Below are 57,671 nucleotides of genomic sequence, written 5' to 3'. Positions count from 1 at the left end.
CTCGGTCCTTTAACAAGAACCTCCATGCGCGTTTCTTCAGGTTGACGATTAGGTTTATGCGCAATATTACTAGCATATAAAAGATTATCTTCATCAAAATACAGCAGCAGGAAACCACTATAAACAAATGTAATTAGCTGTTCCTTGTCTTCTATTTTTTGAATACTCGGAATATGAAGATGCCTAGCAATATTCTCTTCAAGGGGGACCTCATCCAAATGGTCAAATAAATATTGAATACGTTCAATAATCACTTCATTGAGCATTTGTTGATCAATCATCGCATCACATGTAATGAAGTGTACTTTTTGCTGATTAAAGGTGTATTCTTGAAATTGAATATCTGCCGATTTTTGAAATAATTTTCTGAGCGTACTAAGATCTAGCGCCTGCTCGTGCTGAGGCATTACGATTCACCACTTTTCATGTCTTGTTTTTCAGTTTTCCCCTTTTTAGAAGATTTATCCGACAAGAAAGCTACGATTACGAAAAAAATTGACAGGGCAAAGAAAAAGATAAACGTAGAAGTTAGGATATAATTTCCTTTTACCTTTAAAAATAAATTTTCATTTAACATAATGAGTGGCAAGCAAAGTATAAAGAAGGGAGGAGCAAGCATTTGCCATATTCGCTTCGGATTGCCGGTCATTTTTAATAAATCTGCCACGATATACAAAAGGAAGCTAACGCGAATAAAGGTCCCTGTTAGCCATTGGTAAATAGAGAAAAAGTCTAGATGTTCAATATAGCGCCCGATTGTCACTAAACCCCATTCTTCATAGGCAGGATAGCGTTGTTTAGCCGCTTCACTTGGTCCAAATTCGGTAATGGCTCCAATTAATGGCCCTAATGTGAGTCCCACTAAGATCGATAGCATAATGACAAAGTGATACCACCGAATTCGTTCTTTAAATTGATGTTGTAAAAATAGTAGCATTAAAAGCTCTATGAACCCTGATGCTGGGAAAATCATGCCTCGAAAAACGGGCTGGAAACCATGTTCAAAAAACGGTCGTAATAAATCATAGTCTTTTACTTGTAGATTGGTAAAGGCAACAAAAAAGCCAAACACCACAACTCCGAATAACACAAAGACATTTAAAATCACAATTGTCTGCAAGCTCGTCGTCACCAGAAGAATACACAAAATGGTATAGATAAATAATAGGATGATAACGGGCGTTTGCGGTAAAAATGTTGTGTTAACCCATTGCAAGGTTTCAACCATCGTAAAAGCTGTAATAATCATTATAAAAATGACAATTGTATAAATGACAATAGAAGAGCCAATGTTTCCGATTTTTTCGTTTAACCAGTCTCGAATGGGTTCCTGTTTAGACTTCGATTGAATATATACTAATAGAAATAGCCAAAAGAAAATGACTCCTCCAGCAAGTAAAACCGATAGCCAACCATCTCTTTTGGCTACATCTAACAGCGGGGGAATAATCGTTACATGATTTTTTAAGCCAATAACAGTCATAGATAGGAAGATGACATGTAAAATACTGATTGATCCTACACCTTTCATGATGAAAACCCTCTAACATTGATTGATACATACTAGCTTAGACAAAAAAAGTCATTTTTATAAGCAAAAAATGGCATGACCTCATGAAAAAACGAGGTATTTGATGATTCAATCGTCAAATACCTCGTCCTATGAATAGTAAGCTCAATTAGTGAATATATTTCGTGCTAACTAGATCTCCTTTTAGCACATCTGTTGGGATTTCAAATTCTACAACTCCCATATAGCCTGGTGCTACTTCGTATTTATCGAAGGAAATCACTAGTTTCCCTTGATCTGAAATATAGAATGGTTGATCTGGTTTAATGGTTGTAAATGCTTCCATTAATTCTTCATCGGGAAGGCCTGCGCCTTTCACCCAGTAAATTTTTTCTTGATTAGATTCTGCAATTTGTGTACGCATTTGTTCCTTAATATTTTCACTAATTGTCTCAACATATTGTTGATCTTTAAAGAGCATTGGTAGTGTAATTAAAATTTCATTTTGCTTGTCGATTGTATCGTATTGCATGACCGTTGAAGAGGAAGCAACCGTATTCACCACATAACGGCCAATCGATAAAATTTGGTCATTATCTGTTTTGATTTCAAAGCCGCTATCAACACCTAAATGTCCACCACCACTAGCTTTTAAATCTCCAACCTCAGCAATAAAATTATCATAAAGGGCTTTCCCCTCTGCACGATATTTTTCATTTAAAGCATTGGCAAGCTCTTGATTCTCTAAATTTTCAATGGAAGGAACTTGAATGTTGGCATCATAATTATCTTCTGCCACCTCATATTCAGTCCAAGTTAATACTTTCACCACACTACCAACAACAGGGATTTCAGAAAGTGTTCGTGCCATTGCAGGGCTAACATTTAAACTAGCTGTAAACAGCATAGCCGCAGCCGCTGATCCAAGTAACCATTGTGGTGTGCGATTTTTTTTCTTTTTTCGACCTTGTTTTAGTGCGCTTTCAACCACAAAGTCTAGCTCCTTTGGAATAGGAACCTCCATATATTGTTTTTCTAATTTTTGTAATTTTTTATCCATGTGCAGTTTCTCCCTTCACATCTTCCAATTGTATTTTCAATAGTTTTAACGCTTTATAAAGACGCGATTTGGCTGTACTCAACTTAATATCAAGGATGTTCGCTACGTCAGCGAGCTTTAAATCCTCAAAATAATGGAGAATGACAACCTCACGATACATTTGTGGGAGCTCATCCAACGCATGCTCCAAGTCTACGTTCTCATAAACATCCTCTTGAGCTGGCGTTAAATATTGTAATGTATCATCATCTGTTACTTGTAAGCGTTTATGCTTACGCAAAAAATCAATGGCCGTACGGACAACTATTTTGTAAAACCAGCTTTTCATATAGGTCACATTTTCAAGTCGGTCTAATGAGAGCATGGCTTTTTGGATACTGTCCTGTACAACATCTAGTGCGTCCTGTTCATTTTTTGTATAGCTATACGCGAGCATATAAAAACGCTCTTTTTGTTCACGAATGAATTGGACAAACACCTCTTCATGTTGAAATGCATTTCTTGTTTTCATGTCCAAAGAAGCTCCTTTTTTAACATTGTCAAATTGTATACACTATCTAGACGTGCGAGTAGAGGGAAAAAGTTTAATCCAAGAAAAAAACTTACCTCGATTGAGATAAGTTTTATCCTTCAATAGTATCGGCATACATAAGCATAATGCTGATTATGAAAAATAGTCATATGTATTTTTCAAGAGTAATAGAATGGTCACAACGATAAATAATTTACGTACATAGCCACTGCCGCGTTTAATCGCAAATTTAGAGCCAACAATAGCACCTGCAATTTGTGCAAGTCCCATCGGTAGACCATAAGCATAATTTATTTGTCCTAAGTATATAAACATAAGAAGGGCAGCTATATTACTGCCAAAATTTAAAAATTTTGCATTTCCTGCTGATTGTAAAAAGTCAAAACCAACCATAAGAAAAGCAAAAAGTAAAAATGAGCCTGTTCCAGGACCTAAAAAGCCATCATAAAATCCAACTAGTGTGATCACCATAACAAAAATGAGATAACGTTTTGGTGTTAATGTTTTATAGCTCGATATACTTCCCCAGTCTTTTTTGAAAATGGTGTAGATAGCCACTGCTGCAAGCATTATCAGCATTAGTGGCTTGAGAACACTGGGGTCCATTAAGTGGACAATCCAAGCACCTAACATAGAGCCGAAAAAGACAAAGGGGAATAACTTATAGACGGCTTTAATATCTAGCTTGCCAGAGCGATAAAATGTCACTGTGCTAGTCAGTGATCCCATCGTACCTGCTAATTTATTTGTTGCTACTGCAGCAGAGGGTGGAAGACCAACAAACATAAGGGCGGGTAAAGAAATAAGGCCACCGCCTCCCACCACTGAATCAATAAATGCTGCTAAAAAACCAAAAAGAAGTAAGATCATTAAAATATTTACATCTAATTCAAAAGGCACAACAGGTCATCTCTTTTCTATCATAATAATCTGATAGTAGCGAACTGAAGATAAGCTGTAAATATACTATCGATTATTTTTGGGCTTAAGTACATGGAGAGGTTTTATAGAAAATGAATGTAATTGCTACATTATTCAAATAATTTCTACTTGAAGTCATTATTTTGATGTATTATGTAAATGATGGTGTTTTTACGTAAAGGGGACGTGATGACATGAGTTTAGGAAATCATCTACGCGTATTTCTCTGTGTGGTTTTTATGGGAGTGCTTGTAGGATATGTCTTTAATGCAAAAAAAGATATAACAGACCATGATTATATTGATACCGTAAAAGAAGGCTATTTGGAGAATTTTTCAGATGTCACAGTTCGAAATGCGTTTAATTATGCTTTTTTTGAACCGTACTGGCGTTATTATCAAGCAAAAACAGGGGAGCAGGTTGTTGAATTATCGGGTGATATTACGTTTCAAGGTGAAAAAGGACATGCTATCTTACAATTTGTTGTCAACGAACAAACGCAGCAATTCTCACTTCAGGCGATGAAATTTAAAGATGTAGTATTGAACCAGCAGCAACAACAAAAGCTAGTCGGCATGGTCTATCAAACATGGGAAAAGAAACAACTAGCTTATGAGTAAGGTTTTTTATTTTGTAAATCATCCAAACTGTATTACAGTAAAAGGGGGAGCTTAGAGACAGAGAGGATGTTTTAAATGAGATTAAGTATGTTAGATCAAATGCCCATTCCAAAAGGTCATTCTGCAGAGGAAGCCTTCCAACGTACAGAACAACTGGCACTACTAGGTGAAGAACTTGGCTATCATCGTATGTGGCTAGCTGAACATCACAATAGTCAGTCACTAGCAAGTTCAGCTCCTGAAGTGACCGCCGCTTTTTTAGCTGCGAAAACAAAACGTCTTCGCATTGGCACAGGTGGCGTTATGATGATGCATTATTCGCCTTATAAGCTAGCAGAGGTATTTAAGACATTATCTGGTTTAGCACCGAATCGGATTGATTTTGGTGTGGGTAGAGCGCCAGGTGGCGACCATGCCGCTATTTATGCATTAGCAGAGGGAAGACGTCAACGCTTCACGGAACAGTATGATAAGCTCGAAATCGTTTTAAAGCTGATGAATAATCAAAAAACAGGTGAGCATGTCTATGATCAAGTCATCGCAGCCCCTGCTCATATTTCATTACCAGAGGCTTGGTTACTAGGATCGAGTGGACAAAGTGCTATGCAGGCTGGACAGCTTGGAGTAGGCTATTCATATGCACAATTCTTCACTGGCAATATGTCGAAGGATATTTTTGATGCCTATAAATCCTATTTTACGCCTTCTTATTATATGGAAAAGCCACAAATTATTGTGACATATGCAGCAACGGTTGCACCAACTTTAGAAGAAGCGGAATATTTGGCAAAACCAATTGATATCTCTCGTCTTCAACTGATGAAGGGGCAAATCATTCAAACGATGTCACCAGAAGAAGCAAAGGATTATCCGTTGTCGGAAATGGATAAAATGACAATTGACAATAACCGTAAGGCGAATCTTGTTGGGACACCAAAAGACATTGCTGCATTTTTAATCGCTGAGCAAGAGAAGTATGGTTTCGATGAAGTCATGCTGAATTGTAATCAATATGAACTAGAAAGTCGTTTGAATACCTACAAATTCCTGGCAAAGGAATTAATATAGAACGAATAAAGCTTGATAAAATCACCTCGTGTATGTAGTCGTCGAGGTGATTTTTTATTGACCATTGGCTTGCACACAACATAGAAAAACCCGGAAATAAATTTCCGGGTCTGATTACCACTACATTTTTTTCTCCATGACACACTGCCTCGCTTCCGTATAGGATCTTAAGATATTCCTAAGAAAACTGTACTTTACTCAGCTTTGATGGTCCTTCTGAGTTATCGATCAATCGCACTCATCGGGTTAACCCTCCCAGTCATTGGATTTGAAGTGAAATCTTTAATAGTATAGACCATTCATTATTTTTTATACCTTGTTGAACAAATTATAAAAAATATAAATTAAGTAAATAAGCAATTTAGTGAAACTCTTCTTGGATCAAACTTTGGTCAATATGGAGGTTATCTATTTAAAGTTACTTACTGGAAAACATTTATACGCGAGCAGAGCCACTCACAAATGCGGCATCTTGATAATACATATTTTTCACAAGAACATTTGGCCCTAAGCATTTGACTGCTGGACAGTGGCAGTTGAGTGATTTTGCTAAGTCAGTTGTCATCCATTTATCAAAAATGGCTGGTAGCTCGTCATGCACAATATTGCCAAGTGCTGGTGTATCACCAAAATCTGTAACGATCACATCGCCTGTGAAAATATTGATGTTTAATCGAGAACGACCGTCTGGGTCATTTCGCATTGTGACATTCTTCGCTGTGCGCAGACGGTGCAGCAACTTTTGATCCTCTTCATTCCTACTGCAAGGGTAGAATGGGAGTGTGCCAAATAGCATCCATGTATTTTCATCACGAATATCAAGTAGATGGTGAATGGCTTCACGCGTTTCTTCTAATGATAAAGAACTAAGTGCACTTGCGAAGTCTGATGGGTACATTGGGTGTACCTCATGTCTCGCACACTTCATTTCCTCAATGATTTGATGATGGATATGCTCTAAATAAGGCAATGTTTTTTTATTTAACATCGTTTCAGCAGATACCATAACACCATGCTCAGCTAGCATTTTAGCATTATCAATCATGCGTTGGAATAAAGCTGCACGTTGGTCATAAGTTGGTTTGCGCTCCATCATGGCAAAGCCGGTTTCTACAAATTCATCAATCGTTCCCCAGTTATGAGAAATATGAAGGACATCTAGATAAGGGGCAATCAATACATAACGAGCTGGCTCTAATGTTAAGTTGGAGTTAATTTGTGTCCGTACGCCTCGTTCGTGTGCGTATTTTAAAAGCGGCAATACATAGTTTTGAACAGACTTTTTACTCATCATCGGTTCTCCACCTGTAATGCTGAGTGTTTTTAAATGAGGTATCTCGTCTAAGCGCTGTAAAATTAAGTTTATAGGTAGTGCCTCAGGGTCTTTATTTTGTAATGTATAGCCTACTGCACAGTGAGCGCAGCGCATGTTGCAAAGATTAGTAGTTGTAAATTCAATATTTGATAGTGTCATTTGTCCATGCTGTTCCACATCTAAATACGCTTCCCATGGATCAAAGACAGGTGTTATTTTTTGTAAGGTCGTCATCTTTCGTACATCTTCCTTTCTAGCATTCTATTGTCTCATATTCATCGAAAATTTCAAATATGAAATTACCGAACGGACTATTTTAGGACTAGACGAACATTTTTTTACCCAATATAGGAAAATGTTCACCGTTCCATATGGCTAGCAATTGAAGAGTTAAAGCGCATTGATGTCCTAATATTCTGTTATAGGACATTTTACTGTTATTTCTTATAAAAAACGTTATCATGGTAGAGAGTAAATAGTCACAATGCATCGAAGAAAGTGGGAACAGATATGACGAAATATGAGACACTATTGTTTGACGTGGATGATACGTTACTAGATTTTGATTTAGCTGAAAATGCGGCGCTGGACCGCATGTTTAAAGAGGAAAACATAGCTACTACGCCAGAGATGATTGCCCGTTACAAGGAGATAAATGAGACGATGTGGCGAGCTTTTGAGCGTGGGGAAGTAACAAAAAATACACTACATAATACACGATTTGCAATTGCTTTAAAAGAATTTGGGATAGAGGTTGATGGCGTCTACTTTGAATCGCTGTTCCAAAAATATTTACAGGAGGCACATCATTATGTGGATGGGGCTTATGAAGTCATTGCTCAATTAGCCGAAAGTCATCATTTATATGTTGTGTCAAATGGCATCATGATGACACAAAATAAACGATTAGTGGATGCCAATTTAGCACAATATTTTAAGGGTATCTTTATTTCGGAGCAAACGGGCTATCAAAAGCCGATGCCAGCCTTTTTTGATTATGTATTTGAACGGATTGATCATTTTGATAAAGCTAAAACGCTTATTATCGGTGATTCTTTGACGTCAGACATAAAAGGTGGTTTACTATCAGGGATCGATACATGCTGGTTTAACATCCATAATGTTGAAAACACGAGCGACATTGAACCGCATTATGAAATTAAAAAATTGCATGAATTACATGGGTTATTAAATAAAAAAATAGCTCTGTATTAAGAAATACGGCACTTCCTTTGCTATCTGGACAAAGGAGGTGTTTTTTAGTTTATCATCCGTTTTTTCATCAAACAATGTAGGTATAAAATACAACAGAAAAGGCAAAACCTTTTATGAGACTAGTTTCCATGAAAGGGGAAATATTCGATGAATATGGTTTTAACTGCCAGTAAACGTCAAAAAGGACGACAATCTTCATTAACACAGCTTCGACAAAATGGGGACATTCCTGGTGTTGTCTACGGCTTTCAAATGGAATCAACAGCTATTACATTAGATGCTAGAACCTTTGCAAAAATGTTAGCAGCACATGGTACGAAAAGTGTTTTTCAACTAGATGTAGAAGGAAAACGAATTAATGCTGTATTAACAGAAGTACAACGTTGTGCATTAAAGGGCAATGTTAAACACGTTGATTTTAAGTCCATCAATATGTCAGAGGAGCTAGAAGTGGACATTCCAGTAACAGTGACTGGTCATGCTGTCGGTGTTGCGGATGGCGGTTTCCTGCTACAGCCAAATCGTGAGGTACGCATCAAAGTGAAGCCAACCGAGATTCCAGAAACTATAGAAATTGATGTTACGAATGTAGCGATTGGCACGTCTCTTTATGTAGGAGATATTCGTCAGCAGTTTTCGTTTGAAATTTTACAAGAGGATGACTTCACATTAGCAACAATTACACCACCACCTGCTGAAAATGTACAAGAAGAAGATACTGTGGATGGTACACCAGAAGTGATAGAAGCAACAGGACAAAACGGTGCTGAACCAGAAGCATAGAGGAAAGAGGAGCCATTTTACGCTACGTAAGTGGCTCCTTGGTATTTTCTATAACAGCTGCTGTATAGATTTCCGATAACGATAATAAACGACTACATACATCCCACATGTTGCTAAAAATAGCCAAGGTGGAATAAAGCGCATAAGGGCAAAGGGTGTTTCAAATAAAAAAGCCAAAAGGAATGCTAAACCTTCTTTCTCCCATAAGCCAGGTGTATAATAGGCAGCTTTTATACTGAAAAAGGAATCGAAGTCATCATTGGCATACAAAATCATTAACAAAAGAAAAGAGAGTAACGCCCAATGGCTTGCATGCTGCATTAAACGTTTATATTTAGCAATATACGAATCATTATCCGAAAATAATTCATCGTTGCCATCTTTTCTTTTTAACCAATAGTAGGTTCCATCATACGACTTTTCTTTTAAAGGGCGCCACCCAAAATCCTCATGTAATTGCTTATAGTTTGGTTGCTCTTTTTTTCGAAGATCTTGCTGATAATCAATTCGGATAACTTGTTCAAGATCTGTAGTATGTTTAAATGTATAAAAACCTGCTGAATTTATGTTTGTGCAAACTAAGCCTTGGGATAACATTTGATTTAACCATTGTTCTTCCTTTTCAATATCAAAAAAGATTTTAAACTTTATCATGTTCATCAGCTCCCTCATATAAAGATAAAATTCGTTGCAATCGCTGTTGCTCGATAGCTAATATATTTAGCCCTTCAGCGGTTGTTTGATACACCTTGCGTCTAGAATCCTCGGTTGCAACAGGAGTAATCCAATGATATTTCAACAAATTTTCTATTGCCCCATACATGGTGCCAGCAGCAATTCTCACACTGCCAGCGCTCATTTCCTCGATTTTTTGCATCATTGCATAGCCATGTAACGGTTCACGTAGAGCAAGTAAAATATAATGCATGGTTTCTGATAAAGGCAGTAATTTATGTTTTTTCATTAGGTCACCTCAACTATACAGTTTAACTATATAGTTTGATTATATATAGTTAGACTGTATATTGCAACTGTATAAAAAAAGACAATGCATTTTTGCATTGTCTTGTAAGCTTATACGACAGCGCTTTTCACGCCAGTCCATCTCATAAATAATTTTTCATTATAGGTTAAGGCAAATTGTACAATTGGTCCAAGCCCAAATGCCATAATGACTGTACCAATTCCAATAGGGCCACCTAGTAAAAAGCCAATAACAGCGACAGTCACTTCCATTGTTGTACGAGAACGTGTAACACTCCAGCCAAGCTTATGGACCATCATTAACATTAACGTATCACGTGGACCGATTCCCAAATTGGCTACCATGTACATACCGCAACCCCAGCCTAATAAAACTAACCCTGTAAGATAGGAGACAAGTTGCATCCAAAATCCATCGATATCTGGCAACCAATAATTAAATATATCAATAAAAATGCCTGCTAAAAACATATCAATAAAGGTCCCTGGTAATGGAAATTTTTTTGTGATCAGCATATCAAATGCTAAAATGGCAAGTCCCAATATAATGGACCAAGTGCCGATTGTTAAACCCACTGTTTTTGTTAAGCCAATATGTAGTACATCCCAAGAGCCAACGCCAAAAAGCTGCCCTTTAATTGTTAATGTAATGCCAAAAGATAGCACGATAATGCCTGTTATGAAAAACAAACAGCGCGTAAAGAAAGCTTGTTTCATTTTTTAACCCTCATTTATCTGAAAATTCCTATTATCCATCCAACTATTATAACAAATAGATTTTCAATATGGCCGAAAATTGTCATTTCACATTTTTCAAAAAAAGGCGGTTTAGCTTTTTGAGGAGAGGGCAAAATAGATATGTAGATGAAAGGATGGGATGAAATGACTTCTGTACGTGATGAAATTTTAGAAGTTTTAAATCGAGAAAAGATTGGAACGATGGCGACTGTAGAAAATGGAAAACCGTACTCTCGTTATATGACGTTTCAACATGAGGACTTTGTATTATATACGGTAACGAATAAACATTCAGAGAAAATGGAAGAACTTCGTAAAAATCCCTATACCCATATTTTATATGGCTATGAAAATGAAGGCTTTGGGGATACGTATGTTGAAATAGAGGGCCAGCTTACGGAAGTCCATGAAGAGGGGTTAAAAAATAAACTAGCTGAATTTTTTACGAGTATCTTCGTTGGTAATCAGGACGAAATGGTGACCTTGAAAATTGAACCTATTCGCATGCGCTTGATGAATAAAAAGGGACAACCACCAAAAGAGCTAGAATTTTCGAACGACCATTGATGGATGGTCGTTTTTTACTGTACTACTATAAATACTTGCAATGATCGGTATTTTTCAGGCATGATAGTTCTTAAAAGAAAAAGGAGTATAGGCTATGACAACAAAATTACAGAAGTTAACGCAAAATATCTTATCATCTCAAGGGAAATTAGAGGCAGATTTCATACTGAGAAATGCTCAAGTGGCCGATGTTTATACGTTAACGTGGAAAAAGGCAGACATTGTTGTGAACAATGGTACGATTGTGGCACTGGATCACAACCACAAATTTCAGGCAAAAGAGGAACAGGATGCAGCAGGAAGCTACGTCATTCCTGGATTAATTGATGGTCATATACATATAGAATCTTCCATGCTAACGCCGGGGGAATTTAGTCGAGTTTTACTACCTCATGGTATTACCACAGTCATCACAGATCCACATGAAATCGCCAATGTCGCAGGAGCGGAAGGCATCCAATTTATGCTCGATGATGCACAAAAAGCGGATATGGATATTTTTGTGATGCTGCCATCAAGCGTACCTGGTACACAGTTTGAAAATGCAGGTGCAACACTAACAGCTCAGGATTTGGCGTCATTTCTAAAACATGAACAAGTTCGTGGCTTGGCAGAAGTCATGGATTTTCCAGCCGTATTAAATGGGGAAGAGGGCATGCTTCAGAAAATTTTATTATCACAGCAAGCAAACCTAGTAATCGATGGGCATTGTGCTGGCTTACAGAGCGAACAAATTACAGGCTATCGCGCTGCAGGCATACTGACAGATCATGAATGTGTGACAGCCGAAGAAGCCATTGATCGTGTAGAGCAAGGGATGTATGTACTGATTCGAGAAGGCTCAGCAGCTAAAAATTTACGTGATTTATTACCGGCTGTTCAGCCACATAATGCTCGTCGCTTTGGTTTTTGTACAGACGATAAATATGTGGATGAGTTAATCGATGAAGGTAGCATCAATTATGATATAGCTATGGCAATAGCCGAAGGGATGACACCATTACAGGCAATCCAGTTAGCAACTGTGAACACAGCAGAATGCTATCGTTTATTTGATCGAGGGGTACTTGCCCCAGGCTATAAGGCAGATTTTGTGTTAGTCGAGGATTTGTCGACGATGCAGGCAAAGGCTGTATGGAAAAATGGTCGAAAGGTTGCTGAAAATGGAGAAATGCTGACAAGTCGTCAAGAGCTAATTGTTCCTGCTCATATCCACCAATCAGTGCATTTACCAGCCATTACAAAGGATAGGCTACAACTAGCTTTCACAAAGGGTACGAAGGCTAATGTTATGGAGATTGTTCCAAATCAGCTCATTACCAATCATGTAGTAATGGATGTACCTGTGAAAGAAGGCGTTTTTGAACCATCTGTAGAACAAGATTTACTGAAATTGGCCGTAATTGAACGACACCATCATTTACACACGACAGGTCTAGGCATTGTCAAAGGCTTTGGTTTACAAAAAGGGGCAGTAGCCACAACCGTAGCACATGATTCACATAATGCCCTTGTCGTAGGGACAAACGATGAGGATATGATACTTGCGCTTGCACGCATTCAAGAAATCCAAGGGGGCTTTGTGATTGTAGCAGATGGCAAAATTCTAGCGGAGATGCCATTAACCATTGGCGGCTTGATGACAGATGCCCCTGCTCAGCAAGCAAAGGAACAGCTAGCAGGCTTGCATAGTGCATTAAAGACGCTCAACCCAACATTAGATTTCCATTTTCTACTGACGTTTTCTTTTGTGGCATTACCAGTCATTCCTGCACTAAAACTAACAGATACAGGATTATTTGATGTGACAACCTTCCAGCACATCTCTGTAGAAGCATAGACGAAAACGACCTAATAGCTTAAAGCTTTAGGTCGTTTTTGTATTTCGTGTTGATCTAAGTAGCTCTGAGACATCTTTTATACTTCCGATAATTATATATTTAGTAATCTTTTTGATAAAAATAAAAAACAGACAACATATTTCATTGACTGTTTTAGGATCTATTATTCTTTTAAAACACTAGGTTTATCGAAAGAAACAATATCTATTATATGGTCAAGACAAACAATTTGGTAATGAATTAGGTCTTTGTAGGAGTATATTTCCTGAGCAATTGTTCCATTACTTACAAAATCTAAATAGGTAGACTTTGAGAATAAACGTACTGAATGACCAATAAATTTATCTTCTGAATTTACAAAATGAAATGACTCATCGAAAACAGAATAGGCTACATACGAATCAAATTCTATATGTATCACTGGTAATGTCTTATCAATTTCAATTGGGTTGACATCATATAATGTATATTCACCAACATTTACCTCCTCGCTTTTAGAACTGATAGAAGCTCTTTTAATAGAAATTCTCAATGAATTCGTACCAGGCTCTACTATATTATCTAAAAAAACAAAACCTTTTTGCTGTATCAAATCCTCATAGTTCATCAAATCACCCTTCCATATTTATATATAAGGTTTTGGTCATTTTATAATTTGAAATTTAAAATGTCAATAATAAAATAGTTGATAAAGGATAAAAAAATATTGTTTTTCGATAAAAAATAATTGTCTTAGAATATATTTTAAGCTTCTGATTGTAGGTGGCAGGATCTGAATTTTGCACACTAAAAATAGTTAAATGAAGGAATAAGGTAATGACGAAATATATGATTGCTTCAACACCAATTAGATTAGGTGTACTTAGTTTTTGATTTTATGGTGATAGGGAGTAATGTAGCTCTGGAAGGTATTCTAATAGGATTTTTATTGGATTTGTTTGTGTAATTGGCACAGAGATAAATTCTTAAAAAAGGGGGATTGCGGGAAATGGTAGTTAAGCGGTGATTTTATAAATTGTTAATGGCATCTGATAAAATGCCTAGAACCGTATTTGGAAGATAAGCAAATTCCAAATACGGTTCCTTATGTTGATTATATAAAATTATTGTTACGTGATACCGCCGCTATAGCATGAATCAAAAGTTTTAGGGTTACAATATTCATTACTTTATTTTTTATCTTTCATTGTCCAGTCGTTGTGCATAATATCTTGAAGAACATTTTTCAGTTGTATAAATTGCTGCTCTGAAATATTTGATTGGTGCATTACTTGTCGTGACACTTCTGGTAGCATACAACGGACATTACTGCCTTCTTTTGATAAATAAATTTGCATTTGTCGTTCGTCATCCTTGGAACGCTCACGACAAATATAGCCCTTCGCCTCTAACTTTTTGAGCAACGGTGTTAATGTACCTGAATCTAAAAATAAACGTTGTCCCAATTCTTTCACTGTTATTTGTTCGTTTTCCTCCAAGGCTAATAAAGTGATATAACCTGTATAAGTTAGATCATATGGCTTTAATAATAATGTGTATTGTCGAATGATTTCCTTTGATGTGGCATACAAAAGAAAGCACAGCTGATTATCTAAATGATTAGGCATAAAAATCCCCTCTTAAAGTTCTTCTCATTACATTTATATTAAAAATAAAGTTCCTACTTGTCAAACGTAATTAAATTGTGTACAATTCGATTTGTAAAAATTAAATTGTGTACAATTTGAAATACTAATATAGATATGGGGTTTTCGGTTATGAAAGAATTATACTCAACTACAATGATTAATGATGGTGGGCGTAATGGCACATCATATGCAAAGGATCAATCACTCTCTTTAAAAATTGCACCACCAGGCTCAAAATTAGCTAATGTGACAAATCCAGAGCAATTATTTGCGGCAGGTTATAGTGCCTGCTTTAATAGTGCATTAGATTTAATTAAACGCCAAAAAAAACTAAACAACGCATCAACAATTAAAGTAACAGTCAAATTAATGGAACAAGCTACTTTTGACTATGTGCTTGCTGTTGACATCGAAGGACATATTGAAGGATTAGCATTGGAAGAAGCACAGGAATTATTAGAGTTAACACATACAGTGTGCCCATATTCAAAGGCAACAATGGGAAATATCAATGTAATAATTAAAGCAGTTTAAATTTTTTTGAAAAAGAGGGAAATGACATGTTATCAACTACACCATTAAAACAAATTATGCAGGAGCGAAAATCAGTTCGTAAATACAATGCTAATATTAAAATTTCTCGTGAAACAATAGTGCAGCTGTTGCAAGATGCTACTTCAGCGCCTTCTTCAAGTAACATGCAACCATGGCGATTTATTGTCATTGATGATAGGGAAATTCAAAAGAATATTAATTTCTTTTCGTTTAATCAAGAGCAAATCGAAACAGCCTCTGCCATTATTGCTGTCATTGGTGATACTGAAATGTATTTAAATGCAAAGGAGATCTATGCAAAAAATGTGGAATTAGGCTATATGCCAGAAGAAATTGCCAATAAGCTTGCTCAAGACGCATTAACAATGTATGGCTCAGCTTCGACAAAAACATTAGAAAATATCGTACACTTTGATGCTGGCTTAGTTTCTATGCAAATAATGCTATTAGCGAAAGAAATGGGTTATGATACAGTTCCAATGGGTGGGTTTGATAAAGCTAAATTTGCTGAGTACATGGAATTACCTGCGAATGAAGTACCTATACTATTATTAGCAATTGGTGAAGCAGCTGCACCAGCTTATGGCTCTTCACGTCTTTCAATTGATCACATTGTAAGGTTCAATAAATAATGTTAGAGAACGACTCACATTAAAAAATAGCCAAAACAAAGGCTTCATAATATGATTTGACTTTAAAAGGGGAGGGTGAAAGCTCTCCTTTTAGCGTGCTTGAAAGTAATACTTGTTTCTTTTCCATTTAGCAACCTCTTTATAATCAATTTTTTCGATCTATTTTATCGAAATAATCATCTTTATCGATTTGTAAAATCATAATAAGATATAAGCATTCGGAAACAATAGTAGGGAATTTTAAGGAAGAGGGGATAATCAATATGTCAATAGCAGTTATTTACGGTGGAAATCGTCCGAATGGGAATGTAGAGACACTGACAAAATTAATCACGCAAGGCTTAAATGTTGAAGAAGTTTATCTAAAGGATTATGTCATTCAACCAATAATAGATAAGCGACATGAAGAGGGGGGATTTTCCGAAGTAAACGATGATTATAACGCCATCATAGATCGTATACTCCCGCATGATATTCTTGTTTTTTCGACCCCTATTTATTGGTATAGCATGACAGGGGCGATGAAAAACTTTATTGATCGGTGGTCACAAACTTTAAGAGACCCAAATTATCCTAATTTCAAAGCAATGATGTCTTCTAAAAAAGCCTATGTAATTGCAGTTGGTGGAGATCAACCTTATATGAAAGGTTTACCAATGATTCAGCAGTTTCAACATATCTTTGACTTTATTGGCACAACCTTTGAAGGGTATATTTTAGGAGAAGGAAACAAACCAGGAGATATCCTTCAAGATTTAACAGCGTTGTCTGCAGCTGAATGTCTTCGAAAAGAATTACAATAGCATTTTGTTTCTGATGTATGTTAGCTACTAAAAAAGATCATTTATGCTCTTATGTTAAAGACATATAAAGAATAGAACAAAATTTTCTCCCGCGATTTAAAAACGGATTTGGACGATATGTAGCTTCCAAATCCGTTTCTTTTTATTTGATTAAAGGTTCTTTTGTTGTCGCTCGGTTTGACAAAATCGATTACCATGTTTTTTAAAATTCTCTCGAGCATCAGAAAGTCATAACGTCGTGACGTAAATCATAGATAGGTTCAATGTGTAAATCCTTGGCTATATAAATTGTCGTGTGGTATACACCTGCTAACATGATATCTGTTCATTATTCGACATTGCTTTGTTGTCCAGAATTTACGATGAATCATGAGACGCAACTTCTTTCTTTCAACTACTAACTAGTGTAAACTGGATTTTACTATCGATTTTTATGAATGTTTCGGTAAAATCTATCGGAAAATTCGAATGAAGGGGATTAAGTGAATGGATATGAAGCAGCTCCAAACGTTTTTAACGGCATCTGAAACATTAAGCTTTACCCAGACAGCACAGCGTCTCGACTATGCCCAGTCCAGTATTACAGCCCAAATTAAAACATTAGAACAAGAATTGGGTGTTATTCTTTTTGAGCGGCTAGGAAAACGCATTGTCCTGACAGAGGAGGGGAAACATCTCCAACAGTATGCAAAAAAAATGCTAGAGCTAGATCATGATATGAAAAAAGCGATGTCCAACGAACAGGCGCAAGTTGTCTTAAAAGTGGGGGCACAGGAGAGCCAATGTGTCTATCGACTGCCAACTATTTTACAACAATTTCAACAGGCGCACCCGCATGTGAAAATCATTTTTAAGCCAGTGCATACGACAGACATTGCGAAGGAATTATTACAAGAAGGCAAACTCGACGTTGCATTTATAACAGATACATATCAGGAAACCGCCATGCTACAGCGAGAACGATTGATTCAAGAACAGCTTGTTTTTGTCAGTGCCTCTAAAGAAATCAGGCAGCCTTTATCTGCTCAACAACTATCAATTGAAACTATGCTGTTAACAGAAACGGGTTGCTCCTATCGGAACCATTTAGAAGCACAGCTACAGCAAGAAGGTGTCTTGCCTTCACAAATGATTGAGTTTGCCAGTATTGAGGCGATAAAGCAATGTGTGATGGCAGGCTTAGGTATCACGTTTTTGCCTAAAATGGTTGTAGAAAAAGAGTTGAAAAGTGGAAATTTAGTGGAGCTACCGTCCTCAATCGACCTAGCGCCCATTTATACAGATATTGCATGGCATAAAGATAAGCATATGCATGCCTATTTACAGGATTTTATTGCTATAGCCAAGCTTTGCTATGAAGCATTTGGCAATGAAAAAAGAGCCTGAATGAATCAGACTCTGTTGCAAGCTATTGCTTCTTTAATGTACCAGAGAAATTAGTGCTTTCATTACGCTCTGCACGGCAATCAATCTCGGACACTTTCAGGGCGTTATTAGATAAACGCTCTACCTCGACGACACAACGATTGCCATTAGAGGATTTATTCATGATGGCTTTCGTACTGCTTGTGATCGTGGCGGTACCATTGACACTACCTGAAGCAGTGCCATCATTCGCTGTTAAAGCAAGAGAAAAGCTGTTGTTTGTGGCATTGGAAATGATGGCATCGCGGCGGTTAAAATCATTTGTTCCTTTTCCCCATTTATAATAATACGTATAAACGCCTTCCCAGGCACTCTTACTAGGGGTATTTTGCTGTAATGATTTATCGAGCTGGTTTTGAGCATTTTTCGCTCTTGTACTTAAAGATACATTGTTGGCATTATCATGAATGGACTGTGCGTCCGCTGAAATTTCATAAAAATTTCGTTCATCCATACGATAGAGCATCGTGACAACTTGTGCACGTGTCATATTGTTCATTACGCCATAAAACTTCTGTAAATTTCGATCTTCATACTGTGGATTTTGCCCTGAAGAAATATAGGTATCAAGTAAAAATTGAATAGATTGATCTAACCCTTTCTTCCCGCTAGCTAAATGAGCAATTGCTTGTGCCACGACACCGCGCTTCACAGTAGCCGCTCGAATTCGGTTATCAAAATAACCATTTAAAGGTACACCATAGCTAGCGAGTTGGTTATAAAATTCATCCGACCAGTTTGCCGTAGGGGTCTGTTTCTTTAACTCATCGATGGGTGATTCAAGCTCATAAAAATTAGCTAGCAATTTGGCCAACTGCTGTTCAGTAATCGTGGCATTTGGTTTAAATGTACCATCTGTAAAGCCGTTGACAATATCATACTCTTCTGCCCATACAATCGCTTCATAGGCATAATGATCCTCTGATACATCTCGAAAGCCAGAAGCTTGTACATTGCCTGCACTGGCTACAATCAGAATGGAAAATAATAAGGTACATACTAATTTTTTCATTCGTCGTTTTCATCCTTTCTTGCTCGCTTTAGTAATAGTTTGCAGGAAATGGATAAAAACTGCAAATTTTTCTAGCACAAAAAATAATCGCTGTCCCTTGTGGGGAAGCGATTATTTACGATGTAATTATTGGGCTGTGTAGCCACCATCTACAGTTAATGTGTTACCTGTCATAAAGGTTGAATCATCACAAGCCATGAATAAAACAGCTTTTGCCATTTCTTCTGGTTGTCCTAAGCGTTGCATAGGTGTTACTTGACGTAGTGGCTCTTTGCTTTCTTCTGGAATAATCGGTGTATCAATAAAACCCGGGCATAGGGCATTGACACGAATACCACGAGTAGCAAACTCCAATGCTAATGAACGCGTTAAATTAATAACGCCCCCTTTTGCTGCATTATAGGCGGCTGATCCTGGTGAGCCAACCCAACCATACATCGAAGCCGTATTAACGATTGTACCGCTATTCACTTTCAGCATTTCTTTAATGGCAGCCTGCGCCATTAAAAATACACCATCTAAATCTACATTGACAGTTTGACGCCATTCCGCATAAGGAAGCTCCTCAGTTGGTGTGACACGACCAATTCCAGCATTATTAAAAAGGACATCGATTTTGCCAAATGTCTCAATTGTTGTTTGATAAATAGCTGCTACTTCATTTTCGTCTGTTACATTTGCTTTGATAAATATAGCCTTTGCACCAGCTGCCTGTAATTCGGCAGCAAAGGCTTGGCCTTTTTCCTCGTTTAAGTCCACAAGTACTACTTTTGCGCCTTCTGCTACAAATAATTGAGCGGTTGCGGCACCAATACCAGAAGCACCACCTGTAATGATTGCGACTTTATCTTGTAATTTCCCCATATATGACACTCCCTTAAATTATAATTTTTTCTTGCACACTGCGTAAATGACGGTGTACTTTTATTGTAAAACGCTTGAAATTGGAAACAATCATTAATGTCGTAGCAAGTGTCTAACTAGTAGACATATTTGCCCGAAATGTCTAAAAGGGAGGAAGTAAAATTGCCAAAATGGACACAAAGACAGGAAAGAACCCGTCGTCATTTTTATGAGGCGTTTGTCGAATTAATTAAAAAGCATGGGTTTCAAGCCTTGACAGTGAAGGATATTGTGGAACGAGCTGGCTATAACCGTAGTACTTTTTATGTGCATTTTCAAGATAAATTTGAGTTAGCGGAAAATTTGCTCGAACAGATGTTGAATGGTCTGGAAGTCGCAGTAGGTGAACCTTATTTATATGGGGAAAAGGTGTATACGACGAAATTGAAAGCACCGTCCTTTAATATTATTCATTATATTTACAAGCATCGACTATTTTTCGAGCTGCTGAATGTTGAAGATACAATTCCTGGATTGCATACACGTATGCCCCTAACCATTACAAAAATATATCAAGAGCAATTTAAATTTGAAACGATCAATCAGCAGCCAGTCAATATGGACATGTTCAAGCATTATACTTCATACGGTTTTTATGGATTGATGATGCAATGGATTGCAAGTGGTTATGAAAAATCGGAAGACGCTTTAATTAAGGATATTATCGAACTAACTAAAACTCATATTTATGCATTTGAATTTATAGGGAAGCCACTGGAAAAAGAAGAGTGAAAGGTTTGTATAATATATTTTGCATTTTTATAAAAAATCTCTAATGAAATAATTAGAGATTTTTTTGTTTGGGCGAAATTATATTTTCTTAATGAAAAAATTTTTTCAAAAGAAATTTTCATAAAAAGGTTGAATTATTTTTGTTTTAAGCATATATTTTTCCTAAGGGAAACAAAATATCTGCAGAGAAAGAAGAGTGCGTGTATGAAAGATTTAGGTGATATCAAACTGACAATTTTTCCAATGGTCATTTTAATCCTTCTGGCAATACTATGGAAACTCACAGATTCTGTAGGGGCAGGCATAGTGTTAATACTTTTCTGGATGAGCTGGCGCCAGCTTATTAGGAAAATGAATATAAATTAAGCGATTGTATGAGAAAAATCGGTGATGTGAACGACAGCAGTTGCTAAAAGGCGGGCATGACAGGAAAGGTATGGCTTGTCCGCTAACTCACTACTTCGTACATATTAGCTATTTTTCAAGCAATCACTAAAAAAGAGAAAGATGAGGTAAAAAAATGAAACAATGGTTAGGTGTAATGGTACTATCACTCTCCCTTCTATTATTCGGTTGTTCAACTGAAACAGAGGGAAAGAAAGAAGGCATTGTTGTCGCAACAACTGGACAAATAGCCGATGCAATCAAAGAAATTAGTGGCGATCATTTACAAGTATCAGCATTGATGGGCCCAGGGGTAGATCCCCATTTATACAAGGCGACACAAAGTGATTTATCGAAATTGGATAAAGCAGAAGTCATTTTTTACAATGGCTTACATTTAGAAGGCCAAATGCTCGATATTTTTGAACAAATGGCGAAGGACAAAACGGTTTTAGCAGTGGGCGAGACATTAGATGAAAAGCAGCTCCTTGCAAGTGACGATGATTCGATGCTACATGATCCGCATATATGGTTTGATATTGAGCTATGGAAAGGCGTTGTCAAAGCAATCAGTACACAACTTCAGGAAGAATACCCTGAATTTAAAGATGATTTTCAAACGAATGAAGCATCTTATCTAAAGAAGCTGGATGATTTACAAAGCTATGCTCAAAACCGTGTGAACGAAATACCACAACAGCAACGAATCTTAGTAACTGCTCATGATGCGTTCAATTATTTTGGTAGAAGCCAAGGGTTTGAAGTACGTGGTTTACAAGGGCTTAGTACAGATTCAGAGTATGGTGTTAAGGATGTTCAGGAAATGGTTGATTTTTTAGTAGAAAATAAGATTAAAGCTCTCTTTATAGAATCGAGTGTATCCGATAAAGCGATGAAGGCTGTTATTGAAGGGGCTAAAGAAAAAGGTCACGACATTGTCATCGGTGGGGAATTATTCTCAGATGCCATGGGTGCTGAAGGAACAACGGAAGGTACATATATTGGTATGTATCAACATAACATCGACACAATCGTCGATGCATTAAAGTAGGTGAATGGTATGGATGCATTAACAGTAGAAAATCTATCAGTAGCATATGATAAAAAAACAGTATTAGAGAATGCCTGTGTGACGGTACCTAAAGGTCATCTAGCGGCCATTATTGGTCCGAATGGTGCAGGGAAATCAACCTTTTTAAAGGCCATTTTAAATCAACTTCCTAATAAAGTAGGAAAGGTTGAAATTTTAGGGAAGGTGTTTGAGCCGAAAAGTTTAGTTGTTGGCTATGTCCCTCAGCGTAATGCTGTGGATTGGGATTTTCCTACAAATGCGCTGGATGTAGTGCTCATGGGACGTTATGGCCATACGGGTTTATTTAAAAGACCATCCAAGCAAGATAAAATTGTTGCGCGACAAGCGTTAGCAAGCGTTGGGATGCTGGACTTTGCAGAGCGCTCCATCGGACAATTGTCAGGAGGTCAGCAGCAGCGTGTATTCCTAGCTAGAGCACTTGCTCAAAATGCAGATATTTATTTTTTAGATGAACCATTTGCAGGTGTAGATGCTGCGACTGAAAAAACCATTATTGATATTTTAAAAGATTTAAAGGCACAGGGAAAAAGTATTTTTGTCGTCCATCATGATCTTCAAACCGTCAAAGAATACTTTGATTATACGATTCTATTAAACAAAACGATTTTAGCATCAGGTGCAACAGAAGATGTTTTTACACCAGAACAATTACAAAAAACGTATGGTGGTAAACTATTCATGATGCAGCATGCGTAAGGAGGGACACAATGTTAAGTGGTAATTTATTGTGGGTACTTAGTGGAACAATGCTATTGGGCATTGCAGCTGGTATAACAGGCACCTTCTCCTTCTTGCAAAAACAAAGCTTAGTTGGTGACGCTGCGGCACATGCAGCATTACCAGGTATTGCGCTCGCATTCCTGCTAACAGGTCAAAAGGAATTGCCGGTTTTAATGCTAGGAGCGGGCATCACATCTGCATTATCTGTGTATTGTATACAATGGATTGTATCGTTTTCAAAAATGAAGGCTGACGCTGCCATTGGTTTAGTCCTCACTGTATTTTTTGGTGTTGGTGTAGTATTTTTAACAGTTGTCAACCGTAGTCCACTTGGTAATCAAAGCGGTCTGAATAATTTTATTTTTGGCAAGGCAGCGACGATGACCAAAGCGGATTTAATGTGGCTGTTTATTAGTGCAACCATTATTATAATGGTTAGCCTCTTACTCTATAAGGAATGGAAGCTACTCATCTTTGATCCTGTATATGCAAAAGGGATTGGCTTACCGATTGAGGCTTTAAAGGCAACCTTAACAGTTTTAATTGTGATGACAATTGTCACAGGTATACAAGCTGTCGGCGTCATATTAATGTCTGCTTTATTAATTATTCCTGCTGCAAGTGCCAAGCTATGGACACAAAAATTAAGCACGATGCTTATTTTGAGTGCCGCGATTGGAGGAATTGCGGGCATAACAGGAACTTTTATTAGTGCGATTCGAACAGGGTTATCGACTGGTCCGATTATCGTCTTAGTAGCAGCAGGAATATTCTTTATATCGTATTTTATTAGTCCTGCAGGTCAAATTAGTAAATATCGTAGAAAAATGCAATTTCGAAAGCAGGGTGATGTAGGATGATCGAATTTTGGGTTGTATTCACAGGATTATTAGTTGGTGTGACATGTGGGATTGCAGGTGTCTTCCTCATCTTGCGTAGAATGTCCATGATCGCAGATGCCATCAGTCATACGGTGCTCTTTGGTATTGTGATGGCCTATCTTGTTACCCAGACATTAAATGGCTTTTGGATGCTTGTAGGTGCTGCGTTTGCAGGAATTTTAACAGCCTACCTTGTGCAACTATTGCATTCTTCTGGCATTCAAGAAGATGCCGCAATAGGGGTGGTCTTTACCTCCTTGTTTGCGGCAGGTGTCCTTCTGATCACCTTATATGCCGGCAATGTCCATTTAGACGTTGAACATGTTCTAATGGGGGAAATTGCTTTTGTACCTTGGGATAAATGGTCACTGCTTGGGCTAGCGATGCCTAAGGCCGTGTGGATGTTGTTACTCGTCCTAGTAATTAATATTGCCTTCTTGCTGTTATTCTTTAAAGAAATGAAGCTTGCCACTTTTGATCCTGTGTATGCGGCTACTATTGGGATTCCCGTTGTATTTCTTCATTATGGCTTTATGACATCCATTTCGTTCACGACTGTTGCGGCATTTGATAGTGTAGGGGCCATTTTAGTAGTGGCCATGTTGATTGGGCCAGCCGCCACTTCCTATTTAATTAGTAAGACGATTAAGCAAATGTTTGTCTATAGTATGCTCTTTGGTGCTGCTGCTTCTGTTATCGGCTATTATTTAGCGAAGTTTTGGGATACTTCTATAGCTGGTATGATGGCGACAACGGTAGGGTTAATATTTATTGTGACGTTCATCAGCCAAAAAATAATCGAACGCAGAAAAAAAGCACTTGTTCATAAGCTAGAAATGTCTTAACGAAAAACACTGTTTGATGCGCTCATCAAACGGTGTTTTTTCTTTTAGATGGAAGTTCAACCTTTTGGATGAGTATTTCAGTTAGGAAAAATAGTATACTCATTAAGAAATGCTAGAAAGAGAAGGCTTAGATTCTAACAAATTTTTCTATATTTTTATGTACGAATATTTAATAGTTTGTTACGATAAATTTTATTGAAGAAACAACAAGGAGAACAGCATGTGGAGAAATCGAAACGTATGGATTATTTTATTAGGTGAATTTGTCGTCGGACTTGGCCTATGGGCTGGCATTATTGGAAATCTAGCCTTTATGCAAGAGGTAGTACCTTCAGACTTTCACAAATCATTAATTATTTCCTGTGGTATTTTAGCAGGCTTGGTCGTCGGTCCAATGGCAGGGCGCATCATTGACCAATCGAAGAAAAAAACGGTTGTCCAAATGGCAAGTATCGGACGAATCATTAGTGTTTTATTTATGTTTATCGCACTTTATACCAATTCGGTTATTTGGATGATTCTTTTTTTAATTACGTTGCAAATAGCAGCCGCATTTTATATGCCTGCCTTGCAATCGATTATTCCAATGATTGCGAAGGAACAAGATTTAATTACGCTTAATGCTTGGCAAATGAATGCCAGAACCATTTCAAGAATTGTTGGCACAGCCGCAGCAGGGTTTATGTTAAGCTTCTTTGACTTAAAATGGCTATATATTATTTCATTTATTGTCTATGTGATCATGTTTGTTATTACAAGCTTACTGCAATTAGATGAAACGACAAATGCAACACTGACACACAAAGATAAAGGAAACTTTAAAGAAGTATGGCCTATGGTGAAGGAGCATCCGGTCGTCCTGATGACACTCGTCTTAATGTTAATTCCCACATTATTTTTAGGCTCTTTCAATTTAGTCATTATGAAAATTTCTGAAATCCATCAATCAACAACCATCTCAGGATTGTTATATACAGTCGAAGGCATTGGCTTTATGCTAGGTGCTGCAGGCTTAAAAATAATTGCTGAACGTGTACACATGGGCACACTGCTCTTTTCATTAGCCTTTATTATCGGCTCAATGGAGCTATTATTATTACTGGCGGAAATTCCTTTTTTTGCTTTAGTGGCATTTGGGGTCTTTGGCTTTTCAGTCGGCTGTTTTTTTCCGACAACGATGGTTATTTTCCAGAAACAAGTACCGAAACAGTTCCACGGACGTTTTTTCTCATTCCGTAATATGATTGATTCGGTCGTCTTCCAAGTCGTGCTCTTATCTACAGGGATGATGCTAGATTTAATCGGTTTAAGTGGCATGGGGCTTATTTTCGGGATTATTAGCTTAGGTTTAACAACTACTTTCTTACTCTATTCTAAAAAGAAGAAAGTGGTTATGCATGCGTATTAATTCAATGTAACCCATGCTCTACACCAATACCTCTAGCGATATAAGGGTGGTGGCAGATGAAAGGAACTGTCTATGAAATGAGGACGGTTCCTTCTTTATTTTATAGATTCAATTAATCTTGATTGGTATGCATAGAATACCTTGAAGATGATGGCACTTTAAAAGGGATATTTACATAGATAATACATTATATTTAGAGAAGGAAGGTTGAAAAATGGTTGTAAAAGATCAAGGTTCAATAGAATCCTATATAGCGTCCCCAGAGAAACTAAAAAACTTATATAGGCGTGTGTTGATCGTTGTCAGTCTATCTCAAATTTTTGGTGGGGCTGGGCTTGCAGCAGGTATTACAGTAGGTGCTCTGTTAGCCCAACAAATGCTAGGAACAGATGCTTATGCAGGTGTACCGTCTGCATTATTTACGTTAGGCTCTGCAGGAGCAGCTTTCATTGTAGGGAAACTGTCGCAGCGATATGGTCGTCGCACAGGCTTAGCAACAGGTTTTATAGTCGGTGGAATAGGGGCCGTAGGTGTCGTTTTGGCCGCTATAATGAATAGTGTGATCGTTTTGTTCGCTTCTCTATTAATCTATGGTGCTGGCACTGCGGCGAATTTACAGGCTCGCTATGCTGGGACGGATTTAGCCAATGATAAACAACGTGCCACGGCGATTAGTACGACTATGCTGATGACAACGTTCGGTGCTGTTTTAGGTCCAAACTTAGTAGAAATGATGGGGAGAGTGGCGCTATCCATTGGTGTTCCAGCTCTTGCAGGTCCTTTTCTATTATCTGCGGTTGCCTTTATTGTCGCAGGGCTTGTGTTATTTATTATGTTGCGTCCTGATCCTTTAGAAATAGCTAAGGCCATTGAGGCACATCAGCAAAAAATGAACAAAGATAATAAAGCACCATCCTTGCATACAGCTGGCAATAAAAGAGGGTTAGCAGTAGGGGCAACGGTGATGGTTCTGACACAGATTGTCATGGTCGCAATCATGACGATGACACCAGTACATATGAAACATCATGGACATGGAATATCGGAAGTAGGCATTGTTATTGGATTTCATGTAGGGGCTATGTATCTGCCATCGCTTGTAACAGGTATTCTTGTTGATAAAGTTGGACGAACAGCCATGAGTATCGCCGCCGGTGTTACCTTGCTACTAGCGGGTTTATTAGCGGCATTCGCTCCAAGCGATTCGATGGTTTTATTAATAGTAGCACTTTCTTTACTGGGGTTAGGCTGGAACTTCGGTTTAATTAGTGGTACCGCACAAATTGTTGATGCAACCGAGCCGTCTACACGTGCAAAAACACAAGGGAAAATGGATGTTTTAGTTGCACTAGCGGGGGCATCTGGTGGTGCTCTATCAGGAATGGTCGTAGCGAATGCTAGTTATGCGGCATTGTCCTTAGCAGGAGGGCTATTGTCTTTACTGCTCATTCCCGTAGTGATTTGGTCTAAAAGAGCTTGAGCATAGTATATACTACATTGGTTACGAAACAATCTTGTTTGGGGATAGTTTCAAAGTTTAAAGAGTTGCTTCAAAGAAAAGTGAACCTTTTCCTATAGTTATTTTCTTTCTCGATAAATAGTATTTTAATAAGAAAAAATGGCTGTTAATGGTGAAAAAGCAGACGAAAGCTGTACCTCTCATTTTTCAAAGTAAAAATCTAACAAGACAAATAAAAACACCTTTCGTTGATAAACTTATCAAATCAACGTGAAGGTGTTTTTCTATGGGCTATGGGGACAAAAGTTTTTATCCAGTGTGAAAATGGAAGAAGTTGAAATGTGAATAGCGTGAACTCTATAAAATAAGCGGGAAAATTAGAATTTCTAAGTTTATCTATTCATACAAAATATAGTTTTTTAGTAAAAAATATGTCAATATTGATCCCTAAATCCACTCATTATTAGAAAAATGTAACAAATATAGACTTATTTAGTTTGTTTTAGTGGTTTTTCAAAAAAATAAACGACATAAAAATCTATTTTCATCATTAAATAGCCTAATTATGTTGTTTTTTGCCAAAATATGTGTCTTTCTCTAAAATTTATGTTATTAGGGATGTCTATTCTTATTAAGAACTTTCCTAATATCAATAGTAGATTAGAGGTGTACAAATGTAGAACAAATTGTAATAAAAATATTGTGGCAATCTATGTAGGGAGGTACAAACAATGAAAAAGAAAATAATTACAGGGTTGATAATAACATCGATTGTTGCTACTGGAGTGAGTCCTATCCATTCTTTTGCAACGCCTATAGTGCAAGTAGAAATGCAAGAGGAGAACGTAGCTCTGTCCTCATCATTAAGAAAATTAGGTGCACAATCAAAGTTGATTCAAATGTATATAGACAAAGCTTTAATGAACCCTAATGTACAGTTAGAGGAAGTACCAGCTTTAAATACAGAGCAATTTCTAATAAAACAAGATATGAAAGAGTGGGCAGTGGAGCTTTATCCAAAGTTAATTTTACTCAATTCAAAAAGTAAAGGCTTTGTAACAAAATTTCAGGCCTATTATCCTACATTAAAAGAATTTGTAGACACTAAGGAAAATAAGGAAGGCTTTTTGGATAGATTGGAAGTTCTTCAAGAAATGGTTCTGACAAACGAAGAAAGTGTTCAATATCAAATGAATGAGCTAACAGATCTTAAATTACAGCTTGATAAAAAACTAAAAAATCTCGATACTGATGTGATAAAAGCGCAGGAGGTACTAAGCGCAGAGGGAACAGGGAAAATAGACAAGCTAAAGGCTGAATTACTAAATACAAAAAAATCAATTCACAATGATTTACAGCAAATCGCATTGATACCAGGAGCTTTAAATGAACAGGGACTCAATATTTTCCAAGAGATTTATAGTCTTTCGAAAGATATCATTGAACCAGCAGCTCAAATAGCGGTGGCAGCCTATAACAAAGGTAAGGAAATTAACAACGCTATTCTAGAAGCAGAGAAAAAAGCAGAGCAAGAAGCAAAAGAACAGGGGAAATCTATTCTAGAGATTGAAGCAGCTAAAAAAGAGGCTCGTGAAAAAATTGAGAAAGATAAACAAGCTGAAATTGCTGCAGCCGCTGCTACAAAATCAAAAGAGTATGACCTTATGAAAACAATTGACCCAGAAAAAATCAAAAAAACATATAATACCTTCGCTGAAGTTAACAAACTAATGGCTGAACAAAGAGCATATTTAGATGATTTAGAGATCCAAAATCAAAAACTATATGATTTAACAAAGAAACTAACAATAGCAGATTTACAACAATCCATGCTTCTTCTTATGCAGCATGATTTGCATACATTTGCTAGTCAAGTAGATGTAGAAATTGACCTATTGAAACGCTATAAAGCAGATTTGAACCTAATAAAAAATAATATAACAAAATTATCAACTGATGCGGCAAATCAACTGTCTCAACAAGATACATTAAGAAGATTAAAAAATATAATCAATCAACTTGAGGAACAGGTTAATAAATTTTGATGCTTAAAATTTGTAAAAACCTATCGAAAAGTAGGGAGGAAAAAATATGAAGAAATTTTCGTATAAGGTGTTAACCTTGGCTGCATTGACAACGCTTTTAACTGCTAATAATAGTACATCTATTCATGCGTTTGCACAAGAATGGAGCGCTCAAAAAGAGGTCGTTCAAAAACAGGATAATTATGAATTAGGACCTGAGGGACTGAAGAAGGCGTTAGCGGAAACGGGATCTCATATTCTTGTAATGGATTTGTACGCAAAAACAATGATTAAGCAACCGAATGTAAATCTCTCCAATATTGATCTAGGGTCAGAAGGGGGAGAATTAATCAAAAATATTCACCTTAATCAGGATCTGTCTCGAATCAATGCAAATTATTGGTTAGATACAGCGAAGCCAAAAATTCAAAAGACAGCACGTAATATCGTGAATTACGATGAACAATTTAATAATTATTACGACACATTAATAGACATTGTCCAAAAAAAAGATAGGGAGGGGCTAAAAGAAGGCATAGGTGATCTAATCAGTTCAATTCATACAAATTCAAAAGAAGTGACAGAAGTAATTAACATATTAGAAAATTTCAAAACGAAACTCTATACAAATTCAATTGATTTTAAAAATAATGTCGGTGGTCCAGATGGGAAGAGTGGATTAACGGCCATATTAGCTGGAAAAGAAGCATTGATTCCACAACTTCATGCTGAAATTCAGCAGCTATCTTCCACTCAGAAAGACCATTTTAACAATGTATTGGCATGGTCAATTGGAGGAGGATTGGGAGCAGCTATTTTAGTTATTGGAACAATTGCAGGAGGGGTAGTAATTGTTGTGACTGGTGGAACAGCAACGCCGGTTGTTGTTGGTGGCCTTACAGCACTCGGTGCAGCTGGTATTGGTTTAGGGACAGCATCCGGTATTATGGCATCTAATCATATGAATGCCTATAACGAAATTTCCCATAAAATAGGGGAATTAAGCACAAAAGCTGATCTTGCTAACCAAGCAGTTATTGCACTTAATAACACAAAAGACACGTTAACATATTTGTATCAAACAGTGGATCAAGCAATCATGTCTCTAACAAACATCCAAAAGCAATGGAATACAATGGGGGCAAATTATAAAGACTTATATGATAATATCGATCAAATGCAAGATCATAAGCTCTCTTTAATACCTGATGATTTAAAAGCAGCTAAACAAAGTTGGAATGATATTCATAAAGATGCGGAATTTATTGCAAAAGACATTGCTTTCACACAAGACTAATGCACAAAAACTTAAAAAGTATATAGGGAGGAATATAAAATGAATAATAAGTTTCTTTACAATCTACTTGCTGTATCAGCCGCTTTAACCCTGACATCCACTTCTATAGTATCACCAGTAACCGCTTATGCAACTACAAGCAAAATGGAGCAAACGAACTATGATGATACGTCTCTTTCAGCAAATGAAGCCAAAATGAGAGAAACCTTGCAAAAGGCTGGGCTTTTTGCAAAATCTATGAATGCTTATTCGTATATGTTGATCAAAAATCCAGATGTGAACTTTGAAGGAATAAATATTAATGGATACGAGGATTTACCGGGTAAAATTGTACAAGACCAAAAGGATGCAAGAGCACACGCCCTTACATGGGATACGAAAGTAAAAAAACAGCTGATTGATACATTGACGGGGATTATCGAATACGATACCAAATTTGAAAATTATTATGACGTCATTGTATATGCAATAAATGCAAATGATGGAGAAACATTAATAGAAGGAATTACAGATTTACGAGAAGAAATTCAAGAAAATCAAAAATGTGCACAACAATTAATAGAAGCGTTAACGGAATTAAGAGACAATATTGGAAAAGATGTCAGAGCATTTGGAAGTAACAAAGAGCTCTTACAGTCAATTTTAAAAAACCAAGGGGCAGCAGTTGAGGATGATCAAAAACGCTTAAATGAAGTTTTAGAATCAGTAAACTATTATAAAAAATTAGAATCTGATGGAATAATAACAATAGCGGTGCCTACTATTCCTACACTAATTGCCGGCGGTATTATGTTGGGGATTGCAAAAGAGAATTTAAGTCAATTAGAACCGTTATTAAAACAATTACAACAGACAGTTGATTATAAATTAACATTAAATCGCGTAGTTGGAGTTGCGCATAATAGTATTAGTGAGATGTATAATGCACTTGATGATGCGATTAATGCTCTTACTTTTATGTCTGCACAATGGAATGACTTAGATTCTCAATATACAGGAGTACTCAGACATATTGAGAATGCAGCTGACAAGGCCGAACAAAATAAATTTAAATTTTTACTTCCTAACTTGAATGCAGCTAAAGACAGCTGGAAAACATTAAAAATAGATGCAGTCACATTAAAAGAGGGAATAAAAGAATTAAATCTAGAATCTTCAAAGTAGATTACTTTACTTTTTGCTATTGATAATTGGTATGAATTTCTATTGCATCGTTTTTTATGATATAAAAAACGATGCAATGCACCTGTTAATTTCATCTAATAAGACTTATATTTTAAAAGAAGTAGATTGGGAAAAACGTTTTTTGAAGCTACTCTTTATAGCTTGTTTATCCATTTTTTGAAAACATTGGATATTGGAGTATAATAGAATGCTTTTGTTAGATCTGACATACTCACCTCAACTAAAATTGGATAAATGGTAGTTTTTAGTGAGTGAAAGAGAAGGAGATTGTATTTATGGTGATATTAAAAAGTAAGAAAGTAATCGCAAGTATATGTTTTTTCTTTACAATGCTTTTTTCTTTAGGTGGTGTCCACTTAACTTCTCTGGCAGCTTCCGAACAAAATAATCTAAATTTATCAGAGTGGATGAGAGAAATACCTAACTCTCGCGCATTAGCAGAAATTTCTATTCCAGGAACCCATGATAGTGGTACATTCAGACTGGAGGATCCTATAAAATCCGTATGGGCAAAAACGCAAGAAAATGACTTTCGCTCTCAAATGGATCAAGGTGTCAGATTTTTTGACATCAGAGGACGTGTAACGGATGATAATACAATTGTTCTACATCATGGACCTGTTTATCTTTATGTAACACTCCAGCAATTTATTAATGAAGCCAAAGAATTTTTAAAAAGTCATCCAAGTGAAACCATTATAATGTCTCTAAAAGAAGAGTATGAATCCATGCCAGGAGCAAAAGAGTCATTTGCTAGAACCTTTGAAAATAAGTATTTTGGAGATTCTATTTTCTTGAAGACAGAAGGGAATATAACTTTAGGGGATTCTCGTGGAAAAATCGTACTCTTAAGAAGATATTCTGGTAGTACGATGACTGGTGGATATAAAAATTTTGCGTGGAAAGATAACGCAACATTTACTTCTATGACAAATGGTAATGTGAAAATAACGGTACAAGATAAATATAATGTGAACTATGAGGAAAAGAAAGCAGCAATTGATAGTATGCTAAAAGAGACAGCATTAAATAAAGATAACCCAAATCACATTCATATCAATTTCACGAGTTTGTCTTCTGGTGGTACGGCTTGGAGTAGTCCGTATTACTATGCTTCCTACTTGAATAGCATTACTGCGGCTAAAGTGAGATTAGAGCATCTAAAGAATCTTGAAACAAAAGCTGGATGGATCATTATGGACTATATAGGTGATAGATGGAATCCGAAATTACATGAAGAGATAATACGTTCTAATTTTCGCAATCTACCAACTGATGAGCCACACTTATTTGAGCATATAGATGGAGAGGGAATAGATTTGACTTATCTTCCACATTCTCAATGGAATGATCAAGTGTCATCCATTTTATTAAAACCTTATACAGAAATAACTATCTATGAGCATAGTAATTTTACAGGGAATAGTGTAACGATAGCAAACACAACTGGTTCAGCACAATTATTCAATTTAACGTCTTATAACTTCAATGACAAAATGTCAGCCTATACGTGGAAACTAATTCGTTAAGATTATCATACGAACAGTATTTATAAGCGTATAATCTTAGACCTGCCACTCTTACTAGCGTTGATGTCACGCTGTGCATGACAAAAAGGACAAGTTCATTATCCCTTATAAGGTGATTTCTCCACCTAGAAAATTAAGTGGCGTCATCTTTGAACAAAGATAAATGTTCCAGCTGTGATTTGGTTTAGAAGTGCAGCGTAGTACAATTGTATAGAAGCGCTTTTTAGATCTTACCCATATCTTTTTAGGGTAAGATCTTTTCAATCGGAACTATTTTGCGGGAGAAGCGTCACAATGTTAAATTGTAGGAAAGCGAAGAGTAGGTATAGAAGTGGAGTTAATCACAGATAAATTAATCATGATTGCTTTATTCATTTTAATCATTCATGCTATTGAGACACTTGCTTATGCTGTACGTTTATCAGGGGCACGTGTTAAATTACTAGCATCGGCTTTATCTCTTTTTAATGTGATGGTTATGGTGTCGAGGCTGGCGAATATGATGCAGCAACCATTTACAGGAAGTCTTGTTGATACAGCACCAGCCGATCAGGCTTTGATACATGTAGAAAACCAATTTCGACTGATTATTGGAGCGGCATCACTTGGAACATTACTAGGGATCTTACTAATCCCAACCTTCATAGCTATTTTTTCAAGGGCTATCGTCCATTTGGCAGAGGAAAGAGGCTCAATCCCCGCTTTATTGAAAAAGGGCTTTACGTTTGAATATGTAAGACGAGGTATGAAGCACATTCATAAACCTCATTTTACTTATTTAAAAGGTATTAGCTTACGGGATATACCAATGAAATTATTTGTTATCAATATTGTCATAACAGCGATTTATACCATTGGCGTTTTATCTGCTTTGTATGCCACTTTGTTAGTACCAGAACTAAAGACTACTGCGGTTATGGCATCTGGATTAATCAATGGCATAGCGACGATACTTTTGATTCTATTTATTGATCCTAAAATATCCATACTGGCCGATGATGTTATCAATAAGAGAGGAAGTTATCTTGAATTAAAAAAAGCTTCCGTTATGATGATGTTCTCTAGATTTTTAGGAACGATTGTGGCACAGCTATTATTGATTCCTGGCGCCCATTATGTAGCGTGGTTTGCACAGCTGATTGCTTGAATAGAATCCTCTTCCTTTATCGTTTTTTCGTATAGAGGAAGGGGGTTTTTTATTTTTGGGACGTCAGCTATTGATAACAGTGTGTGGTAAAAGGGAAGTGAAGCAGATATATAGTATAATGTATGTGAATAATACATTGGAAAAGGGGAACGAACGTATGCCGACTATACTTGTTGCGGATGATGATGCGAATATTCGTGAACTTGTTTGCCTTTTTCTGCGCAAAGACGGGTTCACAACAGTGGAGGCCGAGGATGGCAAAGAAGCTCTAGCCATCTATCACTCAATGCCTGTCGATCTTGTTGTGCTGGATATTATGATGCCGACGATGGATGGCTGGACATTATGTAAGGAGCTGCGCAAAGTAAATGCTGAGCTTCCCTTACTGATGCTAACAGCAAGGGGGGAAACATGGGAAAAAGTGAAGGGCTTTGAGCTCGGAACAGATGATTATTTGACAAAGCCTTTTGACCCACTAGAGTTGACGGTACGAGTAAGGGCTCTTCTAAAGCGCTACAGGATTGGCTACTCACAGATCATTCAACTTGGTCAAATCATGCTGGATCGTCAGACCTATAAAATTAAAAATGGAACAGAGTCTATTTCGCTGCCGCTAAAGGAGTTTGAATTATTATATAAGCTTGCGGAAACACCTGGGCAGGTCTACACACGAGAGCAGCTGATCGATCAAATTTGGGGAATGGATTATGCTGGCGATAATCGAACGATCGATGTACATATTAAGCGTCTGCGCGAGCGCTTCACTGCAACAACTGAATTTCAGATTGAGACAGTACGAGGTCTTGGCTACCGACTTGAGGTTAACGAATGATTCAATCATTATATACGCGTGTCGTTTTAACATTTCTAGTTGCCGTAATTGGTGGCACAACTATATCCTTTTTTATGGCAACATGGGTATTTGAAGATAAATTGAATGAAAACTTACAAATCCCCCTAGTGAATTTTGGTCAGGACATTGTCCATATATTTGAGACATTGCCATTTAATGAAGCAGAACAATTTATTCGTGAAATGCATCAGCTTGAATCCTACTATATCCGCATTTATGAAGAAAAGGGGCAGTTCAAATCCTACGGAGAGCAAAAGGGTGTTCCACTGGCCAATGTAACAATGACACAAGTTCAAAGTGTACTGGATGGGGAAGTCATTCAAGTTAATCCGGGTGGTGTTTCGTCTATTTTTGTAGGAATGCCACTACAAACTGCAATGGGGACTAAGGCGATGTTTATCGAACCCATCTCCCTCCCTTCTACTTCCTTTGCTATAAAATTGATATTGAATTTTGCTACTTATGCTCTTGTTATTGGCAGTGTCGTGTTTATAGTGGCTGCTAGGTTTCTCGTCAAGCCAATAAAAAAATTGACAACAGCAACAAAGCATATTGCAGGTGGAGATTTCAATGTTGAGTTAAATATTAAACAATCAGGGGAGCTAGGTACCTTGGCCAAAAGTTTTGAGGACATGGCGGAGGGGTTACAGCAATTGGAGCAAATGCGGAGAGAGTTTGTATCAAACGTCTCACACGAGGTTCAGTCACCACTTACTTCCATATCAGGCTATGCAGCAGCATTGAAGCAAGTAGATATTACAGACGAGGAGAAAAGTCGCTATCTTGATATTATCATGTCGGAAGCAAAGCGAATGTCTAAGATGAGTGATAGCCTGTTAAAGCTAAGTTTGCTCGAGTCGAAGACACAGCCAATGCAATGTGCGACGTTTAGTCTGGATGAGCAAATTAGACGAGTAATTGTTGCCATTCAGCCGCAATGGTCTGCTCGCAACATCCAGTTTAATCTTCATTTACAGGCTGTTCATATAATGGCTGATTATGACCAATTAAATCAGGTATGGACCAATCTTCTTACTAATAGTATTAAATTTTCCAATGAAGGTAGTATGATTGGGGTCAGTATGAAGCAGGACGCTCATCATGTGATAGTACGAGTAAGTGATTCGGGCATTGGGATTTCTTTAGAGGATCAGAAGCGTATTTTTGAGCGGTTTTTTAAGGCGGATCGTTCACATAGTCGTAAATATGATGGGAGTGGAATGGGTCTCGCAATCGTTAAGCAAATCGTATCATTGCATCAAGGAGACATTCAAGTAGAGAGTAAGCTTGGACAAGGGACGACCATCATTATCCAATTGCCTCTTATCACACAGTAAATGCGTGAGATAGCGAAATTTTTTTGTTGTTCATATTGCGTTCATATTACCGTCATATGGTAGACATCTTCGTCCTTTACACTGCTCAATAACAGCTAAGTAAGCTAGCTGGAATAACGGTTGTAAGGGAGGAAAGCACGAGCAAAGATGAACCTCGTGCATAAATATGAAAAAATTTTTTCGAATCTTACTTAAAACAATAGCTGTTATCGGTTTAACGATAGTGCTGCTACTTGCTATTGTGTTTATTGTAAACATTATCTGCAACAAAATAGAGCAAGGGAAAATAGAACACTATGGTCAGCTCATTACTGTGAATGAAGGAAAAATGAATGTTACCATCCAAGGGAAGGGGGCAGAAACAATCGTCCTACTACCAGGCTTCGGAACAGCAGCACCAACACTTGATTTTAAGCCACTTATCGAAGAACTGACTCCTCATTACAGAGTCGTTTCAATAGAGCCTTTTGGCTATGGTTTAAGTGATGATACCGATAAAGAACGAAGCACCGACAACATAGTGAGTGAGATTCATGAAGCTTTACAGGCGTTGAAAATTGACCGCTATATGCTCATGGGACACTCTATAGCAGGTATTTATGGACTCGATTATGTCAATAAATATCCGAATGAGGTGACTGCATTTGTCGGGATTGATAGCAGTGTGCCTACTCAAGACGGTATGGATACGAAATTCCCAATTAAGTCGTTACAACTTCTCAAAAAAACCGGGATCGCTAGAGTTCTTATAAAATTTTCAGATGATCCATATGCTGGCCTACCGTATGATGATGACACAAAAGAACAAATACGGATGATTACAAACAAAAACTTTTATAATACGAGCACTTCCAATGAATTAACAAATATAGAAATGAATTTTACAGCAGCCAAAAACGTAACTTTCCCTAAAGATTTACCTCTTTTGTTATTTGTTCAGGCGAAAAGTGAAGGCATTGAAAAAAATTGGATACCATTGCATGAAGAGCAAGTCAAAAATTCAGTTCATGGAAAAGTAATCACATTGGACGGTGACCATTACTTACACCATACAAGATCACAAGAAATTGTTGAAAACCTAAAAGAATTTATGGATAACTGATAGTTATAGCATCTTACCTCTTTGTTGTTAGAGGTAAGATTTTTTATTGAAATTCATGAAAATAAAATACCTCCCCCAATGAAGTCGCTTTAAGTAGCAATCTAATTGTCCCATTCTTTTACATGGATGTAATCCATACTTCGATAAGCGTTGAATAGCTTCCTGTTTATAATCAGATAGTAGTGATTAATGAAACAGGTTAGGAGTATCTTGTATGAAAAACTATCAATTTATTGCTTTACTAGTAGTAACAACCTTTTTAATGGGTTCATCGTTTGCTATCGTAAAATTAGGATTACCGTATTCATCACCATTATTATTGGCTGCCCTTCGATTTATGCTGGCAGGGATTCTAATGGTCATTGTTGTCATGATTTTCAAAAGACCTCATCCGACCTCAAAGAGAGAATGGCTCAAGCTATGCATCATCGGAGCATTTCAAACGGCTGGTGTAATGGGGTGTATTTTTTTAAGTCTACGCACCATTACAGCAAGTGAATCATCTATTTTAACATTTACAAACCCTTTACTCGTTGTCATATTTGCCACCATTTTTACCAAAGTACGCTATCGTTTCTATCAGTGGATCGGGGTTGTGCTTGGCTTAATCGGAGTGATCATTACAATGGGGGCACAAGTTGAATTGAAAATAGGTCTTCTATTTGGACTTTTATCCGCTGTATTTTGGGCGATTGCAACACTTTTAGTGAAAACATGGGGAATGTTCTTTGATACATGGGTTTTATCAGCCTATCAAATGCTGTTTGGGGGCTTACTCCTTTTGCTAGGAAGTGTCGTGTTAGAGCAACCATACTTTATTGTCAATCCACAGTCATTATTGATTTTGTTATGGCTTAGTATTTTTTCTTCCATCATTCAATTTGCAGGCTGGTACTATCTTCTTCAAAATAGTGATCCAGGAAAAACAAGTGCCTATTTATTTTTAGCACCTTTTTTTGGGGTGCTAACAGGATGGGTAGTATTAGACGAAACGTTACATGAATCGTTAGTGGTTGGTGGGTTATTTATCATTAGTGGGATTTATTTAGTAAATCGTACTTTTAGTAGAATAAAGGGCTAGTGGGGCAATCCAAAAGCCCTCTATTCTTCTAGCTGTCTAAATGAAATACCTCTTTAAAACCTCTTTTACCTTTCTCAGTCACTTTAATGGCGCGAATAGATGGTACACGTGTAAGCCAGCCGAGGTTTAATAATTGGTTTAATAGACCATTGCCTAGTGCACCTGCTAAATGGTAACGTCGTTCACTCCAATCTAAACAAGCAGGTGAAAAGGAGCGTCGTTTTCTTTTTAAAGCAGCTAGATCCATCCCGAATGTAGTAAAAAATAAAGTGCCTTCATCTGTCAGGATAAATTGTTTGTCCTCTAATTTTAGATAGCCTGCATCCACCATTGACTCTGTTAATTGGACACCTAATTTACCAGCTAGATGGTCATAGCAAGTTCTAGCATCCTGCAATAATTTCATTTGGCTAGATTGTTTTAAAGAACGTACTTCAGGTGGCGGTGAGATGACGAGAAAAGACTCAAGAAATTGAGCAATGTCCTCACCAGCTAATTGAAAATAACGGTGCCGCCCTTGTTTTTCAACTTTAATCAGCTTTCCTTCTACTAATTTAGCAAGATGAAAGCTAGCAGTTTGTGGTTTAATGGCAGCCATATACGCCAGTTCACTAGCTGTATGAAAACGCCCGTCCATCATGCTAGCAAGAATGGTTGCTCTTGACCTTTCGCCAAGAAGTGCCGCTACCTCCGCCATGTTTGGATTAATTCCCATATGTCACAATCCTTTCAGTTTTCTATATTTTGATTTTAGTTAATTTCATTATCGTTTACAATAAAAGTAATAGAGGAGGAGAAATAAATGGAAACCTATTATGCAGTGATTTTTACATCTCAAAGAACTAAACAGGATGGGGAGGGCTATGGCAAAATGGCTGACCTCATCGATGCCCTAGCACAGCAACAGCCTGGTTTTCTGCGTGTTGAAAGTGTCAGGAACGAGGAAGGAAAAGGCATTACGGTGTCCTATTGGGAATCGCTAGAGGCTATTCAAGCATGGAAAGATAATGCCAAACATTTAACCGCACAGCAATTGGGACAAGATAAATGGTACGCGAACTATAAGGTGGAAATTTGCCAAATGATAAAAGATTACTCTTTTGTGAAATAAAATGACGAGTGAGAAGGAGGTCTATTTTTTATGACAATTGCTGAGGAATGGCATGAGCTAAGACAAAAATTTCATCCTTCAGATCCGATAACGATTAATCAGATGCATGTTTTCAAAGAGCGATTAAAGCAGGAGCAGCAAACGGAAGAAACGTTAAGGCTACTAGTAGAAGTCTATTGCTTGCTTAGGATGTACCTAGAGGCTTATCGGCTTTTTACGACCATTATGAATAAAGCTGATAAAAAAGATCGAAAAAAATATGGTGTTCTGCAAACCTACATAAATCAACCAAATTTGGTGAATCCTCTGCTACCACGAAAAATAAGGGACCAACAGCCAACTCAAACAATCATTCCAACCTTTAAATATGTTCCTAAACCGCTAGAGGCGAAAATTTTTGAAACAGGTGAAATCGTTGTCTGTGACTGCTGTCAACAGCAAGTGGATGTCTATTACACAGGAGGTATTTACGCTATTGAGGATGTAGATTATCTTTGTCCTTCTTGCATCCACAGTGGAGAGGCTGCCCAAAAATATGATGGCTCTTTCCAGCAAGATTTAATGGATGATGAACAGGTTACTAACCCTGCCTTTGTACAAGAAATTCTCTATCGAACGCCCGGCTACGTAAGCTGGCAGGGCAATAATTGGGTAGCTCATTGTTCGGACTATTGTGCGTTTATCGGCTATGTTGGCTGGAGTGATATAGTGGAGCTAGGTATCGAGGATCAATTTGATAATTATACAGGCTTTCCGAAAGATGAACTTTCAGCATCGTTAATGAACAATGGTCATCATCAAGGCTATTTATTTCAGTGCTTGGAATGTGACCGTTATGTGCTCTATTCAGATTTTAGTTAATCGCTGTTAGAGGAGGTAGAGAGGTGGAACAATTTCTTCAACGATATACGTATTCATGGCGTTTGAATGGCTGGCTGATGCATGATATTTTTTTATGTATCGTGTTGGGATTAGGATTTTTACTGTTATTGTTTATCGTCATTAAACGTAAAAGCCTTGTTATTTCTAGCATTTTACTAGTTGTATTTATAGTGGTTAGCAATCTAGTCATGATTGTTTTTGGCTTAGCGGGGAGAAGCTTTCCTATAAAATCTGATTCGCCCATTTATACAGATGATTCACAACACATTGCTGTCCAAATGGTGCAAGGCTCTGAAAATAATGGAACATCGAACGGCATTACGCATTTGATTGCTCATTATCTCATTGTGGCTGTGAATTTAGAGACAGGTGAAAAGCAATGGACAAAATCAGCTTCCCATAAAGATACATTGATTGGGAATTTTATGGGTGGTCTTCTTGTTCATCATCGTGATGATGAGTTTGGTCAATTGTCACTGTTAGATATAGCAACAGGAAAGGAAATACTTTCTGAGCAAGAATTTCGTCAGCAATATCAGCCATTAATAGATAAATTAAGTAATGGTGCACATCAGATGGTTATTTTACAAAATAATTTATATTTGGAGGGTGTCGATGGCAAATTCTATCACTTTGATGGTGAAACTTTAAGTGAGAACCCAAAAGCTCAAGATTTCCTAACAGCTCGTTTCTTCATTGAGACAGGGTTGCCTGGATATTTTGCCACACACCCACAGTCTGTAGAGGACTATCAGGTAATTCAAGATTTTAGTCAGGCTGTTCTAACAGAGCCTGCCATTCAAGCCTACCAAAATTTAGAACCTAAAGTGATTGATGTGGATATCGCAAAAAAAACAGCTCTCGTGTCTTATCGTCAAACACAGCGGGAAAGTGCTGACCATATGGTTTTGTTTTATGATATGAATAATCATCAAGTATTGTGGGAAGAAAATATAGGTGTTATCAATCCTGACCAACAACAACCTGGTATACGTACATTAGAGGAGACCTATGTTATTCAAGCAGGTGACAGATTATTAGTATTGGATAAAGAAACGAAAAATAGGAATGTTCAATATCATCTGCGGTGGAATCGACCTATTGATTAGTGGCGAATGCCAATGTTTATCCTTTTGACAACAAGTTAAAACCATCTATTTGAAAAAACTGTTCATTTTTCGATTCTGTAAAAAAGGAGTATAATTTAATAGGAAGAAACTCTATGTAAAAGGATGACGTACAAACATGAATGAGCAATTAGTGGATTGGATTATACGCTTTCAAAGGGATAAAGATATTGAAGCACTCGCCCATTTAAAAGACTATTGTTATGAGATGATTGAGCCTTTGATTGAGGAATTTACTATGAAATATGGTGAAGAGGCAGGGGAGCTCCTGCATTTAAAATGGGATAAACGGTTTTATTTTATTTTTACGAAATATCAGGTCAATGTTGGACTACCTTTAGATACCTTTGTTCAAAATACGTACCGTTTTTATTTCATGCAAGTGTTAAAAAAGGCAGGCTATTTGTGACAGAAAAATCCCTTGATTTGTGTAAAAGCAAATCAAGGGATTTTTGTTTTATTGGTAAAGCAAATCTTCTGCTAGGTTAGTAAATATCTCACCGATAATCGTTTCTTCCTCATATACTGATGAGCCTGTATTTTCTTCAGGTTGAGCAAAAGGAACATGGGCGATTACTTGTGTTTGCAGTAAATCTGCTAACTGATCGGCTCCACCTTGTCCAAACAGATAGTTTTTTTGACCATCTGCTCCTTCAAAATAAGCCATGTTTTCAACAACACCAAGAATAGTATGTTTCGTATGTTGAGCCATCAAGCCTGCACGGGATGCGACGTGAGAAGCAGCAAGATGTGGTGTTGTTACAATGATTTCCTGTGCCTGAGGAATCATGGCTGCCATATCAATGGCCACATCGCCTGTCCCTGGTGGTAAATCTATCAGAAGATAGTCCAAGTCTCCCCATAATGTGTTGACAAGGAAATTGCGAATCCATTTGTTGAGCATGGGGCCACGCCACATAACAGGCTGGTTGTCATTGGTAAAAAAGCCCATCGACATTAATTTAACCCCATGACTTTCTACTGGAATAGCTGTTTGGTCAAGCATAGTAGGTTTTTGGTCAATATTCATCATAGCAGGAATACTAAAGCCATAGATATCCGCATCAAGTATTCCTACCCGTTTGCCGAGACGGGCAAGGGCGACTGCTAAATTAATGGTCACAGTCGATTTCCCAACACCGCCCTTACCACTTGTGATGGCAATGAATTGCACACCAGAATTAAGCAGTAGCATATTCGGCATTCCTTGCTCTGTCACATTTTTCGCTTGTAGAGACGCAGTTAATGTGCGACGTTCCTGATCTGTCATAGCCCCAAAGGTAATGGCAACACTGGAGGCACCAATCGCTTGTAATGCTTTTTCCACATCATGCTGGATCTTCGCTTTTAAAGGACAACCTGGAATGGTTAAAATAATATCCAGCGATAGATGGGTGCCGTTTATTTGAATATTACGCACCATATTCAATTTGACGATACTCTGATGAAGCTCTGGATCTTCTACTTGTTGTAATGCGTTGATAACATCTTCTTTTACTAACATGTCGGAACCACCTTATTCTTTTAAGCCTTTGCCAAGTCCCTTTAAGAAATGGACTCCAAAATTGAGCGCACGATTGACATCTGGATCATTTAACATTTTCATAAGCTTAAAGGCACTTACTTTTTCATTGGATTCAAGTGCTTTGCTCGCTTCATCTACACCTGAATTTAAGCCGTCAATTAGCTTAGTCGTTGTTTCTGGATTGAGCTCCGTCAATGCTCCTGCAACGCCCATTAAATTATTAATAATATTGGTTACAGGCTTACGAGTTAATTGTCCAAGTGCAATATGGGCCACATTCTCTTTCGCTTCTAGTAGCTTCATTGCTGCTTCTAGTGCACCTATATCATTCAATTCAGCCATAATACTAAACACTTGATTAACGGCTTCTTCATTATCAGAAAGCAGTTCTTTTAGATTGTCTAATTTTTGTTCCTTTAGTTGTTCTTCCGTCAATTGTTGTTTTTTAATGCTTGTAATAGGTACAGCCATGCTCTCACTCTCTTTCGTTAATAGTTGTTAAGTGAACGTAGCCAGGACGATTCCATTTCCGATGAACCTCAACACCATTTTGAGGATGACGCTTTTTATAGCGTGGGTTCGTACGAGGAAGTGGTGATTTTCCTTTTGCTTTTAGCACTTCAACTCGTACTTTTGTTTGTTTATAAGCTGGTGTTGATGTATTCACATCTGCTGCAGGGCCCGTTAAGAAGTTGATAGCTGAATCTTTATTAACGGAGTTCATCGGTAAAAATAATTCGTTTCCTTGCACGCGATCTGTGACAAGAGCATTTAGCTTTAATGCACCATAAGGAGATACTAAACGAAGTAAGGCTCCATCTGCAATACCTCGTTCCTTCGCCAGTTCCGGTGATACTTCAACGAAAATATCAGGTACTTTCGATTGAATACCTTTCGATTTATTTGTTAGATTTCCCTCATGGAAGTGTTCAAGCATACGACCATTATTAATAAGACAATCGTACTGTGCCTCATATTCCACAGGTTGCACCCAATCATTTAAAGCAAAACGAGCTTTTTTATCAGGGAAATTGAAACCATCTTCATATAGTAAAGGTGTATCTTTACCATCATGGCTACCCCAGCAGAAGCTACCCCAGCCTTCTAAGACATCATAGTTGGCTTGTGAGAAGAGGGGGGACAGGCTAGCCATTTCATCAAAGATGTCACTTGGATGATCATAATGCCAATCTGCTCCTAAACGACGAGCAACCGCTTGCAAGATTTCCCAATCTGCTTTCGATTCACCAAGTGTTGGTAATACTTGATAGAGGCGTTGAACACGACGTTCTGTATTCGTGAATGTACCTTCTTTTTCAAGGGAAGGCGCAGCAGGTAAAATAACATCTGCATATTGTGCTGTACGTGATAGGAAACAATCTTGGACAACAAAAAAGTCTAGTTGTGAAAGCACCTCATCTACATGGTTGGCATTACAATCAACAAGCGCCATATCTTCGCCCACTAAATACATGGCTTTCATTTTACCTTCCATAATCGCATCTAACATTTGCATATTAGTTCGACCTGGTTGCGACTGAATTGGGACACCGTAAGCTTTTTCGAATTTTGCACGCGCTGCCTCATCTGTTACCTTTTGATAACCTGGCAAGAGAGTTGGTAGTGTACCCATATCACAGGCACCTTGCACATTGTTATGACCACGAAGAGGGTAGGCACCCGCACCTGGACGACGATAGTTCCCAGTTGCTAAAAGTAAATTTGAAATCGCTGCGGATGTATAAGAGCCACCAGTATTTTGTGTTACACCCATGCCCCAAAGCACACATGTACCATCTGCATCACGAATCATTTCAGCCACTTCGATCAATGTTTCTTTACTAATACCCGTCATTTCTTGCGCATAATCAAGTGTATATGTTTCAAGTACTTGTTTAAAATCATCATAATGAAGGACGTTTTCTTGAATAAAGGCTTCATCGTGCCAACCTTGGTCAATGATATATTTGGTAACGGCCATTAACCAAACTTGGTCAGTACCTTGCTTCGGACGCATAAAGATGTCAGAACGCTCAGCCATTTCATGTTTACGAATATCCGCAACAATTAATTTCTGACCATGTAATTTATGTGCACGTTTCACACGTGTTGCTAAAACAGGGTGTCCTTCAGCCGGGTTAGCCCCAACAATGATGACAAGACCAGCCTTGGCAATATCTTTGATCGTACCCGCGTCACCACCTAAACCTACTGTACGTAATAAACCGTCAGTAGCAGGGGATTGACAATAACGGGAACAATTATCGACATCATTTGTTCCAAATAACTGACGTGCCATTTTTTGAATTAAGTAATTCTCTTCATTTGTAATTTTAGAAGATGAGATAAAGCCGACAGAACCAGGACCAAATTGCTGCTGAATACCACCAAGCTTTGTGGCAATTAAATCGAGTGCCTCATCCCATGATGATTCAACAAATTCATTATTTTTACGAATAAGAGGTTTAGTAATTCGTTCCTCAGAATTAACGAAGTCCCAACCAAATTTCCCTTTGACACAAGTAGAAATTGCGTTAACGGGACCTTCGGAAGGTTGTACTTTTAAAATTTTACGGTCTTTTGTCCAAACTTCGAATGAACAACCTACACCACAGAAAGTACATACTGTTTTTGTTTTTCGAGTACGTTTACTACGCATAGCTGCTTCCACTTCAGAAACGGCAAAAATACCGCTATAGCCCGGTTCAACTTCCTTAATTAAACTGATCATCGGATCTAACATATCCTGTTTCAGACCAGTCATAAATCCAGCCTCTCCAAGCATGGATTTTTCCATTAAGGCATTACATGGACAAACGGTTACACATTGACCGCAACTTACACAGGAAGAATCATTAATTGCAACGCCAGTATCCCATATGACGCGTGGTCTTTCGGCTTCCCAATCGAGGGATAATGTTTCATTCACCTGTAAATTTTGACAAACCTCTACACATTGACCACAAGCGATACATTGGTTAGGGTCATATCGATAAAACGGGTGTGACATGTCCACTTCATGAGGTTCCACTTTCGGTTGGTAAGGATATTTTTGATGCTCGATTTCCATCATTTCAGCCGTGTTGTGTAATGCACAATTTCCATTGTTATTATCACAAACTGTACAGTACAGTAAATGATTTTCGAGTAGACGATCCATCGCTTCTGTTTGTGCTGCTTTTGCTTTGTCAGAAGTTAATAAAACATTCATGCCGTCTACTGCCTTTGTGGAGCAGGAACGAACTAATTGACCGTTCACCTCCACGATACATGTATCACATGTTTCGATTGGATCAACAGCAGGCACATGACAGATCTGTGGATGCGGAATGTCATGCTGATTAATGGTATCAAGGATTGTAGCTCCTTCTTTTACATCATACGATACGCCATTAATATTAATTTGAGTCAAGATAACTTCCTCCTTTTGCACTTTGAGACTAATCGGACAACATGTTGCAGCTTAAGACAAAAAGGGAATAACAAATCGAGTTGGTTATTTTTGAAAAGATTGTCTTGTTATCATTGTAATTCCCAATTGTTCTTGAAGCTACCTCAAAATAGGCAAATTGCTAGATCATAACAAGTTATCCATGTCTCGGTTTTTAAAAAAAATAAAAAATCCACCATGAAATAACATGTCCAAGACATGCTAATGATTCATGGTGGATAAAATTCTTAGCAGGCCTTGCTAAAAACTCAATCTACTTTTATTTTTTAATAACAATAGAATTTAAATATTAAAAACACTATGCAACATCGTGACATAGGGATCAAAATAAATCAATTCCATTTGTGATATGAATATTATAGCTCTTTCCTTCAAAATGAACAATATTTATCATAAAATTTATTAAATGAGAATTATTATCAAAAAGTATTTTCTCTTTTATTTTTTTAAAAGTTGCTATATCATTAACAAACTGTAAGGGTGACCCTCATAACCATTTACCTAAAAAAGTTTAATTACGATGGGAGAATCGTTGCTATGTCTAAAAAAATACACGAATTTAATGACATGATTCGAAAGTTACGCAAGGAAGTATTTGGTAAAGGACCTGAACGTATTCATACCGTTTTTGTCGAGAATATGGCTGTATCTACTTTATACGGTAATATCACACCGACAGAAAAATTTATTGCCAGTACACCAGAAGGGTTAAAAATGGTGCATGCTGCAAGGACGAGTATGATTCAGGATTTATATACGCAATCACCACCAGAGGGTATGGAAGAATTGATGGGCAGCAAACTACTCCACCTATTTTCAGATATTAAAATTGAAGAGGATTTTGCGATTTCCGTCTTTGTTTTTGAAAAGAATATCAGTGAATAAAGGGGATGCCTTATGGAGCGAGCAATAACAAGGAAAATTGTGCGAGTTGAAGGACAGCAAGTGAAAGAAATGGATGATTTAATCGTCTCAGAATACGCGGTGACCGTAAAAATTAATCAGCAAGAATTTGTCACGATGGTATGTACACCAGAGTATGTAGAAGATATGGTCATCGGCTATTTAGCTTCTGAACGAGTGATTCGTAGCTTTGAGGATATTGAGGAAATTTGGCACCAAGAAAAAGAAGGCTTTGTGCATATTAAAACAAAGCATGTCAATCCTTATTATCAGCAGACGCAAAACAAACGCTATATTACCTCTTGCTGTGGGATGAGTCGACAAGGATTTGTTTTTACGAATGATGCATTAGCAGCAAAAAAAATGGAAGACGTTCAGGTGCAAATGTCGACTGAGGATTGCTTCCGTTTAATGCATGCGATGCAGGATGGTGCCGACATTTTTAAGAAAACGGGTGGTGTGCATAATGCTTCACTATGTGATGTCAATGGCATTGTGTTAAGTCGCATGGATATTGGACGCCATAATGCTTTAGATAAAATTTACGGCTATTGCTTACGCAATAACATCCGTATGCAAGATAAAATAATTGTTTTTAGCGGACGAATATCGTCGGAGATTTTACTCAAAGTCTCCAAAATAGGCTGTGCCATTGTGCTGTCTAAATCAGCTCCAACTGAATTAGCCTTGCAATTGGCTGAGCAGCTTGGCATTACGACGGTAGGCTTTATCCGACAGCATTCATTGAATATTTATACACATCCACACCGCATCCTATTACCAGCTCAGAATGCACTGAAAGAAGGAGATTAAATGACGAATCTACAAGACCAATTACACAGACCGTTAAGAGATTTAAGAATATCCGTAACAGATCGCTGTAATTTTCGTTGCCGCTATTGTATGCCAGCTGAGGTATTTGGTCCAGATTATGCATTTTTACCGTCTGATAAAATATTAAATTTTGATGAGATAGAACGATTAGTAAAAATCTTTGTTTCATTAGGCGTGAAAAAGGTGCGAATTACGGGCGGTGAGCCATTGCTACGTCGTGATTTGCCCGAATTAATTGCCCGTATTCACCATATAGAGGGTGTAGAAGATATTGCTTTAACAACCAATGGCTCTTTATTAAAAAAATATGCACAGCCATTGGCACAAGCAGGCTTATCTCGAGTCTCAGTTAGTCTAGATTCACTTGATGAAGAACGTTTTTTCGAGATGAATGGTCATCGGGGCAAGGTATTGCCGGTGTTAGAGGGAATTGAAAAGGCAGCAGAAGCGGGTTTACAAGTAAAAATTAATATGGTTGTTCAAAAAGGCAAGAATGACCAAGACATTGTTACAATGGCTCAATTTTTTAAAGAAAAACAGCATATTTTACGCTTTATTGAATATATGGATGTAGGGAATTCGAACGGTTGGCGTTTAGATGATGTGGTGTCCAAAAAAGATATCATTGAGCATATCCATCAGTTTTCTCCATTACAGCCAGTGGCTCCAAATTACAGGGGGGAAGTGGCAACGCGCTTTCAATATCAAGATGCACAAGGTGAGGTTGGTGTGATTTCGTCTGTGACAGATTCTTTCTGCTCCAATTGCTCCCGTGCTCGTCTCTCAGCAGAAGGATCATTATACACTTGTTTATTTGCAACTGAAGGCACTGATTTAAGAGAGCTGTTACGATCAGGGCAAGATGATGCAGCCATCATCAAATGTATTACGAACGTTTGGGAAACAAGAAATGATCGTTATTCAGATGAACGCAATGAACAAACAATGGCAAAAAGGAAAAATTCAAAAATTGAAATGTCTCACATTGGGGGGTAGTGTGTAAAAAAACAGAAAAAATCGGCAAAACGATGCCGAATTTTTCTGTTTATTTATGCACAAAGGTGCCACTTTTTCCACCTGTTTTTTCAACAAGATAGGTTTCTTTAATGACCATTGTTTTATCAACGGCTTTGCACATATCATAAAAAGTTAAGGCAGCAATCGACACAGCAGTAAGGGCTTCCATTTCAACACCAGTTTTCCCACTACATTTGACAGTGGCTTGAATATGGAGCTCATAGCCATTCTCCGCCTTTTCATAGTCAAACTGGAAATCTGTGCCCTGTAGCATGATAGGGTGGCACATAGGAATGATATCGGCCGTTTTTTTAGCACCCATAATCCCTGCAATTTGAGCAACTTGCGTCGGATCACCTTTTTTAATGCCACCTTGTTGGATGGCTTCATAGACTGCATCCGATAAAATAATCGTACTGCGAGCAATAGCTGTACGTGTCGTGATTTCTTTTGTAGATATATCGACCATTTTAGGACGACCTTCTTCGTTCCAATGTGTAAAATTATTCATCGTTAAACTCCTTTTTAGTCGTTTGTGACCAATCTTGTTGTGCGTTGATATTGACAAATGTTGGGCTATTGTCATCAAAAGGAACGTAGCAAACACGAATTTGCTCTAACAGCACTTTCATACTTCGCTTGTTTTGTTCCGTTAATTGCTTTGCCCTTGGTAAAGCTGTACGTCGATATAATGCCGCCAATGGTTGATCCCGTAGCGCTTGCGTAGGAACAATAGCATCATAGGCGTCATCAATCAGCCCTACTATTTTTTTGATAAAATTGGCATTCATATAAGGCATATCGCTCGCTACGACAAAAAACCATTCCACATCAGGGTAGGCTGTCATGATAGAATGCAAAGCAAAAAGTGGGCCTTGATGTGGCTGCTTTTCGATGATCCATTGGACGTTTTCCTGCCCAAATTGATGTTGTAAGTGCGCGTTCGTAGCAATAATGATAGGATCTAGCCGATTTTTTTGCAAGGCTGTGAGACTATGTTTATATAAAGGCTGCCCAGCAAACAGCTCAAACATTTTAGGCTGACCATAGCGAGAGGATTGACCACCAGCTAATACAACTCCAGCAATTTTCATAGGCGATTCAACTCACCGACAAAATGTTGGACAGTAGGAAGAATGAGCTTCATCATAGCCAATGTCACCGCATTTGTAGAACCTGGTAAAACATAAATAGCGGTTTGCTGACGGCTTCCAGCAGTGGCTCGACTAAACATTGCTTTTGGGCCAATTTCTTCATAGCTGAGAGTTCGAAATAATTCACCAAACCCCATCATTTCTTTTTCAAAAAGAGGCAGAATGGTGTCGTAGGTTTGGTCTCTTGGTGTAAATCCTGTTCCACCCGTGACGATAATGGTATTGATTGTGTGATCACTGCACCATTTCTTGATATGATTGGCAATATCCAGTGGTTCATCCTTTGTTAGCTGGTAGTCGACTACTTCAAATGTAGCTTCTTGAAGTAAGGATTGAATGCGCTGACCAGCATGATCATCTGCTTTAGTGCGTGTATCACTGACCGTTAAAACAGCTACTTGGATTAGTTGCTGTTGATGTGTGGGATGCACAGTAAAAGACCTCCTTCAAACGTATTTTGCTGAAAAACATTGCTTTTATTATAATGCTATAAATGAAAAGGTCAAACGAAAATTCAAAGAAAGAAAGGCCTCATACTTATGCAAAATAGATATTCTAGACAACAATTATTTCATCCCATCGGACAAACAGGGCAGCAGTCCATTCAACAAAAACACGTCCTAATCATTGGTGTAGGTGCATTAGGGAGTGCTAGCGCAGAAGCACTTGTGCGCGCTGGTATTGGCAAGCTGACCCTCATTGATCGTGATTACGTAGAGTGGAGTAATTTACAAAGACAGCAACTATATACAGAGCTAGATGCACAAGAAAAAATGCCAAAAGTCATCGCAGCTAAAACAAGACTTCACAGCATCAACTCAGAGATAGAAATCAATACTGCTATTATGGACGCTTGTACAGAGTCCTTGCTGCCATTATTAGAAGATGTCGATGTGATGGTCGATGCAACCGATAATTTTGATGTCCGTTTTCTCATGAATGACCTTGCACAAAAGTCTCGTATTCCCTGGGTATATGGTTCTTGCGTTGGTAGTTATGGTGCGACCTATACGATTGTACCAGGCAAAACACCATGTTTGCATTGCTTGTTACATGTCATGCCACATACAGGAATGACTTGTGATACGGTAGGTATTATTAGCCCAACAGTTCAAATCGTTGCAGCTTATCAAGTGGCAGAGGTTTTAAAATTGCTCGTTGGTGATGAGAAAGCCTTGCGAAAAAGCTATTTAACGTTTGATGTTTGGCAAAATCAACACTATGAAATCAATGTGGAAAAAATACGGCAAGCTGATTGTCCATCTTGTGGCAATCAACCAACATACCCTTATTTATCCTATGAAAATCAAACTAAATTACAGATACTTTGTGGACGAGACGCAGTACAAATACGCCCTCCGAAGCCAATTCACTATTCGTTCGAGCAGTTGGCAAATCAGCTTCGTCCCTATGGTGAAATTCAGGTAAATCCTTATTTGCTTTCCTGCCAAGCTGATGATTACCGAATTGTGATTTTCCAGGATGGGCGCGTAGTGATACATGGTATACAAAATATAGAAAAAGCGAAAAGCATTTATTATCGTTTATTAGGATAAAGGAGTGTGCCAAATGATAGAAAAAAGACAACCAATCCCTGTGGCAGAAGCGGTTCATCGTGTAATGGACTATGCCTTCCCAGCAAAAAAAGAGCTTGTACCATTAACACAGGCCCATGGACGTTTTATAGCAGAAGCTGTTCGAGCTGATCATGATGTGCCCGCATTTGATCGTTCTCCTTATGATGGTTACGCTATTCGCTCCATTGATAGTAAAGAAGCCTCCTCAGAACATCCAGTCCGCTTTCAGGTTGTGGGGGAAATTGGCGCAGGCTATGTCTATGACGAAGTAGTTGGTCATAGACAAGCTGTCCGCATAATGACAGGTGCGCCAATCCCACAAGGGTGTGATGCAGTAGTCATGCTAGAATTAACCCATACTTTCGAAGAAAATCAACAAATGTGTATGTCGATTAAACGGAATTTTGAAGCGGGGACCAATATTTCGTATAAAGGGGAAGATGTGCAGCAAGGCGCTGTTCTCATTGAAAAAGGTCAATATATTAATCCAGGGGTGATGGCCTTACTCGCTACTTTTGGTTATGAACAAGTACCTGTTTTTCGTAAAACAGTCATTGGTGTGATGGCCACTGGTAGCGAATTACTAGATCCCGGTGAACCTTTACAGCCAGGCAAAATTCGCAATAGTAATGCGTATATGATGATGGCTCAAATTGAGCGCGCTGGAGCAGAAGTTAAATATTTTGGCAAGTTTAGCGATGATCTTGAATTATGTATTGAGAATGTTGAAAAAGCTTTACAGGAAGTTGATATGTTAATTACAACGGGTGGCGTTTCCGTAGGGGATTACGATTACTTACCAGCCATTTACGAAGCGATAAATGCAAAGGTATTGTTTAACAAAGTGGCAATGCGCCCAGGTAGTGTGACTACAGTAGCTGCTCGAGAGGGACAATTATTATTTGGACTTTCTGGAAATCCTTCAGCTTGCTATGTTGGCTTTGAGCTGTTTGTACGTCCGATTATTCGCACTGCCTACAGTAATTCACAGCCCCATTTACGTAGAGAGCAAGCTATTTTAGGTAAGGATTTCACAAAGGCTAATCCATTTACACGCTTTGTAAGAGCACATGCTTATTATGAAAAAGGTCAGTTAGTGGCTGTGCCATCTGGTTTTGATAAGTCGAGTGCAGTTTCCTCTTTAGCATCAGCTAATGCGTTCATCGTTTTACCAGGTGGCTCGCGTGGCTATGAAAAAGGCATGTCAGTAACGGTCTTATTGTTAGAAGATTTGCAAGGAAGTGAGTGGCCTTGGGACAACATCGAAAAATCTTACAGATAGTTGGCTATCAAAATAGTGGTAAGACGACATTGATGGAGCAATTGATTAAGAGAGGGACAACGGAAGGGTTAAGAGTAGGAACCATCAAACATCATGGTCACGGTGGTGTGCCGATGATAGAAGCTTCGAAGGATAGTAGTCGACATGAGCTGGCAGGTGCGAGTGTCACAGCAGTGGAGGGGGAGGGTACTTTACGTATGAGTATTCAGCAAAATAGCTGGCAACTGTCTCAAATACTTGCGCTTTATGCGTCGCTTCCAATGGATATCATTCTGGTTGAAGGGTATAAAAATGAACATTATCCGAAGGTTGTGCTTGTACGAACTGCACAGGATCAAGCTTTATTACAGCAAGTATCTCAGATCATTTGTGTGCTCTATTGGCCAAGTTATCCACTGGATTCCTCACCCACTGTCCCAGCCTTTTCGATACATGAAGAAGCGCAATATATGGAGTTTTTATGGAAGGAAATGAGGAGAGAATCATGACGACAGCGTTATTTGAAGTTATCAATAAACCCATTGATGTAGAGGAAGTTAGACAAAAGGTTCTGAGTCGAAATGCTGGAGCCATTACACTGTTCATTGGCACCGTGCGTGAAATCACAAATGGTAAAAAAACATTGCACTTGGAATATCAAGCTTATCCTGCGATGGCCATTAAAATGTTTGAACAAATTGCGCAGGAAATACAAGAGCAGTGGCCAGAAGCGAAAGTAGCCATTACCCATCGTGTAGGTCATTTAGATATTGCTGATATTGCTGTAGTCATTGCCGTATCATCACCACATCGTAAAGTCGCTTACATGGCGAATGAGTATGCGATTGACCGTATTAAGCAAATTGTGCCAATATGGAAAAAAGAGCATTGGGAGGACGGTACGGAATGGATTGGCGATCAATTAGAAAATGTCCCCTATCCGCAAGGGGAACCAGGCATTCAGAAGGAGGAAAATCGTGATTAATATCTTATTATTTGCTCACTTGCAGGAAGCAGTTGGTACGCCTAAGCTAACTGTAGAGCTGTCAGATGTGACAGTGGCTGAATTGAAAGAGTGGATGGAACAGCACTATCCACAGCTATCATTACAGCAAATGATGACAGCGATTAATGAGGAATTTGCAACGGATACAACGATCATTAAGTCTGGTGACACAATCGCTTTTATTCCACCTATCAGTGGGGGATGAGAAAAAGAGGTAGTTGGATTGAACCAACTACCTCTTTTATACTTTTAGAAGATGAATGCTAAGTAGCAAAAGGAAGGAAATAGCCATCATGCACAAAACCCATGTCCAGGCAAGGGTCATGTTACCCGCATCAATCGCCATATAAATAGCGAGCGGTGTTGTTTGTGTTTTCCCTGGAATATTCCCCGCAAACATTAAGGTAGCCCCAAATTCACCTAAAGCTCGAGTGAAGCTTAAAATCCCGCCAGACACGAGTGCCTTTAATGCAAGAGGAATTGATACAAAAAGAAAGACCTGCCGTTCATTAGCCCCATCCACACGTGCCGCATGTTCAATATCGCGATCAACAGAGGCAAAGCCTGTTTTAGCCGATTGATACATTAATGGAAAGGCAACAATGGTAGAAGCGATAACCGCCGCCCACCATGTGAACATGACGGGCTGATCGAATAGCCAAATAATAAAATTTCCTAATAGACTATTTTTCCCGAAAATGACGATGAGCAGGAAGCCTACTACAGTAGGAGGTAATACTAAGGGTAACAATAATACGGTTTCTAGTACTAGCTTGCCTTTAAAATGGTGGGTTGCCATCCATTTGCCCATGAAAATACCTGCTATGATCGCGATAATGCCTGCGACGAAGGCAATCTCAATGGAAAGTCTAAGTGGAGACCAGAAATCGGTACTCATTTTTTATTGAGCTCCTTTAAACCCATACTTTTTAAAGACATTCATAGCCTCATCACTTTGTAAAAAGTGATAAAAATCTTCTGCTTCTTGCGCATGCTTACTCGCTTTTAGCACACCTACAGGATAAATAATTGGTGCGTGTGTAGCATCATCTGCAGTTGCAATGACATCGACTTTATCAGATACTAGGGCATCCGTTTTATAGACGATTCCTGCATCCACATTTTCTGTTTCTGTGTACGTAAGTACTTGACGAACGTCTTTTGTATACACCACTTTAGATTCAAGTGAATCCCAAAGTTGCATATGCTTTAATGTGTCCACACCATACTGTCCAGCAGGAACCGTTTCAGGTGTACCGAGCGCGATTTTCTCTGCTTGTTGTAAATCTTCGAAGGATTGGATTTGTTTTTCATTGTCTTTTGGAACGATTAAGACTAATTCATTCGCTAAAAGATCCGTTCCTTGCTTTTGATCAATCATTTCTTTCTCTACAAGTGCATCGAATTTATCTTCCGCTGCAGAAAAGAAAAGATCTGCAGGAGCACCCTGTAAAATTTGCTGTTGCAATGCACCTGAACCACCAAAGTTATAGAGGATTTTAATCGTATCATGCTCTTCTTCATAAGTTGTTTTAAGCTCTTCTAAGGCATCCTGTAAACTTGCTGCTGCAGAAATTGTTAATTCAACGGGTTTGTTTGCTGCCACCTCTTTTTCTTGGTTACCACAGCCTACTAATAGACCAACTAGTAATAATAGTGTCGCAAATAAACTATAAAATTTTTTCACTATGATTGTACTCCTTTTATAACTCGTTATAACAAGACATAGCTAATTATAATCAGTTATAAGTAAAAAAGAAAGATAGTGTTGGAAGAAAATTTCAAGATGTTCATCAAGCTATAAATGCGTTACCATGTAAAGAGAGGTTTATAGGAGGAGAATGTTTATATGTCACAAGATCAATCCTATACGATTGAAGAGGTTGCACAATTATTAAAGGTTTCGAAATTAACCATTTATGATTTGGTGAAAAAGGGAGATTTGCCAGTTTTCCGTGTGGGGCGGCAAATGCGAGTAGATCGTGCGGACTTGCAAGCCTATATACAAAAACGTAAAACAGGTACCACTCCAGCTATGTCCCCTGTAGCTACTTCACCTAAAAATCAGTCGAAAATTATTATTAGTGGGCAAGATTTAGTGTTGGATATAGTAGCAAAATATCTTGAGAAAAGACAAACAATGAAAGTATTACGTTCACATGAAGGTAGTTTTAATGGTGTCATGGCGATGTATCATGGCGACTGTAATATTGCGAGTTTACATATGTTTGATGGAGATACAGGAGATTATAATACGCCTTATGTAAAAAAAATCTTTGTGAGTCATGCCTTTGTCCTCATCAATGTTGTATCACGTAGAGCAGGTTTTTATGTTCAAAAAGGGAATCCATTGCAAATCCACACATTTGAAGATTTTAAAACAAAGTCATTTACATTTATTAATCGTGAGAAAGGCTCAGGTGCTCGCACTTTACTAGACGAGCAATTGCGTATTCATGAAATCGCACCATCCATGATTAAAGGGTATACCCATGAAGAAATGAGCCACCTCGACGTTGCCTCTGCTGTAGCAAATGGATATGCAGACGTTGGAATTGGGATTGAAAAAATCGCCAAGCTCATCCCTGTCGATTTTATACCCGCTGTCAGAGAGCGTTACGACATTGTGTTATT

60 protein-coding genes and 1 pseudogene (2 of these 61 cut by a window edge) are annotated in these 57,671 nt (G+C 37.9%); 39 read left to right on the top strand and 22 right to left on the bottom strand.

The window, feature by feature from the left end; genetic code table 11:
- From CRI88_RS13995 to CRI88_RS13975, 5 genes are all read right to left on the bottom strand, one after another.
- Positions 1-407, bottom strand: the start of a protein-coding gene (locus tag CRI88_RS13995) for a spore germination protein (protein ID WP_036123533.1). The gene continues 1,060 nt to the left of window position 1, outside the view; the window shows 407 of its 1,467 coding nt (coding positions 1-407); the start codon lies at positions 405-407; its stop codon lies beyond the left edge, outside the window.
- Positions 407-1,531 carry an endospore germination permease gene (locus tag CRI88_RS13990; RefSeq protein ID WP_036123536.1) on the bottom strand — a complete coding sequence of 375 codons (1,125 nt, stop codon included), beginning with the start codon at positions 1,529-1,531 and terminating at the stop codon, positions 407-409. Before CRI88_RS13990 ends, CRI88_RS13995 begins: the two co-directional genes overlap by 1 nt.
- 148 nt (positions 1,532-1,679) lie before the next feature.
- Positions 1,680-2,570 (bottom strand): anti-sigma-V factor RsiV, encoded by an 891-nt coding sequence (locus CRI88_RS13985; protein WP_036123538.1) that lies wholly within the window; start codon positions 2,568-2,570, stop codon positions 1,680-1,682.
- Positions 2,563-3,081, bottom strand: a complete 519-nt coding sequence (locus CRI88_RS13980) for a sigma-70 family RNA polymerase sigma factor (protein ID WP_036123541.1) — start codon at positions 3,079-3,081, stop codon at positions 2,563-2,565. The genes CRI88_RS13985 and CRI88_RS13980 overlap by 8 nt, the downstream gene beginning before the upstream one ends.
- 153 nt (positions 3,082-3,234) lie before the next feature.
- Positions 3,235-4,002, bottom strand: coding sequence for a sulfite exporter TauE/SafE family protein (locus CRI88_RS13975; protein ID WP_101966760.1), 768 nt, complete (start codon positions 4,000-4,002; stop codon positions 3,235-3,237).
- Between the two features lie 215 nt (positions 4,003-4,217).
- Here CRI88_RS13975 and CRI88_RS13970 point away from each other — a divergent pair, with 215 nt between their 5' ends.
- Both CRI88_RS13970 and CRI88_RS13965 read left to right on the top strand, forming a co-directional pair.
- Positions 4,218-4,643, top strand: a complete 426-nt coding sequence (locus tag CRI88_RS13970) for a hypothetical protein (RefSeq protein ID WP_101966759.1) — start codon at positions 4,218-4,220, stop codon at positions 4,641-4,643.
- Between the two features lie 75 nt (positions 4,644-4,718).
- Positions 4,719-5,711, top strand: coding sequence for an LLM class flavin-dependent oxidoreductase (locus CRI88_RS13965; RefSeq protein WP_036123551.1), 993 nt, complete (start codon positions 4,719-4,721; stop codon positions 5,709-5,711).
- Between the two features lie 436 nt (positions 5,712-6,147).
- On the opposite strand, the gene yfkAB is transcribed toward CRI88_RS13965, so the two are convergent.
- The gene (gene yfkAB / locus CRI88_RS13960; RefSeq protein ID WP_036123554.1) at positions 6,148-7,260 is read right to left on the bottom strand and encodes a radical SAM/CxCxxxxC motif protein YfkAB; all 1,113 of its coding nucleotides are present in this window, start codon (positions 7,258-7,260) and stop codon (positions 6,148-6,150) included.
- A 276-nt stretch (positions 7,261-7,536) separates the two neighbouring features.
- Here yfkAB and CRI88_RS13955 point away from each other — a divergent pair, with 276 nt between their 5' ends.
- Entirely contained in the window at positions 7,537-8,241 is a 705-nt protein-coding gene (locus CRI88_RS13955; protein ID WP_101966758.1) for a YjjG family noncanonical pyrimidine nucleotidase, read from the top strand.
- Between the two features lie 147 nt (positions 8,242-8,388).
- A complete protein-coding gene (locus CRI88_RS13950) occupies positions 8,389-9,024 on the top strand; it encodes a 50S ribosomal protein L25/general stress protein Ctc (RefSeq protein WP_101966757.1) in 636 nt (211 codons plus the stop codon).
- A 48-nt stretch (positions 9,025-9,072) separates the two neighbouring features.
- Here the strand turns inward: CRI88_RS13950 and CRI88_RS13945 are convergent, their stop codons facing one another.
- From CRI88_RS13945 to CRI88_RS13935, 3 genes are all read right to left on the bottom strand, one after another.
- A complete protein-coding gene (locus tag CRI88_RS13945) occupies positions 9,073-9,678 on the bottom strand; it encodes a DUF2812 domain-containing protein (protein WP_101966756.1) in 606 nt (201 codons plus the stop codon).
- Complete coding sequence (locus CRI88_RS13940) at positions 9,665-9,988, bottom strand: PadR family transcriptional regulator (protein ID WP_036123567.1); 324 nt, start codon at positions 9,986-9,988, stop codon at positions 9,665-9,667. Before CRI88_RS13940 ends, CRI88_RS13945 begins: the two co-directional genes overlap by 14 nt.
- Before the next feature lie 110 nt (positions 9,989-10,098).
- Positions 10,099-10,725 (bottom strand): YczE/YyaS/YitT family protein, encoded by a 627-nt coding sequence (locus tag CRI88_RS13935; protein ID WP_036123571.1) that lies wholly within the window; start codon positions 10,723-10,725, stop codon positions 10,099-10,101.
- Positions 10,726-10,890: 165 nt separating this feature from the next.
- On the opposite strand from CRI88_RS13935, the gene CRI88_RS13930 reads away from it, so the two are divergent.
- Positions 10,891-11,313 (top strand): pyridoxamine 5'-phosphate oxidase family protein, encoded by a 423-nt coding sequence (locus CRI88_RS13930; protein ID WP_101966783.1) that lies wholly within the window; start codon positions 10,891-10,893, stop codon positions 11,311-11,313.
- 94 nt (positions 11,314-11,407) lie between these two features.
- A complete protein-coding gene (gene ade / locus CRI88_RS13925; protein ID WP_058844558.1) occupies positions 11,408-13,153 on the top strand; it encodes an adenine deaminase in 1,746 nt (581 codons plus the stop codon).
- A 164-nt stretch (positions 13,154-13,317) separates the two neighbouring features.
- Here ade and CRI88_RS13920 read toward each other — a convergent pair whose 3' ends face one another.
- Positions 13,318-13,761 carry a hypothetical protein gene (locus CRI88_RS13920; RefSeq protein WP_101966755.1) on the bottom strand — a complete coding sequence of 148 codons (444 nt, stop codon included), beginning with the start codon at positions 13,759-13,761 and terminating at the stop codon, positions 13,318-13,320.
- A 562-nt stretch (positions 13,762-14,323) separates the two neighbouring features.
- The gene (locus CRI88_RS13915) at positions 14,324-14,761 is read right to left on the bottom strand and encodes a MarR family winged helix-turn-helix transcriptional regulator (protein WP_101966754.1); all 438 of its coding nucleotides are present in this window, start codon (positions 14,759-14,761) and stop codon (positions 14,324-14,326) included.
- A 150-nt stretch (positions 14,762-14,911) separates the two neighbouring features.
- Between CRI88_RS13915 and CRI88_RS13910 the strand changes: the two genes are divergently transcribed.
- From CRI88_RS13910 to CRI88_RS13895, 4 genes are all read left to right on the top strand, one after another.
- A complete protein-coding gene (locus CRI88_RS13910; protein ID WP_101966753.1) occupies positions 14,912-15,316 on the top strand; it encodes an Ohr family peroxiredoxin in 405 nt (134 codons plus the stop codon).
- Positions 15,317-15,342: 26 nt separating this feature from the next.
- On the top strand, positions 15,343-15,969 hold the full coding sequence (locus CRI88_RS13905; protein WP_101966752.1) for a nitroreductase family protein: 627 nt from the start codon (positions 15,343-15,345) through the stop codon (positions 15,967-15,969).
- 263 nt (positions 15,970-16,232) lie between these two features.
- A complete protein-coding gene (locus tag CRI88_RS13900) occupies positions 16,233-16,772 on the top strand; it encodes a flavodoxin family protein (protein WP_089932594.1) in 540 nt (179 codons plus the stop codon).
- A 486-nt stretch (positions 16,773-17,258) separates the two neighbouring features.
- Complete coding sequence (locus tag CRI88_RS13895; RefSeq protein WP_101966751.1) at positions 17,259-18,158, top strand: LysR family transcriptional regulator; 900 nt, start codon at positions 17,259-17,261, stop codon at positions 18,156-18,158.
- Between the two features lie 22 nt (positions 18,159-18,180).
- On the opposite strand, the gene CRI88_RS13890 is transcribed toward CRI88_RS13895, so the two are convergent.
- Complete coding sequence (locus CRI88_RS13890; RefSeq protein ID WP_036126958.1) at positions 18,181-19,209, bottom strand: S-layer homology domain-containing protein; 1,029 nt, start codon at positions 19,207-19,209, stop codon at positions 18,181-18,183.
- A 126-nt stretch (positions 19,210-19,335) separates the two neighbouring features.
- Complete coding sequence (locus CRI88_RS13885) at positions 19,336-20,073, bottom strand: SDR family NAD(P)-dependent oxidoreductase (protein WP_089932596.1); 738 nt, start codon at positions 20,071-20,073, stop codon at positions 19,336-19,338.
- 162 nt (positions 20,074-20,235) lie between these two features.
- Here CRI88_RS13885 and CRI88_RS13880 point away from each other — a divergent pair, with 162 nt between their 5' ends.
- The 16 genes and pseudogenes from CRI88_RS13880 to CRI88_RS13805 all read left to right on the top strand — a co-directional run bounded on the left by CRI88_RS13880 (position 20,236) and on the right by CRI88_RS13805 (position 39,189).
- Positions 20,236-20,844: a TetR/AcrR family transcriptional regulator gene (locus CRI88_RS13880; protein WP_089932598.1), complete on the top strand. Its 609-nt coding sequence runs from the start codon at positions 20,236-20,238 to the stop codon at positions 20,842-20,844.
- A gap of 520 nt (positions 20,845-21,364) precedes the next feature.
- Positions 21,365-22,279, top strand: a complete 915-nt coding sequence (locus CRI88_RS13875) for a metal ABC transporter solute-binding protein, Zn/Mn family (RefSeq protein WP_036126954.1) — start codon at positions 21,365-21,367, stop codon at positions 22,277-22,279.
- 9 nt (positions 22,280-22,288) lie between these two features.
- Positions 22,289-23,017 (top strand): metal ABC transporter ATP-binding protein, encoded by a 729-nt coding sequence (locus tag CRI88_RS13870; protein WP_036126951.1) that lies wholly within the window; start codon positions 22,289-22,291, stop codon positions 23,015-23,017.
- A gap of 11 nt (positions 23,018-23,028) precedes the next feature.
- Complete coding sequence (locus tag CRI88_RS13865) at positions 23,029-23,901, top strand: metal ABC transporter permease (RefSeq protein WP_036126949.1); 873 nt, start codon at positions 23,029-23,031, stop codon at positions 23,899-23,901.
- Positions 23,898-24,767: a metal ABC transporter permease gene (locus CRI88_RS13860; protein WP_036126947.1), complete on the top strand. Its 870-nt coding sequence runs from the start codon at positions 23,898-23,900 to the stop codon at positions 24,765-24,767. The genes CRI88_RS13865 and CRI88_RS13860 overlap by 4 nt, the downstream gene beginning before the upstream one ends.
- Before the next feature lie 220 nt (positions 24,768-24,987).
- Positions 24,988-26,175: an MFS transporter gene (locus CRI88_RS13855; protein ID WP_036126945.1), complete on the top strand. Its 1,188-nt coding sequence runs from the start codon at positions 24,988-24,990 to the stop codon at positions 26,173-26,175.
- Positions 26,176-26,389: 214 nt separating this feature from the next.
- Positions 26,390-27,655 carry an MFS transporter gene (locus CRI88_RS13850; protein ID WP_058844564.1) on the top strand — a complete coding sequence of 422 codons (1,266 nt, stop codon included), beginning with the start codon at positions 26,390-26,392 and terminating at the stop codon, positions 27,653-27,655.
- A gap of 710 nt (positions 27,656-28,365) precedes the next feature.
- Positions 28,366-29,679, top strand: a complete 1,314-nt coding sequence (gene hblC / locus CRI88_RS13845) for a hemolysin BL lytic component L2 (RefSeq protein WP_058844565.1) — start codon at positions 28,366-28,368, stop codon at positions 29,677-29,679.
- A 46-nt stretch (positions 29,680-29,725) separates the two neighbouring features.
- A complete protein-coding gene (gene hblD / locus CRI88_RS13840; protein ID WP_058844566.1) occupies positions 29,726-30,955 on the top strand; it encodes a hemolysin BL lytic component L1 in 1,230 nt (409 codons plus the stop codon).
- A 39-nt stretch (positions 30,956-30,994) separates the two neighbouring features.
- Positions 30,995-32,119 (top strand): ClyA family alpha-helical pore-forming toxin, encoded by a 1,125-nt coding sequence (locus CRI88_RS13835; RefSeq protein ID WP_036126924.1) that lies wholly within the window; start codon positions 30,995-30,997, stop codon positions 32,117-32,119.
- A gap of 296 nt (positions 32,120-32,415) precedes the next feature.
- A pseudogene (locus CRI88_RS13830) lies at positions 32,416-33,396 on the top strand (phosphatidylinositol-specific phospholipase C domain-containing protein); the annotation flags it as partial.
- A 631-nt stretch (positions 33,397-34,027) separates the two neighbouring features.
- A complete protein-coding gene (locus tag CRI88_RS13825) occupies positions 34,028-34,816 on the top strand; it encodes a lipid II flippase Amj family protein (protein ID WP_036126929.1) in 789 nt (262 codons plus the stop codon).
- Positions 34,817-34,973: 157 nt separating this feature from the next.
- Positions 34,974-35,648, top strand: a complete 675-nt coding sequence (locus CRI88_RS13820) for a response regulator transcription factor (RefSeq protein ID WP_058844595.1) — start codon at positions 34,974-34,976, stop codon at positions 35,646-35,648.
- Positions 35,645-37,006: a sensor histidine kinase gene (locus tag CRI88_RS13815; protein WP_101966750.1), complete on the top strand. Its 1,362-nt coding sequence runs from the start codon at positions 35,645-35,647 to the stop codon at positions 37,004-37,006. The genes CRI88_RS13820 and CRI88_RS13815 overlap by 4 nt, the downstream gene beginning before the upstream one ends.
- A gap of 166 nt (positions 37,007-37,172) precedes the next feature.
- Positions 37,173-38,108 carry an alpha/beta hydrolase gene (locus tag CRI88_RS13810; RefSeq protein WP_101966749.1) on the top strand — a complete coding sequence of 312 codons (936 nt, stop codon included), beginning with the start codon at positions 37,173-37,175 and terminating at the stop codon, positions 38,106-38,108.
- A 214-nt stretch (positions 38,109-38,322) separates the two neighbouring features.
- The gene (locus CRI88_RS13805; protein ID WP_101966748.1) at positions 38,323-39,189 is read left to right on the top strand and encodes a DMT family transporter; all 867 of its coding nucleotides are present in this window, start codon (positions 38,323-38,325) and stop codon (positions 39,187-39,189) included.
- Positions 39,190-39,217: 28 nt separating this feature from the next.
- On the opposite strand, the gene CRI88_RS13800 is transcribed toward CRI88_RS13805, so the two are convergent.
- Positions 39,218-39,904 carry an ArsR/SmtB family transcription factor gene (locus CRI88_RS13800; RefSeq protein ID WP_089932610.1) on the bottom strand — a complete coding sequence of 229 codons (687 nt, stop codon included), beginning with the start codon at positions 39,902-39,904 and terminating at the stop codon, positions 39,218-39,220.
- Between the two features lie 87 nt (positions 39,905-39,991).
- Between CRI88_RS13800 and CRI88_RS13795 the strand changes: the two genes are divergently transcribed.
- The 4 genes from CRI88_RS13795 (at position 39,992) to CRI88_RS13780 (ending at position 42,718) form a co-directional block, all read left to right on the top strand.
- A complete protein-coding gene (locus tag CRI88_RS13795) occupies positions 39,992-40,300 on the top strand; it encodes an antibiotic biosynthesis monooxygenase family protein (RefSeq protein ID WP_089932612.1) in 309 nt (102 codons plus the stop codon).
- Positions 40,301-40,330: 30 nt separating this feature from the next.
- Positions 40,331-41,161: a CbrC family protein gene (locus tag CRI88_RS13790; RefSeq protein WP_089932615.1), complete on the top strand. Its 831-nt coding sequence runs from the start codon at positions 40,331-40,333 to the stop codon at positions 41,159-41,161.
- 23 nt (positions 41,162-41,184) lie between these two features.
- Entirely contained in the window at positions 41,185-42,291 is a 1,107-nt protein-coding gene (locus CRI88_RS13785; protein ID WP_101966747.1) for a PA2928 family protein, read from the top strand.
- A gap of 136 nt (positions 42,292-42,427) precedes the next feature.
- Positions 42,428-42,718 (top strand): hypothetical protein, encoded by a 291-nt coding sequence (locus CRI88_RS13780; RefSeq protein WP_036126901.1) that lies wholly within the window; start codon positions 42,428-42,430, stop codon positions 42,716-42,718.
- Positions 42,719-42,766: 48 nt separating this feature from the next.
- Here CRI88_RS13780 and CRI88_RS13775 read toward each other — a convergent pair whose 3' ends face one another.
- From CRI88_RS13775 to fdhF, 3 genes are read right to left on the bottom strand one after another with little or no spacing between them, the layout of a single operon-like run.
- Complete coding sequence (locus tag CRI88_RS13775; protein WP_058844572.1) at positions 42,767-43,813, bottom strand: Mrp/NBP35 family ATP-binding protein; 1,047 nt, start codon at positions 43,811-43,813, stop codon at positions 42,767-42,769.
- Positions 43,814-43,825: 12 nt separating this feature from the next.
- Positions 43,826-44,305 (bottom strand): helical membrane plugin domain-containing protein, encoded by a 480-nt coding sequence (locus CRI88_RS13770; protein ID WP_036120656.1) that lies wholly within the window; start codon positions 44,303-44,305, stop codon positions 43,826-43,828.
- A gap of 4 nt (positions 44,306-44,309) precedes the next feature.
- A complete protein-coding gene (fdhF, locus tag CRI88_RS13765; protein WP_089932618.1) occupies positions 44,310-47,246 on the bottom strand; it encodes a formate dehydrogenase subunit alpha in 2,937 nt (978 codons plus the stop codon).
- A 576-nt stretch (positions 47,247-47,822) separates the two neighbouring features.
- Here fdhF and CRI88_RS13760 point away from each other — a divergent pair.
- From CRI88_RS13760 to moaA, 3 genes are read left to right on the top strand one after another with little or no spacing between them, the layout of a single operon-like run.
- A complete protein-coding gene (locus CRI88_RS13760) occupies positions 47,823-48,170 on the top strand; it encodes a Na-translocating system protein MpsC family protein (RefSeq protein WP_036120650.1) in 348 nt (115 codons plus the stop codon).
- A gap of 12 nt (positions 48,171-48,182) precedes the next feature.
- On the top strand, positions 48,183-49,001 hold the full coding sequence (fdhD, locus tag CRI88_RS13755) for a formate dehydrogenase accessory sulfurtransferase FdhD (RefSeq protein WP_101966746.1): 819 nt from the start codon (positions 48,183-48,185) through the stop codon (positions 48,999-49,001).
- Positions 49,002-50,018 (top strand): GTP 3',8-cyclase MoaA, encoded by a 1,017-nt coding sequence (gene moaA / locus CRI88_RS13750; RefSeq protein ID WP_036120644.1) that lies wholly within the window; start codon positions 49,002-49,004, stop codon positions 50,016-50,018. It abuts the gene before it with no gap.
- A gap of 49 nt (positions 50,019-50,067) precedes the next feature.
- Here moaA and moaC read toward each other — a convergent pair whose 3' ends face one another.
- The 3 genes from moaC to CRI88_RS13735 are packed head-to-tail and all read right to left on the bottom strand — an operon-like array spanning position 50,068 to position 51,624.
- The gene (moaC, locus tag CRI88_RS13745; RefSeq protein WP_101966745.1) at positions 50,068-50,550 is read right to left on the bottom strand and encodes a cyclic pyranopterin monophosphate synthase MoaC; all 483 of its coding nucleotides are present in this window, start codon (positions 50,548-50,550) and stop codon (positions 50,068-50,070) included.
- Positions 50,543-51,133 carry a molybdenum cofactor guanylyltransferase gene (mobA, locus tag CRI88_RS13740; protein WP_036120637.1) on the bottom strand — a complete coding sequence of 197 codons (591 nt, stop codon included), beginning with the start codon at positions 51,131-51,133 and terminating at the stop codon, positions 50,543-50,545. The genes moaC and mobA overlap by 8 nt, the downstream gene beginning before the upstream one ends.
- Positions 51,130-51,624: a MogA/MoaB family molybdenum cofactor biosynthesis protein gene (locus tag CRI88_RS13735; RefSeq protein ID WP_036120634.1), complete on the bottom strand. Its 495-nt coding sequence runs from the start codon at positions 51,622-51,624 to the stop codon at positions 51,130-51,132. Before CRI88_RS13735 ends, mobA begins: the two co-directional genes overlap by 4 nt.
- A 108-nt stretch (positions 51,625-51,732) precedes the next feature.
- Between CRI88_RS13735 and CRI88_RS13730 the strand changes: the two genes are divergently transcribed.
- Genes CRI88_RS13730 through moaD form a run of 5 tightly spaced genes read left to right on the top strand, consistent with a single transcriptional unit; the run spans position 51,733 to position 55,242 of the window.
- Complete coding sequence (locus CRI88_RS13730) at positions 51,733-52,749, top strand: thiazole biosynthesis adenylyltransferase ThiF (protein ID WP_036120630.1); 1,017 nt, start codon at positions 51,733-51,735, stop codon at positions 52,747-52,749.
- Between the two features lie 16 nt (positions 52,750-52,765).
- Positions 52,766-54,052 carry a molybdopterin molybdotransferase MoeA gene (locus tag CRI88_RS13725; protein WP_271913585.1) on the top strand — a complete coding sequence of 429 codons (1,287 nt, stop codon included), beginning with the start codon at positions 52,766-52,768 and terminating at the stop codon, positions 54,050-54,052.
- Positions 54,016-54,540 (top strand): molybdopterin-guanine dinucleotide biosynthesis protein B, encoded by a 525-nt coding sequence (gene mobB, locus CRI88_RS13720; protein ID WP_257982908.1) that lies wholly within the window; start codon positions 54,016-54,018, stop codon positions 54,538-54,540. Before CRI88_RS13725 ends, mobB begins: the two co-directional genes overlap by 37 nt.
- Positions 54,537-55,016: a molybdenum cofactor biosynthesis protein MoaE gene (locus tag CRI88_RS13715; protein WP_036120622.1), complete on the top strand. Its 480-nt coding sequence runs from the start codon at positions 54,537-54,539 to the stop codon at positions 55,014-55,016. The genes mobB and CRI88_RS13715 overlap by 4 nt, the downstream gene beginning before the upstream one ends.
- Positions 55,009-55,242 carry a molybdopterin converting factor subunit 1 gene (gene moaD / locus CRI88_RS13710; RefSeq protein ID WP_058844578.1) on the top strand — a complete coding sequence of 78 codons (234 nt, stop codon included), beginning with the start codon at positions 55,009-55,011 and terminating at the stop codon, positions 55,240-55,242. The genes CRI88_RS13715 and moaD overlap by 8 nt, the downstream gene beginning before the upstream one ends.
- Positions 55,243-55,278: 36 nt before the next feature.
- Here moaD and modB read toward each other — a convergent pair whose 3' ends face one another.
- Positions 55,279-55,935, bottom strand: coding sequence for a molybdate ABC transporter permease subunit (gene modB, locus CRI88_RS13705; RefSeq protein WP_036120602.1), 657 nt, complete (start codon positions 55,933-55,935; stop codon positions 55,279-55,281).
- 3 nt (positions 55,936-55,938) lie between these two features.
- Complete coding sequence (gene modA, locus CRI88_RS13700) at positions 55,939-56,724, bottom strand: molybdate ABC transporter substrate-binding protein (RefSeq protein WP_036120599.1); 786 nt, start codon at positions 56,722-56,724, stop codon at positions 55,939-55,941.
- 162 nt (positions 56,725-56,886) lie between these two features.
- Between modA and CRI88_RS13695 the strand changes: the two genes are divergently transcribed.
- Positions 56,887-57,671, top strand: the 5' portion of a protein-coding gene (locus CRI88_RS13695; protein WP_036120596.1) for a helix-turn-helix transcriptional regulator. The gene runs 136 nt beyond the window's last position; only the first 785 of its 921 coding nucleotides appear in the window; it begins with the start codon at positions 56,887-56,889; its stop codon lies beyond the right edge, outside the window.

The sequence above is a fragment of the Lysinibacillus fusiformis genome (assembly GCF_002845985.1).
In the GTDB taxonomy this organism is placed as follows: Bacteria; Bacillota; Bacilli; order Bacillales_A; family Planococcaceae; genus Lysinibacillus; species Lysinibacillus fusiformis_D.
This window is presented reverse-complemented; position numbering and strand designations above follow the sequence as displayed.

Bases quoted from the DNA above. Each gene is read 5' to 3' on its own strand.
- CRI88_RS13990 (WP_036123536.1), bottom strand. From the start codon at position 1,531: ATGAAAGGTGTAGGATCAATCAGTATTTTACATGTCATCTTCCTATCT.
- CRI88_RS13985 (WP_036123538.1), bottom strand. From the start codon at position 2,570: ATGGATAAAAAATTACAAAAATTAGAAAAACAATATATGGAGGTTCCT.
- CRI88_RS13980 (WP_036123541.1), bottom strand. From the start codon at position 3,081: ATGAAAACAAGAAATGCATTTCAACATGAAGAGGTGTTTGTCCAATTC.
- CRI88_RS13970 (WP_101966759.1), top strand. From the start codon at position 4,218: ATGAGTTTAGGAAATCATCTACGCGTATTTCTCTGTGTGGTTTTTATG.
- CRI88_RS13965 (WP_036123551.1), top strand. From the start codon at position 4,719: ATGAGATTAAGTATGTTAGATCAAATGCCCATTCCAAAAGGTCATTCT.
- yfkAB (WP_036123554.1), bottom strand. From the start codon at position 7,260: ATGACGACCTTACAAAAAATAACACCTGTCTTTGATCCATGGGAAGCG.
- CRI88_RS13955 (WP_101966758.1), top strand. From the start codon at position 7,537: ATGACGAAATATGAGACACTATTGTTTGACGTGGATGATACGTTACTA.
- CRI88_RS13950 (WP_101966757.1), top strand. From the start codon at position 8,389: ATGAATATGGTTTTAACTGCCAGTAAACGTCAAAAAGGACGACAATCT.
- CRI88_RS13945 (WP_101966756.1), bottom strand. From the start codon at position 9,678: ATGATAAAGTTTAAAATCTTTTTTGATATTGAAAAGGAAGAACAATGG.
- CRI88_RS13940 (WP_036123567.1), bottom strand. From the start codon at position 9,988: ATGAAAAAACATAAATTACTGCCTTTATCAGAAACCATGCATTATATT.
- CRI88_RS13935 (WP_036123571.1), bottom strand. From the start codon at position 10,725: ATGAAACAAGCTTTCTTTACGCGCTGTTTGTTTTTCATAACAGGCATT.
- CRI88_RS13930 (WP_101966783.1), top strand. From the start codon at position 10,891: ATGACTTCTGTACGTGATGAAATTTTAGAAGTTTTAAATCGAGAAAAG.
- ade (WP_058844558.1), top strand. From the start codon at position 11,408: ATGACAACAAAATTACAGAAGTTAACGCAAAATATCTTATCATCTCAA.
- CRI88_RS13920 (WP_101966755.1), bottom strand. From the start codon at position 13,761: ATGAACTATGAGGATTTGATACAGCAAAAAGGTTTTGTTTTTTTAGAT.
- CRI88_RS13915 (WP_101966754.1), bottom strand. From the start codon at position 14,761: ATGCCTAATCATTTAGATAATCAGCTGTGCTTTCTTTTGTATGCCACA.
- CRI88_RS13910 (WP_101966753.1), top strand. From the start codon at position 14,912: ATGAAAGAATTATACTCAACTACAATGATTAATGATGGTGGGCGTAAT.
- CRI88_RS13905 (WP_101966752.1), top strand. From the start codon at position 15,343: ATGTTATCAACTACACCATTAAAACAAATTATGCAGGAGCGAAAATCA.
- CRI88_RS13900 (WP_089932594.1), top strand. From the start codon at position 16,233: ATGTCAATAGCAGTTATTTACGGTGGAAATCGTCCGAATGGGAATGTA.
- CRI88_RS13895 (WP_101966751.1), top strand. From the start codon at position 17,259: ATGGATATGAAGCAGCTCCAAACGTTTTTAACGGCATCTGAAACATTA.
- CRI88_RS13890 (WP_036126958.1), bottom strand. From the start codon at position 19,209: ATGAAAAAATTAGTATGTACCTTATTATTTTCCATTCTGATTGTAGCC.
- CRI88_RS13885 (WP_089932596.1), bottom strand. From the start codon at position 20,073: ATGGGGAAATTACAAGATAAAGTCGCAATCATTACAGGTGGTGCTTCT.
- CRI88_RS13875 (WP_036126954.1), top strand. From the start codon at position 21,365: ATGAAACAATGGTTAGGTGTAATGGTACTATCACTCTCCCTTCTATTA.
- CRI88_RS13870 (WP_036126951.1), top strand. From the start codon at position 22,289: ATGGATGCATTAACAGTAGAAAATCTATCAGTAGCATATGATAAAAAA.
- CRI88_RS13865 (WP_036126949.1), top strand. From the start codon at position 23,029: ATGTTAAGTGGTAATTTATTGTGGGTACTTAGTGGAACAATGCTATTG.
- CRI88_RS13860 (WP_036126947.1), top strand. From the start codon at position 23,898: ATGATCGAATTTTGGGTTGTATTCACAGGATTATTAGTTGGTGTGACA.
- CRI88_RS13855 (WP_036126945.1), top strand. From the start codon at position 24,988: ATGTGGAGAAATCGAAACGTATGGATTATTTTATTAGGTGAATTTGTC.
- CRI88_RS13850 (WP_058844564.1), top strand. From the start codon at position 26,390: ATGGTTGTAAAAGATCAAGGTTCAATAGAATCCTATATAGCGTCCCCA.
- hblC (WP_058844565.1), top strand. From the start codon at position 28,366: ATGAAAAAGAAAATAATTACAGGGTTGATAATAACATCGATTGTTGCT.
- hblD (WP_058844566.1), top strand. From the start codon at position 29,726: ATGAAGAAATTTTCGTATAAGGTGTTAACCTTGGCTGCATTGACAACG.
- CRI88_RS13835 (WP_036126924.1), top strand. From the start codon at position 30,995: ATGAATAATAAGTTTCTTTACAATCTACTTGCTGTATCAGCCGCTTTA.
- CRI88_RS13825 (WP_036126929.1), top strand. From the start codon at position 34,028: ATGATTGCTTTATTCATTTTAATCATTCATGCTATTGAGACACTTGCT.
- CRI88_RS13820 (WP_058844595.1), top strand. From the start codon at position 34,974: ATGCCGACTATACTTGTTGCGGATGATGATGCGAATATTCGTGAACTT.
- CRI88_RS13815 (WP_101966750.1), top strand. From the start codon at position 35,645: ATGATTCAATCATTATATACGCGTGTCGTTTTAACATTTCTAGTTGCC.
- CRI88_RS13810 (WP_101966749.1), top strand. From the start codon at position 37,173: ATGAAAAAATTTTTTCGAATCTTACTTAAAACAATAGCTGTTATCGGT.
- CRI88_RS13805 (WP_101966748.1), top strand. From the start codon at position 38,323: ATGAAAAACTATCAATTTATTGCTTTACTAGTAGTAACAACCTTTTTA.
- CRI88_RS13800 (WP_089932610.1), bottom strand. From the start codon at position 39,904: ATGGGAATTAATCCAAACATGGCGGAGGTAGCGGCACTTCTTGGCGAA.
- CRI88_RS13795 (WP_089932612.1), top strand. From the start codon at position 39,992: ATGGAAACCTATTATGCAGTGATTTTTACATCTCAAAGAACTAAACAG.
- CRI88_RS13790 (WP_089932615.1), top strand. From the start codon at position 40,331: ATGACAATTGCTGAGGAATGGCATGAGCTAAGACAAAAATTTCATCCT.
- CRI88_RS13780 (WP_036126901.1), top strand. From the start codon at position 42,428: ATGAATGAGCAATTAGTGGATTGGATTATACGCTTTCAAAGGGATAAA.
- CRI88_RS13775 (WP_058844572.1), bottom strand. From the start codon at position 43,813: ATGTTAGTAAAAGAAGATGTTATCAACGCATTACAACAAGTAGAAGAT.
- CRI88_RS13770 (WP_036120656.1), bottom strand. From the start codon at position 44,305: ATGGCTGTACCTATTACAAGCATTAAAAAACAACAATTGACGGAAGAA.
- CRI88_RS13760 (WP_036120650.1), top strand. From the start codon at position 47,823: ATGTCTAAAAAAATACACGAATTTAATGACATGATTCGAAAGTTACGC.
- fdhD (WP_101966746.1), top strand. From the start codon at position 48,183: ATGGAGCGAGCAATAACAAGGAAAATTGTGCGAGTTGAAGGACAGCAA.
- moaA (WP_036120644.1), top strand. From the start codon at position 49,002: ATGACGAATCTACAAGACCAATTACACAGACCGTTAAGAGATTTAAGA.
- moaC (WP_101966745.1), bottom strand. From the start codon at position 50,550: ATGAATAATTTTACACATTGGAACGAAGAAGGTCGTCCTAAAATGGTC.
- mobA (WP_036120637.1), bottom strand. From the start codon at position 51,133: ATGAAAATTGCTGGAGTTGTATTAGCTGGTGGTCAATCCTCTCGCTAT.
- CRI88_RS13730 (WP_036120630.1), top strand. From the start codon at position 51,733: ATGCAAAATAGATATTCTAGACAACAATTATTTCATCCCATCGGACAA.
- CRI88_RS13715 (WP_036120622.1), top strand. From the start codon at position 54,537: ATGACGACAGCGTTATTTGAAGTTATCAATAAACCCATTGATGTAGAG.
- modB (WP_036120602.1), bottom strand. From the start codon at position 55,935: ATGAGTACCGATTTCTGGTCTCCACTTAGACTTTCCATTGAGATTGCC.